The sequence below is a fragment of the Kitasatospora sp. NPDC059747 genome (genome assembly GCF_042732955.1).
GTDB lineage: Bacteria > Actinomycetota > Actinomycetes > Streptomycetales > Streptomycetaceae > Kitasatospora.
In genome coordinates, this window is record NZ_JBHWGV010000043.1 from 1 (window position 1) to 55,964 (window position 55,964).

At 73.0% G+C, this 55,964-nt stretch carries 50 protein-coding genes and 1 riboswitch (1 of these 51 running past the window's edge); of the genes, 19 read left to right on the forward strand and 31 right to left on the reverse strand.

The features are described 5' to 3' along the window. Window positions 1-139: 139 nt before the first annotated feature. Window positions 140-748, forward strand: coding sequence for a DUF5134 domain-containing protein (locus ACFV4G_RS20060; protein WP_380442125.1), 609 nt, complete (start codon window positions 140-142; stop codon window positions 746-748). A gap of 225 nt (window positions 749-973) precedes the next feature. Then, on the forward strand, window positions 974-1,921 hold the full coding sequence (locus ACFV4G_RS20065; RefSeq protein ID WP_380442127.1) for a M56 family metallopeptidase: 948 nt from the start codon (window positions 974-976) through the stop codon (window positions 1,919-1,921). A 90-nt stretch (window positions 1,922-2,011) separates the two neighbouring features. On the opposite strand, the gene ACFV4G_RS20070 is transcribed toward ACFV4G_RS20065, so the two are convergent. Continuing rightward, the gene (locus ACFV4G_RS20070) at window positions 2,012-2,437 is read right to left on the reverse strand and encodes a MarR family winged helix-turn-helix transcriptional regulator (protein ID WP_380442129.1); all 426 of its coding nucleotides are present in this window, start codon (window positions 2,435-2,437) and stop codon (window positions 2,012-2,014) included. An 86-nt stretch (window positions 2,438-2,523) separates the two neighbouring features. Here ACFV4G_RS20070 and ACFV4G_RS20075 point away from each other — a divergent pair, with 86 nt between their 5' ends. Next, entirely contained in the window at window positions 2,524-4,041 is a 1,518-nt protein-coding gene (locus tag ACFV4G_RS20075; RefSeq protein WP_380442131.1) for an MFS transporter, read from the forward strand. 327 nt (window positions 4,042-4,368) lie between these two features. After that, a complete protein-coding gene (locus ACFV4G_RS20080; RefSeq protein ID WP_380442133.1) occupies window positions 4,369-4,995 on the forward strand; it encodes a TetR/AcrR family transcriptional regulator in 627 nt (208 codons plus the stop codon). Between the two features lie 127 nt (window positions 4,996-5,122). Here the strand turns inward: ACFV4G_RS20080 and ACFV4G_RS20085 are convergent, their stop codons facing one another. Further along, complete coding sequence (locus ACFV4G_RS20085; protein ID WP_329930454.1) at window positions 5,123-5,989, reverse strand: helix-turn-helix transcriptional regulator; 867 nt, start codon at window positions 5,987-5,989, stop codon at window positions 5,123-5,125. Window positions 5,990-6,407: 418 nt separating this feature from the next. Here ACFV4G_RS20085 and ACFV4G_RS20090 point away from each other — a divergent pair, with 418 nt between their 5' ends. Beyond that, entirely contained in the window at window positions 6,408-6,932 is a 525-nt protein-coding gene (locus tag ACFV4G_RS20090; RefSeq protein ID WP_380442135.1) for an ATP-binding protein, read from the forward strand. A 478-nt stretch (window positions 6,933-7,410) separates the two neighbouring features. Here ACFV4G_RS20090 and ACFV4G_RS20095 read toward each other — a convergent pair whose 3' ends face one another. Beyond that, complete coding sequence (locus tag ACFV4G_RS20095) at window positions 7,411-7,683, reverse strand: DUF397 domain-containing protein (RefSeq protein ID WP_380442137.1); 273 nt, start codon at window positions 7,681-7,683, stop codon at window positions 7,411-7,413. Window positions 7,684-8,254: 571 nt separating this feature from the next. On the opposite strand from ACFV4G_RS20095, the gene ACFV4G_RS20100 reads away from it, so the two are divergent. The 3 genes from ACFV4G_RS20100 (at window position 8,255) to ACFV4G_RS20110 (ending at window position 11,556) form a co-directional block, all read left to right on the forward strand. Continuing rightward, window positions 8,255-9,232, forward strand: coding sequence for a hypothetical protein (locus ACFV4G_RS20100; RefSeq protein WP_380442139.1), 978 nt, complete (start codon window positions 8,255-8,257; stop codon window positions 9,230-9,232). A gap of 362 nt (window positions 9,233-9,594) precedes the next feature. Then, a riboswitch (cyclic di-AMP (ydaO/yuaA leader) is annotated at window positions 9,595-9,754 on the forward strand. After that, window positions 9,741-11,078, forward strand: a complete 1,338-nt coding sequence (locus ACFV4G_RS20105) for a transglycosylase family protein (protein WP_380442141.1) — start codon at window positions 9,741-9,743, stop codon at window positions 11,076-11,078. It overlaps the preceding riboswitch by 14 nt. 277 nt (window positions 11,079-11,355) lie before the next feature. Then, window positions 11,356-11,556, forward strand: coding sequence for a hypothetical protein (locus ACFV4G_RS20110; protein WP_380442142.1), 201 nt, complete (start codon window positions 11,356-11,358; stop codon window positions 11,554-11,556). A 174-nt stretch (window positions 11,557-11,730) separates the two neighbouring features. Here the strand turns inward: ACFV4G_RS20110 and ACFV4G_RS20115 are convergent, their stop codons facing one another. From ACFV4G_RS20115 to ACFV4G_RS20135, 5 genes are all read right to left on the reverse strand, one after another. Then, window positions 11,731-12,750: a LacI family DNA-binding transcriptional regulator gene (locus ACFV4G_RS20115; protein WP_380442144.1), complete on the reverse strand. Its 1,020-nt coding sequence runs from the start codon at window positions 12,748-12,750 to the stop codon at window positions 11,731-11,733. A 25-nt stretch (window positions 12,751-12,775) separates the two neighbouring features. Further along, the gene (locus tag ACFV4G_RS20120) at window positions 12,776-14,491 is read right to left on the reverse strand and encodes a glycoside hydrolase family 13 protein (RefSeq protein WP_380442147.1); all 1,716 of its coding nucleotides are present in this window, start codon (window positions 14,489-14,491) and stop codon (window positions 12,776-12,778) included. A gap of 95 nt (window positions 14,492-14,586) precedes the next feature. After that, the gene (locus ACFV4G_RS20125) at window positions 14,587-15,492 is read right to left on the reverse strand and encodes a sugar ABC transporter permease (RefSeq protein ID WP_380442149.1); all 906 of its coding nucleotides are present in this window, start codon (window positions 15,490-15,492) and stop codon (window positions 14,587-14,589) included. Between the two features lie 99 nt (window positions 15,493-15,591). Further along, a complete protein-coding gene (locus tag ACFV4G_RS20130) occupies window positions 15,592-16,596 on the reverse strand; it encodes a sugar ABC transporter permease (protein ID WP_359972458.1) in 1,005 nt (334 codons plus the stop codon). 136 nt (window positions 16,597-16,732) lie between these two features. Continuing rightward, entirely contained in the window at window positions 16,733-18,010 is a 1,278-nt protein-coding gene (locus ACFV4G_RS20135) for an extracellular solute-binding protein (protein WP_380442152.1), read from the reverse strand. A 309-nt stretch (window positions 18,011-18,319) separates the two neighbouring features. Between ACFV4G_RS20135 and ACFV4G_RS20140 the strand changes: the two genes are divergently transcribed. Further along, complete coding sequence (locus ACFV4G_RS20140; RefSeq protein WP_380442154.1) at window positions 18,320-18,841, forward strand: GNAT family N-acetyltransferase; 522 nt, start codon at window positions 18,320-18,322, stop codon at window positions 18,839-18,841. On the opposite strand, the gene ACFV4G_RS20145 is transcribed toward ACFV4G_RS20140, so the two are convergent. After that, the gene (locus ACFV4G_RS20145) at window positions 18,838-19,902 is read right to left on the reverse strand and encodes an aldose epimerase family protein (RefSeq protein ID WP_380442156.1); all 1,065 of its coding nucleotides are present in this window, start codon (window positions 19,900-19,902) and stop codon (window positions 18,838-18,840) included. The two genes, ACFV4G_RS20140 and ACFV4G_RS20145, sit on opposite strands and share 4 nt — an antisense overlap. Before the next feature lie 296 nt (window positions 19,903-20,198). Further along, window positions 20,199-23,261: an ATP-binding protein gene (locus tag ACFV4G_RS20150; RefSeq protein WP_380442158.1), complete on the reverse strand. Its 3,063-nt coding sequence runs from the start codon at window positions 23,259-23,261 to the stop codon at window positions 20,199-20,201. A gap of 297 nt (window positions 23,262-23,558) precedes the next feature. On the opposite strand from ACFV4G_RS20150, the gene ACFV4G_RS20155 reads away from it, so the two are divergent. From ACFV4G_RS20155 to ACFV4G_RS20165, 3 genes are all read left to right on the forward strand, one after another. After that, on the forward strand, window positions 23,559-24,506 hold the full coding sequence (locus tag ACFV4G_RS20155) for a hypothetical protein (protein WP_380442160.1): 948 nt from the start codon (window positions 23,559-23,561) through the stop codon (window positions 24,504-24,506). Window positions 24,507-25,006: 500 nt separating this feature from the next. Further along, on the forward strand, window positions 25,007-26,530 hold the full coding sequence (locus tag ACFV4G_RS20160) for an aldehyde dehydrogenase family protein (protein WP_380442162.1): 1,524 nt from the start codon (window positions 25,007-25,009) through the stop codon (window positions 26,528-26,530). A 297-nt stretch (window positions 26,531-26,827) separates the two neighbouring features. After that, a complete protein-coding gene (locus tag ACFV4G_RS20165) occupies window positions 26,828-27,151 on the forward strand; it encodes a nuclear transport factor 2 family protein (RefSeq protein WP_380442165.1) in 324 nt (107 codons plus the stop codon). Between the two features lie 55 nt (window positions 27,152-27,206). On the opposite strand, the gene ACFV4G_RS20170 is transcribed toward ACFV4G_RS20165, so the two are convergent. Further along, complete coding sequence (locus ACFV4G_RS20170) at window positions 27,207-28,430, reverse strand: serine hydrolase domain-containing protein (protein WP_380442167.1); 1,224 nt, start codon at window positions 28,428-28,430, stop codon at window positions 27,207-27,209. Between the two features lie 128 nt (window positions 28,431-28,558). Between ACFV4G_RS20170 and ACFV4G_RS20175 the strand changes: the two genes are divergently transcribed. Beyond that, complete coding sequence (locus ACFV4G_RS20175) at window positions 28,559-29,083, forward strand: NUDIX hydrolase (protein WP_380442169.1); 525 nt, start codon at window positions 28,559-28,561, stop codon at window positions 29,081-29,083. A 33-nt stretch (window positions 29,084-29,116) separates the two neighbouring features. Beyond that, on the forward strand, window positions 29,117-29,983 hold the full coding sequence (locus tag ACFV4G_RS20180) for a TetR/AcrR family transcriptional regulator (RefSeq protein WP_380442171.1): 867 nt from the start codon (window positions 29,117-29,119) through the stop codon (window positions 29,981-29,983). Between the two features lie 170 nt (window positions 29,984-30,153). Here the strand turns inward: ACFV4G_RS20180 and ACFV4G_RS20185 are convergent, their stop codons facing one another. Then, window positions 30,154-30,279 carry a hypothetical protein gene (locus ACFV4G_RS20185; RefSeq protein WP_380442173.1) on the reverse strand — a complete coding sequence of 42 codons (126 nt, stop codon included), beginning with the start codon at window positions 30,277-30,279 and terminating at the stop codon, window positions 30,154-30,156. 291 nt (window positions 30,280-30,570) lie between these two features. On the opposite strand from ACFV4G_RS20185, the gene ACFV4G_RS20190 reads away from it, so the two are divergent. After that, window positions 30,571-31,998: a hypothetical protein gene (locus ACFV4G_RS20190; RefSeq protein WP_380442175.1), complete on the forward strand. Its 1,428-nt coding sequence runs from the start codon at window positions 30,571-30,573 to the stop codon at window positions 31,996-31,998. A gap of 126 nt (window positions 31,999-32,124) precedes the next feature. Here the strand turns inward: ACFV4G_RS20190 and ACFV4G_RS20195 are convergent, their stop codons facing one another. The 12 genes from ACFV4G_RS20195 to ACFV4G_RS20250 all read right to left on the reverse strand — a co-directional run bounded on the left by ACFV4G_RS20195 (window position 32,125) and on the right by ACFV4G_RS20250 (window position 44,468). Continuing rightward, window positions 32,125-33,144, reverse strand: a complete 1,020-nt coding sequence (locus ACFV4G_RS20195) for a TetR/AcrR family transcriptional regulator C-terminal domain-containing protein (protein ID WP_380442177.1) — start codon at window positions 33,142-33,144, stop codon at window positions 32,125-32,127. A 63-nt stretch (window positions 33,145-33,207) separates the two neighbouring features. Next, window positions 33,208-33,918, reverse strand: coding sequence for a spermidine synthase (locus ACFV4G_RS20200; RefSeq protein WP_380442179.1), 711 nt, complete (start codon window positions 33,916-33,918; stop codon window positions 33,208-33,210). 97 nt (window positions 33,919-34,015) lie between these two features. Continuing rightward, window positions 34,016-35,113 carry a YeiH family protein gene (locus ACFV4G_RS20205; protein ID WP_380442180.1) on the reverse strand — a complete coding sequence of 366 codons (1,098 nt, stop codon included), beginning with the start codon at window positions 35,111-35,113 and terminating at the stop codon, window positions 34,016-34,018. A gap of 7 nt (window positions 35,114-35,120) precedes the next feature. After that, window positions 35,121-35,702 (reverse strand): cysteine dioxygenase, encoded by a 582-nt coding sequence (locus ACFV4G_RS20210; protein WP_380442182.1) that lies wholly within the window; start codon window positions 35,700-35,702, stop codon window positions 35,121-35,123. Between the two features lie 158 nt (window positions 35,703-35,860). After that, window positions 35,861-36,766 carry a LysR family transcriptional regulator gene (locus ACFV4G_RS20215; RefSeq protein WP_380442229.1) on the reverse strand — a complete coding sequence of 302 codons (906 nt, stop codon included), beginning with the start codon at window positions 36,764-36,766 and terminating at the stop codon, window positions 35,861-35,863. Window positions 36,767-36,973: 207 nt separating this feature from the next. After that, complete coding sequence (locus ACFV4G_RS20220) at window positions 36,974-37,843, reverse strand: amino acid ABC transporter permease (protein ID WP_380442184.1); 870 nt, start codon at window positions 37,841-37,843, stop codon at window positions 36,974-36,976. Then, window positions 37,840-38,484, reverse strand: coding sequence for an amino acid ABC transporter permease (locus tag ACFV4G_RS20225; protein WP_380442186.1), 645 nt, complete (start codon window positions 38,482-38,484; stop codon window positions 37,840-37,842). Before ACFV4G_RS20225 ends, ACFV4G_RS20220 begins: the two co-directional genes overlap by 4 nt. 13 nt (window positions 38,485-38,497) lie before the next feature. Continuing rightward, complete coding sequence (locus ACFV4G_RS20230; protein WP_380442231.1) at window positions 38,498-39,364, reverse strand: glutamate ABC transporter substrate-binding protein; 867 nt, start codon at window positions 39,362-39,364, stop codon at window positions 38,498-38,500. A gap of 142 nt (window positions 39,365-39,506) precedes the next feature. Continuing rightward, window positions 39,507-40,226 carry an amino acid ABC transporter ATP-binding protein gene (locus ACFV4G_RS20235; protein WP_380442233.1) on the reverse strand — a complete coding sequence of 240 codons (720 nt, stop codon included), beginning with the start codon at window positions 40,224-40,226 and terminating at the stop codon, window positions 39,507-39,509. Window positions 40,227-40,282: 56 nt separating this feature from the next. Beyond that, entirely contained in the window at window positions 40,283-40,528 is a 246-nt protein-coding gene (locus ACFV4G_RS20240; protein ID WP_380442188.1) for a LapA family protein, read from the reverse strand. 219 nt (window positions 40,529-40,747) lie between these two features. Beyond that, window positions 40,748-42,520, reverse strand: coding sequence for an ABC transporter ATP-binding protein (locus tag ACFV4G_RS20245; protein ID WP_380442190.1), 1,773 nt, complete (start codon window positions 42,518-42,520; stop codon window positions 40,748-40,750). Between the two features lie 73 nt (window positions 42,521-42,593). Next, window positions 42,594-44,468 carry an ABC transporter transmembrane domain-containing protein gene (locus ACFV4G_RS20250; protein ID WP_380442192.1) on the reverse strand — a complete coding sequence of 625 codons (1,875 nt, stop codon included), beginning with the start codon at window positions 44,466-44,468 and terminating at the stop codon, window positions 42,594-42,596. A gap of 446 nt (window positions 44,469-44,914) precedes the next feature. Between ACFV4G_RS20250 and ACFV4G_RS20255 the strand changes: the two genes are divergently transcribed. Next, window positions 44,915-45,778, forward strand: a complete 864-nt coding sequence (locus tag ACFV4G_RS20255) for an aldo/keto reductase (RefSeq protein ID WP_380442194.1) — start codon at window positions 44,915-44,917, stop codon at window positions 45,776-45,778. A 298-nt stretch (window positions 45,779-46,076) separates the two neighbouring features. Here the strand turns inward: ACFV4G_RS20255 and ACFV4G_RS20260 are convergent, their stop codons facing one another. Beyond that, entirely contained in the window at window positions 46,077-46,940 is an 864-nt protein-coding gene (locus ACFV4G_RS20260; RefSeq protein ID WP_380442196.1) for a MarR family winged helix-turn-helix transcriptional regulator, read from the reverse strand. Between the two features lie 405 nt (window positions 46,941-47,345). Here ACFV4G_RS20260 and fabG point away from each other — a divergent pair, with 405 nt between their 5' ends. Next, on the forward strand, window positions 47,346-48,110 hold the full coding sequence (fabG, locus tag ACFV4G_RS20265) for a 3-oxoacyl-ACP reductase FabG (protein WP_380442198.1): 765 nt from the start codon (window positions 47,346-47,348) through the stop codon (window positions 48,108-48,110). 244 nt (window positions 48,111-48,354) lie between these two features. Next, entirely contained in the window at window positions 48,355-49,206 is an 852-nt protein-coding gene (locus ACFV4G_RS20270; RefSeq protein ID WP_380442200.1) for a phosphatase PAP2 family protein, read from the forward strand. Between the two features lie 33 nt (window positions 49,207-49,239). Here the strand turns inward: ACFV4G_RS20270 and ACFV4G_RS20275 are convergent, their stop codons facing one another. Continuing rightward, window positions 49,240-49,500, reverse strand: a complete 261-nt coding sequence (locus tag ACFV4G_RS20275) for an I78 family peptidase inhibitor (RefSeq protein ID WP_380442202.1) — start codon at window positions 49,498-49,500, stop codon at window positions 49,240-49,242. A 76-nt stretch (window positions 49,501-49,576) separates the two neighbouring features. Here ACFV4G_RS20275 and ACFV4G_RS20280 point away from each other — a divergent pair, with 76 nt between their 5' ends. Next, entirely contained in the window at window positions 49,577-49,849 is a 273-nt protein-coding gene (locus ACFV4G_RS20280) for a DUF6343 family protein (protein WP_380442204.1), read from the forward strand. 65 nt (window positions 49,850-49,914) lie between these two features. Here the strand turns inward: ACFV4G_RS20280 and ACFV4G_RS20285 are convergent, their stop codons facing one another. From ACFV4G_RS20285 to shc, 5 genes are all read right to left on the reverse strand, one after another. Further along, window positions 49,915-51,315 (reverse strand): aspartate aminotransferase family protein, encoded by a 1,401-nt coding sequence (locus tag ACFV4G_RS20285; protein ID WP_380442206.1) that lies wholly within the window; start codon window positions 51,313-51,315, stop codon window positions 49,915-49,917. After that, window positions 51,305-53,215 (reverse strand): 1-deoxy-D-xylulose-5-phosphate synthase, encoded by a 1,911-nt coding sequence (gene dxs, locus ACFV4G_RS20290; RefSeq protein ID WP_380442208.1) that lies wholly within the window; start codon window positions 53,213-53,215, stop codon window positions 51,305-51,307. Before dxs ends, ACFV4G_RS20285 begins: the two co-directional genes overlap by 11 nt. Before the next feature lie 117 nt (window positions 53,216-53,332). Then, on the reverse strand, window positions 53,333-54,361 hold the full coding sequence (gene hpnH / locus ACFV4G_RS20295; RefSeq protein WP_359958036.1) for an adenosyl-hopene transferase HpnH: 1,029 nt from the start codon (window positions 54,359-54,361) through the stop codon (window positions 53,333-53,335). A gap of 2 nt (window positions 54,362-54,363) precedes the next feature. After that, window positions 54,364-55,041, reverse strand: coding sequence for a 1-hydroxy-2-methyl-2-butenyl 4-diphosphate reductase (locus tag ACFV4G_RS20300; RefSeq protein WP_380442211.1), 678 nt, complete (start codon window positions 55,039-55,041; stop codon window positions 54,364-54,366). Then, a protein-coding gene (gene shc / locus ACFV4G_RS20305; RefSeq protein WP_380442213.1) for a squalene--hopene cyclase crosses the window boundary here: on the reverse strand, window positions 55,038-55,964 show its end. It continues 1,155 nt past the right edge of the window; 927 of the gene's 2,082 nt are visible here — the last part of the coding sequence; the start codon falls outside the window, past its right edge — the gene reads right to left on this strand; it ends in the stop codon at window positions 55,038-55,040. The genes ACFV4G_RS20300 and shc overlap by 4 nt, the downstream gene beginning before the upstream one ends.

The following is a 55,964-nucleotide window of genomic DNA, read 5'->3' on the forward strand; positions in this document are numbered from 1 at the left end:
CTGGTCCGGGCGACGGCCCCAGTGTAGGTGTCCGGGCAAACAGGTGACTCTTTACATTAAACTATTAAAGATTATTTTTATCTTAAGCGTCACAGCTGTTCGCTGTTCGCCGTCCTCCCGTCACCCCAGGAGGCCGCCGTTGCACGGACCCACGCTGGTCAACTGGCTCCTCGCCCTCCTCACCGCCACCGCCGGGGCCTACTGCCTGACCCGCCTGCGATATGCCCCGGGAGCCCCCGGAGCCCCGCACGCGCCACACACCACCTGCGCACCGGCGCCCGCCACCACCCACCCGACGGGCGCCCGACGGCTTCTCGCCCGGGAAACCGACGCCGCCGAAGCGCTGATGGGGCTCGGCATGGCCGGAATGGCCGTCACCGGCGCCGCCGTCCCGGCGCCCGTCTGGGCCTGGCTGTTCGGCGTCCCCGCAGCCCTCTTCCTGCTCGCCGCCGCCGGCACCCCGGACCGCCGCGGACACCGGCTGCACCACGCGATCGGCGGCCTCGCCATGACCTACGCAGCCCTCGCCATGACCGCCTCCCCCGGCCATCACCACCACGCCCCGAGCACCGGCGCCCCGCTGCTCACCGGCGCGCTGCTGGTGTACTTCGGCGCCTACTCCCTCTGGGCCGGCACCCGGCTCCTGCACGCCCCCGGCGGAAGCGTCACCGTCGGAACGGCGGGCCTCCCGCAGGCCTGTCGGCTCACCATGGGCATCGGGATGTTCGCGATGCTCCTGACCATGTGACCTTGCCCGCCCCCGACGCCCGTCCCCCACCCCACTCGCCGCCCCAACCGCCGCCCCAACCCCCACCCCGCACGCCCTGGCCGAGCCACACCCGGGACCAAGGTCCTCAGGCCCGCGTGGCGTTGGTCACTGGCCGCCCGAAAGCCGTTCCACCGGACGTCGCCAGCGCATAGGTTGGCGAGGAGCGCGTTGTCGCGCTCCGTGCGCACTCGGGGAGCCCATGCGATGACTGCCCTGATCGGCCTGCTGCTGCTCGGCCTACTGCTCTCCACCGCCGTGCCCCGGCTGCTCGCCCGGGCCCGCTGGGTGGAGCGCGAACCCGTGCTGGCGCTGCTGGCATGGCAGTGCCTGGTCGTAGCCGTCCTGCTGTGCTGCGCGTTGAGCCTGGTCCTGGCCGCCTCGGCCGCGCTGCCCGAACTGCGCGCACTCGTGTTCGCCGGCGCGCCGCACGGGGTGGAGGCGGCGTACGGGCTCCAGGACGCCGAAGGCTGGGGCCGGCTCTGCGCGGCGGTGCTGGCCGCGGGCGGGCTGCAGACGGTGCTGGCGGTCACCCGTGAGGTCCGTTCGGCGAAGGCTCTGCGCAACCACCGTCACGCTCAACTCTCCGACCGCGCTCCCGAGTTGCCGGAGGCCATCGCGGCCGCCCGCAGCCGCCGGGAGCGCCTGGTGGTGCTGGAGAACGTCCGGCCGGAGGCCTGGTCGCTGCCCGGCCCGAACTCCCGGCTGGTGGTCACCACGGGCGCCCTCCAGCAGCTGACCGCGCGGGAGTTGGCGGCCGTACTGAGCCACGAGCGCGGGCACGTCCGCGCCCGGCACGACTGGCTCGCGCAGGCCGCCCAGGCACTCGCGTCCGGGTTCCCGGGGGTCCGGGTGTTCAGCACCTTCCGGGACCAGGTCGGCGAGCTGGTCGAGCTGGCGGCCGACGACCGTGCGGCCCGTCGGCACGGACGGCACACCACCGCCCTCGCGCTGGCCGAACTCAACCTGGGCCGCGGGGTGTTCGGCTCCTGTCCGCCGGGCCTCGCGCAGTCCCCGAAGCGGGTGGACCGCCTGCTCGCGGGCCGCCCCCGGCTGTCGGTTCCGCGTCGGCTCCAACTCACCGTCGCCGCGCTCGCCGCGCCCGTGGCCGTCGTGCTGCTGGCCGCCGCTCCGGGACTCGTCTCGCAGTTCTAGCCAGACGCCCCATCGCCCCACCGGACCCTCAGGACCGCCGAAGAACCCGCTGACGACCCTGCCGGCAAATCTGCTGACGAACCGTCAGCATCACGCCCCACACGGGCCGGTGACCTCATCGCCGAGCGTGCGCGCAAGCACGTCGCGGTGGAGCGGACGGGCCTGCCGGTAGCGCTCACGCCCCTCGTCCGTGAGGACGATCAGGATGCCGCGGCGGTCGTCCACGCACATCTCGCGCGTCACCAGGCCCGCCTTCTCCAGCCGGCCGATCAGACGCGACAGCGCGCTCTGGCTGAGGTGGACGACGTCGGCGAGCTCCTGGACCCGGAGCCGGTGGCTGCGGTCCACCGAGCAGCCCTCGACCAGGCGCTCCAGCACCTCGAACTCACTCATCCCGAGCCCGTGCTTCTCGCCCAGCTCGCGGTCGAGCGCACAGGAGGTCTCGGCGTGCCGGGCCAGCAGTTCGCGCCACTGCGCGACGAGACCGGCCTCCGCCGGGGAGTCGAGTTCAGCCACGGCGCCACCCTACCACCGCCATCGCAACTTATGCGTTTACATCTTATTCACTTGCATTGATTGCACGTGCATGTAGTCTCCTCCCCATGACCACCGCGACCGTCACGTCACCCGACGCACCGTCAACCGGCGGACAGGCCTGGACCCCCCGCCTCTGGGGCACCCTGTTCGTCCTCTGCGCCGCGATCTTCCTGGACGCCCTGGACGTCTCCATGGTGGGAGTGGCCCTCCCGTCCATCGGCTCCGAACTGCACCTCTCCACCTCGACCCTGCAATGGGTGGTCTCCGGCTACGTGCTCGGTTACGGCGGCCTGCTCCTGCTCGGCGGACGGGCGGCCGACCTGCTCGGCCGCCGCCGGGTGTTCCTCGTCGCGCTGGGTGTCTTCGGCGCCGCCTCCCTGCTCGGCGGACTGGTCGACGACGGCGGACTGCTGATCGCCGCCCGCTTCCTCAAGGGGACCGCCGCCGCGTTCACCGCCCCGGCCGGCCTGTCGATCATCACCACGACCTTTCCGGAGGGCCCCGCCCGCAACCGGGCGCTGTCCATCTACACCACCTGCGCCGCCAGCGGCTTCTCGCTCGGTCTCGTGCTCAGCGGCCTGCTCACCTCGGTCGGCTGGCGCTGGACGTTCCTGATGCCCGTCCCGGTCGCGCTGATCGCCCTGCTCCTCGCCGTCCGCCTGCTCCCCCGCCCGGTCGAGGAGCGCGCCAAGGGCGGGTACGACGTCCTCGGCGCGATCACCGGCACGCTCACCGTCCTGCTGCTCGTCTTCACCGTCACCGAGGCGCAGGGTGCCGGCTGGCTCAGCCTGCGCACACTCGGCTCGTTCGCCGTGGTCGCCGCCCTGGCGGCCGCGTTCCTGGTGACCGAGAGCCGCGCCGCCCACCCGCTGGTCCGGCTCGGCATCTTCCGCAACGGCGCGGTGGCCCGGGCCAACGTGATCGCCTTCACGATGACCGGCGCCTACGGCGGCTTCCAGTTCATCGTGACGCTCTACCTCCAGCACCTGCTCGGCTGGTCGGCGCTGGAGATGGCGCTCGGGCTGTTGCCGGCCGGCGCGTTCATCGCGCTGTCCGCGCCGTTCATGGGCCCGATCGTGGACCGCTTCGGCACCGGCCGGCTGCTGCCCATCGGCGTCCTGTCGCTGACCGCGGCGTTCGCACTGTTCCTGCGGCTGGACGAGCACAGCTCCTACCCCGCGCTGGTGCTGCCGTCGATGCTGCTGCTCGGCGTCGGCTTCGCGCTCGCCTTCCCCTCCGTGAACATCGCCGCCACCGACGGCGTCGCGGACGAGGAGCAGGGCCTGGCCTCGGGCCTGGTCAACACGGCGATCCAGGTCGGCACCGCCGTCGTGCTCGCCGGTGCGACCGCGATGATCACCGCCGGGAGCGCCGGCGGCGACAGCCCGCAGGCGCAGCTGGACGGCTACCGGCCGGCCCTGCTGTTCGTCACGGCGGTCGCGCTGCTCGGGTTCCTGATCGCCCTCGTGGGCGCACTGCTGGAGCGCCGGAAGAAGTCAACTCCCGCGTCCGTCCCGGACTATGACTACACGTCACGGACGTCCGGGCCGACCGAGCGGGCCGAGGTACTGGCCGAGCGCTGACCACTTCCGCCCGCGCCGCTTCCGCCCACGCCGAGCCGCCCCACGCGAGACCGCACCGGACCCGCACCGGACAACGGCGGACCGCACCACACCGCGCCGCGCCGACGCGGATGTCCACCCCCGGGCACTGCCGCCGGCTCCACCAAACCCCCGTGTTGGTGGAGCCGGCCGTCTTCGTAACGGCCGCCCCCGCACCAGCCGTCCGTGCGCCGCTCGTCAACGCGGTTCCACGGATCGGCCGTCGACTCCCCCAGTATATTGGCCGGGAGCCAACGAACGTTCGGAGCTGTCACGATGGCACCCCGCGGGGATTCGGTCAATGAGGAAATGCGTCAGCGCTCGCGCCGGCGCATCATGCGGGCCACCGTCGAACTGGTCGACCAGCACGGATACGCCGGGACCACGCTGAGCGACATCGCCGAGCGCGCCGGACTCGCGCGCGGGCTGCTGTCGTACTACTTCGACGGCAAACGGCTGCTCATGCAGTCCGCCACGCACCGGATGATGCACCAGTCGCTCAGCAGCGCCCTGGCCGAACTCGCGCCGGACGCGACACCCGAGGCCCGGCTGGCCCGCGCCATCGACGCCGTCCTCGGCCTCGCCCTCGACCACCCGCGGGTGATGCGCTCCCACCTGGCGCTGATCCTCGACCCGGACACCGGCTCCTTCGTCCAGGACCCGGAGCAGCAGCAGCTCGGCGCGATCCTCCAGGGCCTGCTGCGGGAGTGGGGTGCGCCGGATCCGGCCGCCGAGCACGCGGTGCTGCGCAGCGCGCTCATGGGCGGGTGCATCGGCCTCCTGCTGCCGGGCGCGGAGGTGCCGCTGGCGCCGATCCGGGCCGACCTGTTCCGGCGCTACGACCTGCCGTGGGAGCTGGGCCGCCCGCCGCAGCCGCTGCCACAGCTGCCGCTGCCGCTGCCGCTGGAACGCGAACGGCCGCCGGCCCGCGGCTGACGGCCGGTGGGCGGCGGCGGATGCTCCGGCGGCCGGTGCTCGCCGACGGCCGGTCCGGGCGGCGGGCAAGCACGGCTCGTGGTCCGGCCGTTCGGGCCCGGACGTCCAGGCCCCTCCGGGCGGAGGCTCAGCGTTCCTTCAGGATCGAGGCGAGCAGGTCTATGGTGCGCTCGGGCGTGAGGCTGTCCACGCAGAGGCGCTCCATGACCTGGATGTAGGCGTCCACGTCGTCCCGCTTGTCGAGGTAGAGCGCGCTGGTGAGCTGCTCCAGGTAGACGACGTCGGCGAGGTCCTGCTCCGGGAAGCGCAGGATCGTGAACGCGCCGGACTCGCCCGCGTGCGCGCCGAAGCGGAACGGCATGACCTGGATGACGACGTTGGCCTGCTCGGCGACGTCGATCAGGTACTGGACCTGGCCGCGCATCACCTTGGGCCCGCCGACCGGGCGGCGCAGCGCGGCCTCGTCGATGACGGCCCACAGGCGCGGGTTGTTGCCCTCGGTCAGCAGCTTCTGGCGGCGCAGGCGGAGGCTGACCCGCCGTTCGACCTCCTCCTCGCTGATGACCGGCCGACTCTGACCGAAAACCGCCCGCGCGTACTCCTCGGACTGCAGGAGTCCCGGGATGAACTGCACTTCGTACGTGCGGATCAGCTGCGCGGCCTCCTCCAGGCCGACGTAGGTCTGGAACCAGCCCGGCAGCACGTCGTTGAAGCTGTGCCACCAGCCGGACTTGTTGGCCTCGCGGACCAGGCCGAGCAGGGCCTCCCGCTCCAGGCCGTCGTCCACGCCGTAGAGGCTGAGCAGGTCGGCGACGTCGCGCTCCTTGAAGCTGACCCGGCCGAGCTCCATGCGGCTGATCTTGGACTCGGAGGCGCGGATCGCGTAGCCGGCGTCCTCGCGGGTGATGCCGCGCGCCTCACGCAGGCGTCGCAGCTGTGAGCCGAGGAGGATCCGGCGGACCATCGAGCCGCCGCCCGGCTGAACTGTGGTCATGCGGTCGAAACCTCCACCTAGGGCAAACAGCGCACAGTCTGCCATCAGTTGAGCGCTCACGGTGCCGATACTGACGGATGTTCCTATCAGTTCTGCACTCCACACACCAGGATGCACGTGCATCCGGCGCTTGCATATGCCAATAGTGCGACTGCACGTGAATCGACTCTTGCATCTGCAGTGAGCGCAGAGGACCATGGTGCACGTGCACCTGCACATCCCTGGCAATCCCGCGGGCTCCGCGTCGACCCCACGCGCGACTCCGTGCACCAGCCCGGCAGCGTCCCCCACGCCACCGGGCCTTCGTGTGCGCGCGCGCCTCGTCGAGGAGGGGGCCGTGCGGCCGAGCGAGTCGGAGGTGACCGGCATGACCCCGGCGGGTCCAGCCGTGTCCGCCCCCTTATGGGAGGAGCTCTTCATGGGCACCGGTACGGCTTTGGCGGTTGACCCCCACGTGGTCACCTGTACGCTCGCTCCTCGCTTCGAAGCCGTCAGAACCGCACGTGACTTCGCCCGGACCGCTCTGCAGCGCTGGGGGCTGATGGAGCTGTTCGACGACGTCGCGCTGGTCGCGTCGGAACTCGTGACCAACGCGCTGCGGCATGCGATCGGCGCACGGCCCGACCCGGTGGGCGGCGCCCTGGGCGAGTACGACTTTCCCACACAGCACGGTGGTGACGGCAGGCTGCCGATCCGAATAAGCCTCGTGCACCGCGCGCCGCAGATCGTCTGCGCGGTCAGCGATCCGAGCAGCACCGGCCCGGTCGCCCGGGAGGCGGACTTCGTGGCCGAATCCGGCCGCGGGCTGCACCTGGTGGACTCGTTCAGCCACTCCTGGGGCTGGCACCCGCTGGGCGGGGGCAAGGTCGTCTGGGCGCTGTTCGAGGCCGACGCGCAGGCCGCGACCCCCGAACTCGGTGGCCGGCACCGGCGCTCCGCCTAGCGGCGGACGGGCACGCACCCCCGCAGCGCGGGCACGCGTCCCCGGATCGATGGACGCCCCGGGAGGACCGAAACCCCGGGAAGAAGCGGTAGTTCGCCCTCGCCGGGCTCGCGCCGGAGACCCACCGGCCCCCCGCAGCGCACCCGCCACGACCAGTGCGCCCCCGACGGCCGACGGGCCGCCAGTGCGCGGGACAGCAACGCACCGGACAGCAGTGCACGGGGCAGCGTTACGCGGGACAGCAGCGCACCGGACGGTGGAGAAGCCCGCGAAGAGGCACACCACCGAGCATGTGACCGAGCGCGTGACGAACCGCGCGGACGACCGCGGGGCCGAGCCCGCGGAGAAGACAAAGGCCGCCGTGGTGTCAGCACCCACGACGGCCCCCCGATGGCTCCTGGTGCGGAGCGGTGGCCGGACCGACGGACGTCCGGTGAAGCGGCCGGACGGCCCGGTGAACGGCCGGACGGACGTCCGGTCAGGCGGACAGGTGGTCGAACTCCCCGTCCTTGGCCCCCAACAGCATCGCGGCGATCTCGGCCCGCGTGTAGATGAGCGCCGGACCGTCCGGGAAGCGCGAGTTGCGCATCGCCACGTCGCCCCCCGGCAGCGCGGCGAACTCGACGCAGTTGCCCTGGGAGTTGCTGTGCAGGCTCTTCTGCCAGACCACTCCCTCCAGCTCGGTGGCGGCCATCCCGTTGTAGGGACCGTACGAGCCGCCCAGTTCCTGCGATTCGTGCGAGTCGTGCATAGAAGTCTCCCGAAGAGCCCCGGAGTTGCGGTCCAGCGCGGCGCCCCCGGCACCCGCCGAACGAACGGGCCGGCCCCGTACCAGCCCGGCACAACGCCTCACTTGACGCGATGATAGCCCTTGTGCACGTGCATCAGCACGAGACGGTGCAGGTGCACGAGGCCTTTCACCGGCCGACCTGAACTCTTCACGGACCCTTCTCCTGACGGTACGTAAACGGACATAGCCGACCGAACCGGCCCGCTTCCGATAACCGGCCGTGAGCGGCTCCCCGCTAAATGTTGATCTTCGAAAGCCGGGAGTCGCGCACTCGTGACCCTCCGTCAGACCGCCCGTCGACTGTGAGACATCTCACGCGCCACAGGTGCAACGTGACGCCCCACCGGACACGTCTCCAGGAGATACCGGCGGACGCGCGGGGGTTGGGCCAGGTATGTCCGGAATATGACCTAATGACCGCTCATCGACCCGCGCACGCGAGAGCTCCGCGCGCCGCGCACACCACGCTCGCGCGAAACCGGCACGGCAGCCGACTGCAGCCCTGACGGGCCGATGTCCTACGATCTCCGCCATGAGCACCGCAGCCATCCCGGGCGCGCCACTGCCCGTTCGCACTCCAGGCTCCCGTGCGCGGGGGCGCCACCGTCGCCCCGAGCGCCCCGAGATCCCGTCCGGCTCCCCGGCCCTGGTGCTCGCCGTGCCCGCGACCGCCGGGCCCGAGTCCCGCTCGGTCGTCGAGGAGCTGCTCTCGATCGTCCGCAGCGAGCAGAACGGCGTCCAGACCGCGGTGGGCTACCTCCCCGGCGACGGCGCCGAGGGCGCGGACGGCACCGAGCGCAGCATCGGCGAGCTGCTGGCGGCCGCCGCCGAGGCCGGCGTCCCGGCACCGATCCTGGTACCCCTGGTGCCCGGCCCGCACGACTTCCTGCCCGAACTCCACGCACTCGCCGCCGAGTACGGCGCGCACGTCACCGACGTGCTGGGCCCGCACCCGCTGCTGGCCGAGGCCGTCCACGTCCGCCTGTCCGAGGCCGGGCTGGCCCGCGCCGACCGCGCCCGCCTGTTCGCCATCGCGACCGCCGCGGACGGCGTCGTGCTGACCACCGTCGGCGGCGAGGACGCCGCGGCCGCCGCCGGCATCACCGGCGTGCTGCTGGCCGCCCGCCTGGCCGTCCCGGTCGTCCCCGCCGCGCTCGACGTGCCCGGCTCGGTCGCCGCCGCCGTCGCGCACCTCAAGGAGACCGGCTCGCAGCGCCCCGCGCTGGCCCCGCTGGTGATCGGCCCGGAGGCGGACTCCGAGCTGCTCGCCACGGCCGCCGAGGAGACCGGCTGCCCGTCCGCCGCGCCGCTCGGCGCCTACCAGACGGTCGGCCAGCTCATCGCCTCGCTGTACCTGGCCGCGCTGCCGGCGCCGTCCGCGGAGGCCCTGGCCGCCGCGCAGGCCCAGGCCGAGGCCGAGGCGGCGGAGGCCGCCTCCGAGGGCTCCCGCGCGGCCCACGCCGCCGGTGGGACGGCCTCCGGGGCGACCGGGGAGGCCGCCGGCGAGTAACCGCCGACAACGCGTACGGAAGGGCCCGGAGCGATCGCGCTCCGGGTCCTTTCGGCTTGCGGCGTAAGGGAATTAAGAGCCGAATGCGCGAGATGTCCGTTCTGTGATTGTTTGCGATCGGGTGACCGCCCGTCATGCGATTCCTGAGAACCTGCCAGTTGTGCACATCCGCAGGTTTATTGCGAGAAAACGATCATTTTCGATCTTGGAGAAGGAAAGTTTTGGTGGCTTTCCATAATCCGTGATGCGCATCACAGGTATTTGCAGTTCGTACTTAAGTCTGCTTAACGTGCTCCCCGTTCGTGACCACACGGACCCAGCACATCCGCAACGCCGAGTCCTGCCGTCGGGTGCGCTGGAAGCGCGAAAACGCACCACGGCAGGAGCGGGGGACCCACAGGTAAGTCGCCCCGGACCGATCCACGGAACGGTCCTGGGCTAGGGGTGAAGCCGCGCCACAGCGCGGCCGGGCAACTCCGGCCCGAATCCGACAGCTCACCTCGCAGGCGTGGGAGAGGACCGCGTCTTCATGCTGCCCACCAACGGCACTCGCCTGTCCAGCCGCACCCGCCGCGTGATCGCCGCCCTCGGCGTCGCCGGCGTCGGCCTCACCATCCCCTGCCTCACCTCCGGCACCGCCTCCGCCGCCTCCGTCGCCACCTGGGACAAGGTCGCCCAGTGCGAGAGCAGCGGCGACTGGAGCATCAACACCGGCAACGGCTTCTACGGCGGCCTGCAGTTCACCTCCAGCACCTGGGCCGCCTTCGGCGGCACCTCGTACGCCCCGCAGGCCAACCAGGCCACCAAGGACCAGCAGATCGCCGTCGCCGAGAAGGTCCTCGCCTCGCAGGGCCCCGGCGCCTGGCCCGTGTGCTCCGTCCAGGCCGGCCTGACCGCGGGCGGCGCCCCGGCCGCCGTCGACACCTCCGCCGCCGCGAGCACCGCGAAGGCCGCCCCGGCCGCCCCGGCCGCCCCGGCCGCCCCGGCCGTCAAGCCGGCCCCGAAGCCCGCCGCCAAGCCCGCCGCCCCGGCGCAGGACCAGGCGCAGGCCCCGGCCGCCGCCGACTCCGCCAAGGGCACCTGGGCGCAGAAGCGCCAGGACTGGACCCAGGGAGGCACCACCCAGGCCGGTGCCTCGGACTACACCGTCGTGGCCGGCGACTGGCTGTCCACGATCGCCGACAAGCACAACGTCAAGGGCGGCTGGCAGCGCCTGTACGATCTGAACCGCGGCACCCTGACCGACGGTCCGGACACCATCTACCCGGGCCAGCACCTGTCCTTCGGCGACTCCGCCCAGGCTCCGGCCGGCCAGTCCGGTGACTTCAACTGGTTCGACCGCTCGCAGAAGCCGGGCCAGTCCTCCGCCGGGAACGCCGTGAACGCCCAGCCGGCCGCCGAGGCCCAGACCCCGGCCGCCAAGCCGTCCTCGAAGCCCGCCGCCAAGCCCTCCGCCCAGGCGCAGACCCCGGCCCCGGCCGTCACCGGCTCGATGGCCGCCGCGGTCAGCTTCGCCAAGGCGCAGGTCGGCCAGGCGTACGTCTACGGTGGCACCGGCAACGGCGGCTGGGACTGCTCGGGCCTGACCCAGGCCGCGCTGCGCGCCGCGGGCATCTCCATCCCGCGCGTCGCCAACGACCAGGCCGCCGCGAGCACCCACGTCTCGCTGGACAGCCTGCAGCCGGGCGACCTGCTGTTCTGGTCCAACAACGGCCAGGACTCCGGCGTCTACCACGTCGCCATCTACATCGGCGGCGGCCAGTACGTCGAGGCCGCCAACCCGAGCTCGGGCGTCCGCCTGCAGACCATCGCCAACTGGGCGCCGGACTTCGCCGGCCGCGTCTGAGGATCCTTCCGGAACCGTCCCGCCGGGGACGGGTGACGGATCGCGGATGACAGCGAACAGATGACAGATAACAGATTTCATCATCTGTTATCTGTCACCCGCCCACCGCCCCGGGGAGAGACTGGTCGCTCTCCCCGGGGCTTCGGCGTACCCGCCTCCGAAGTCCGTGCCGCCTCCCCCCGGCGCGCACCCGCGGCTCCGCGCATCGGAGCATTCGCGTGGTCAAACCCCGGCCCAGCGGGCATGCTGCTGCTCTGCACCCGAGGAGGAGTCACCCATGGCCCAGGTCACCGTCACGCTCGACGCGAACCTCGCGATCGACGCGATGATGCTCTCCGGCACCAAGAGTCCCCAGGACGCCGTCGAACTGATCCTGCGCGACTACCTGGCCCGCGGTCGCCGCACCGAGACCCGCACCGGCGACGCCGCCGACGGCCACCGCGTCACCGCCGACCGCCCGACCGTCCAGGAGGGCTGACCCCGACCCGTCACGGCACTCGCGGCACAGCCCAGCACGGCGCAGCACAAGCCCAGCACAGCACAGCACAGCCCGGCACAGCACAGCACAAGCCCAGCACAGCCCGGCACGGCACGCCGAAGGGCCCCGGAGAGCAACCGCCCTCCGGGGCCCTTCACACAGCCGTCACCGGCCTCAGCGCGCGCAGGCCCCCGTGGAGCCGCGCATGACCAACTCCGGCTGGAACATGAACTCCCCGCGCTGGGCGGCGTTCCCGCCCACCTCCTCCAGCAGCGCGTCCACCGCCGCCGTCGCCATCGCCTCGACCGGCTGGCGGATCGTCGTCAGCGGCGGCTCGGTGAAGGCGATCAGCGGCGAGTCGTCGAAGCCGACCACCGACACGTCCTGCGGCACCGACAGCCCCCGCTGCCGCACCGCCCGGATCGCCCCGAGCGCCATCATGTCGCTGCCGCACACGATCGCCGTGCACCCCTTGTCCAGCAGCGCGCCCGCCGCCGCGTGCCCGCCCTCGACGCTGAACAGCGTGTGGTGGACCAGCTCTTCGGCCTCCTCCTGCGTCCGCCCGAGGACGGTGCGCATCGCGGCCGTGAAGCCCTCGATCTTGCGCAGCACCGGCACGTACCGCCTCTGGCCGACCGCCAGCCCGATCCGCTCGTGCCCCAGCTCGGCGAGGTGCTGGACGGCCATCCACATGGCGGCCCGGTCGTCCGGCGAGATGAACGGCGCGTCGATCCGCTCGCTGAAACCGTTGATCAGGACGAACGGCACCCCGCGCCCGGCCAGCCGGGCGTAGCGGTCGTGGTCGGCGGTGGAGTCGGCGTGCAGACCGGAGACGAAGACGATGCCCGCCACCCCCCGGTCCACCAGCATCTCGACCAGTTCGTCCTCGGTGGACCCGCCGGGCGTCTGGGTGCACAGCACCGGCGTGAAGCCGTGCCGGCTGAGCACCTGCTCGATGACCTGCGCGAGCGCGGGGAAGATCGGGTTGCTGAGCTCCGGCGTGATCAGCCCGATCAGCCCGGCGCTGCGCTGGCGCAGGCGGGTCGGCCGCTCGTACCCGAGCACGTCGAGCGCCGCCAGCACGGTCTGCCGGGTGGCGGCGGAGACGTTCGCCTTGCCGTTGAGTACGCGGGAGACGGTGGCTTCGCTGACCCCCGCCTGCGCCGCGATGTCTGAAAGTCGCGCCGTAGTCACGGTCCCAGAGCCTATTGCAACCACGTCAGACCGCCCACCAGCCGGTGCTGTCCGGTGCGAGCACCGTCTCGCCGCCGTCCACGACCAGTTCCGCCGAGGCGAGCAGCAGCGTGCCCGGGGCGGGTATGCGCACCGGCTCGCCGCTCGCGTTGACCGTGCAGACGAAGGAGCCGCGGCGGAAGGCGAGCGTGCCCTGCGGGGCGTCCAGCCACTCGACCCCGGTGCCCGCGCCCAGGTCGGGCTGCGCCCGGCGGACGGCAAGCGCGCTGCGGTAGAGCTCCAGGGTGGAGGTCGGGTCGCCGGTCTGCGCCTCGACGCTGAGTTCGGCCCACTGGGCCGGCTGCGGCAGCCAGGACGGCCCGCCGGCGACCGGTCCGAAGCCGTACGGCGCCTCGGTGCCGGACCACGGGATCGGCACGCGGCAGCCGTCGCGGTAGCCGTCCTGTCCGGCCTGGCGGAAGAAGGACGGGTCCTGGCGGACCTCGTCGGGCAGGTCGGTGACGTCCGGCAGGCCGAGCTCCTCGCCCTGGTAGACGTAGGCGGAGCCGGGCAGCGCGAGCATCAGCAGGGTGGCGGCGCGGGCCCGGCGCAGGCCGAGCGCGCGGTCGCCGGGGGTGCGGATCTGGGTGCCGAGGCCGGGCTCGTTGGCGAAGCGGGTGGCGTGCCGGGTGACGTCGTGGTTGGACAGCACCCACGTGGTGGGGGCGTCGACCGGGCGCATCGAGTCGAGCGAGACGTCGATCACCTCGCGCAGCGCGGCGGCGTCCCAGTCGGTGCCCAGGTACTGGAAGTTGAAGGCCTGGTGGAGCTCGTCGGGGCGGACGTAGTTGGCGGTGCGCTGGACGGTCGGGGTCCAGGCCTCGGCGACGCCGATCCGCTGGCCGGGGTACTCGTCGAGGATCCCCCGCCAGCTGCGGTAGATCTCGTGCACGCCGTCCTGGTCGAAGAACGGCATGACGTCGTTGCCGAGCAGCTTGAGCTGGTCGGAGCCGCCGAGGTCGGGCAGGCCGGGGGCCTTGACCAGGCCGTGGGCGACGTCGATGCGGAAGCCGTCCACGCCCATGTCGAGCCAGAACCGCAGGATCGAGCGGAACTCGTCGGCGACGGCCGGGTTCTCCCAGTTGAAGTCGGGCTGCTCCGGGGCGAACAGGTGCAGGTACCAGTCGCCGGGGGTGCCGTCGGGGTTCTCGGTGCGGGTCCAGGCCGGGCCGCCGAAGATGGACTCCCAGTCGTTGGGCGGCAGTTCGCCCGTCTCGCCCTTGCCGGGACGGAAGTGGTAGCGCTCGCGCAGCGGGGACGCGGGGCCGTCCCGCAGGGCGCGCTGGAACCACTCGTGCTGGTCCGAGGAGTGGTTGGGGACGAGGTCGACGATGATCCGCAGGCCCAGGTCGTGGGCGTCGCGGATCAGCGCGTCGGCGTCCAGCAGGGTGCCGAACATCGGGTCCACCGCGCGGTAGTCGGCCACGTCGTAGCCGGCGTCGGCCTGCGGGGAGGCGTAGAACGGCGAGAGCCAGACGGCGTCCACGCCGAGGTCGCGCAGGTAGGGCAGGCGGCTGCGGATGCCCGGCAGGTCGCCCATGCCGTCGCCGTTGGAGTCGGCGAAGCTGCGCGGGTACACCTGGTAGATGACCGCGTCCCGCCACCAGCCTCTGGACGCGCTGCCAGTCACCGGAGCCAGGGCGGCCGCCTCGTGAGCGGTGTCGGCGGCGGGCCGGGAGGTGTCGGCCAGGTTCTGGGTCATGGACGGAATCCCTCGGGGAATAGAGGAGCGAGGAGCGCTGAGACGGGTGCTGGCGGGTGCTGTCGACTGCCGGCGTGTGCCGGCGTGTGCCGGCGTTACGACTTGGAGGCGCCGGCGGTCAGGCCGGTGACCAGGTGTCGCTGCACCAGGTAGAAGAAGACGGAGGACGGGATCGCGATCAGCACCGCGGTCGCGGCCATGAAGTTCCACTGGGCGTCGTGCTCGCTGACGAAGGTCTGCAGGCCGACGGCCAGCGTGTACTTGTCGGAGCTGAGCATGAAGGTGGAGGCGAACGCGACCTCGGCCCAGGCGGTCAGGAAGGAGTAGAACGCGGCCACCGCCAGGCCCGGGCGGGCGAGCGGCAGGACCAGCCGCCAGAAGGTGCCGATCGGGCTGAGCCCGTCGACCCGGCCGGCCTCGTCGATCTCCACCGGGATGGTGTCGAAGTAGCCCTTCAGCAGCCAGGCGCAGTACGGCACGGTGGTGGTCGAGTAGACCAGGATCAGGCCGGTGTAGCCGTCGAGCAGGCCGAGCTCGGACAGGATCGTGTACATCGGCACGATCAGCACCGCGATCGGGAACATCTGGGTGACCAGCAGCGACCACATGAGCGGCTTGTGGCCGGGGAACTTCATCCGGGAGACGGCGTAGCCGGTGGTGGCGGCGACCATGACGCCGAACACCGTGGTGATGCCGGAGACCAGGAAGGAGTTGCCGAACCAGGTGAAGAAGTCGGTGCCGAACAGCACGTGGTCGTAGTTCGACAGGGTCAGCTTGCCGAGGATCTTCCCGGGGTGGAGGTAGTCCGTCTTGTCCGGGCCGAGCGAGATGTAGAGGATCCACAGCACCGGGAACAGGGCGATCAGGCTGGCGAGGATCAGGGCGCCGTGGGACAGCGCGGTGACCAGCGGGCTGCTCTCGCCGCGGCGGCGGACCTTGGCGGGCCGGGCGGCCGGTGCGGGGCGCGCGGGCGGCGCGGCGGCTTCGGTGGTGGTGCTCATCGGGGGTACCTGCCTTCGTGGGTCAACTGGGTCCGGGGCCGCAGCCGTTGGCCTGTTGCTGTTGGCCTGTTGGCCGTTGGCCTGCTGGCTGTCGGCCTGCTAGCCGTTGGCCTGCTCGTTGCGGGCGAGCCAGCGCCGGTAGAAGGCGGTGAAGACGATGAGGATGGACAGCAGGATCACGCCGTACGCGGCGGACTGCGCGTAGTCCCGGGGCTGCTGGCCGAAGCCGAGGCGGTAGGCCCAGGTGACGAGCAGCTGGGCGTCGGAGCCGCCGCTGGTGCCGAACAGCAGGAAGATGACGGCGAACTGGTTGAAGGTCCAGATCACGCCGAGCAGGACGACGGTCGAGGAGACGGTGCGCAGTCCGGGCAGGGTGACGTGGCGGAAGCGCTGCCACGGGGTGGCGCCGTCCATCTCGGCGGCCTCGTACAGCTCGGCCGGGATGGACTGCAGGCCGCCGAGCAGCGAGATCATCATGAACGGCACGCCGACCCAGGTGTTGACCAGGACGGCGGCGGCCTTCTGCGCCAGCGGGTCGTCCAGCCAGCCGGGCTGGGGCAGGTGGAGGGCGGAGAGCAGGCCGTTGACGGCGCCGCCGTCGGCGAGCATCAGGCGCCAGGAGAAGACGGTGACGAAGGTCGGCACGGCCCACGGGAGGATGAGCAGCATCCGGTAGACGGCGCGTCCGCGCAGCTTCTTGTTCAGCAGCAGGGCGAGGCCCAGGCCGATGGTGTAGTGGAGGACGACGCACAGCACCGTCCAGGTGATGGTCCACACGAAGTGGGACCAGAAGCGGTCGTACGAGCCGGGGCCCCACAGGATGTCGGCGTAGTTGTGGAGGCCGACGAACTTGTAGCTGGCCGGGATGTGGTTGACGCCGATGGTGCGGGCCGAGTTGAGGCTGTTGGCGTCGGTGAGGGTGAGCCAGACGCCCTCGACGAGCGGGTAGAGCACGAGCACGCCGAGCACGAGCACGACCGGGGCGGTCATCGCGTAGGCGTACCAGTGCTTGGCGTAGGAGCGCTTGAGGCGCTCCAGCGGGCCCGGACGCTGCTCGCGCGGCCGGCTGCCCTTGCCGGTGGCGCCCTGCACGGCGACTGACATCGATTACACCTTCTCGGGGGAGGTCTCGGGGAGAGCGGGTCCGGCCGCCTCGGGAGGAGCGGGTCCGGCCGCCGGGCCCGCCGGGGTGAGGGACGTGGGGGTGTCCCTCACCCGCGGCGGGCCGGGCGGCTGACGGCTACTTGGCGAAGCCCGGGAGGAGCTTGGCGTAGTCGGTGGCGACGGTGTTCAGCGCGTCCTGGGTGCTGGTGCCCTGGACGGCCTTGCCGAGGTTGGTGCCGAGCGAGGCGAACAGCGAGCTGTACTCGGGCAGTTCGGGGCGCGGCTTGGCGCTGGCGAGGACGGCCTGGAAGCCGGCGATGCCCGGGTCGGCCTTGACGTCGGCGGTGAAGGCGTCGGAGCGGGTCGGCAGGGTGGAGTTCTTCTGCGCGATGAACGCCTGGCTCTCGGCCGAGGTCATGAAGGCCGCGAACTTCTCGGCGGCGGCCTTGTGGGCGGCGTCGGAGCCGGCGTAGACGGAGATGTTGTGGCCGCCGGTCGGGGCGCCGGCCTTGCCGCTGGAGCCGGCCGGGACGGCGGCGATGCCGAGGTTCTTCTTGTCGGCGAAGGCGGAGCCCTTGTAGATGTTGGTGATCTCCCAGGGGCCCTGGATGATCGCCGCGACCTTGCCGCTGTTGAAGGCGTCCATCATGTGGGCGTAGGCGTCGGTGGTGACGTCGGCCTTGGCGGTGCCGGGCGAGGTGAACATCGACTTGTAGGTCTCGATGCCCTTGACGGCCTCGGGCGAGGTGATGGTGATCTTCTTGCCGGCGGCGTCGACGGTGTCGGTGCCCTCGCCGAACAGGAACGGCATCGCGTAGTAGCCGTCGGCGGCCTTCAGCCAGAAGCCGTCGACGCCGTCCTTGTCCTTGATCGTGGCGGCGTCGGCCTTGAGCTCGTCCCAGGTCTTCGGGGCGTCGGTGATCCCGGCCTTGGCGAAGAGGTCCTTGTTGTAGAGCAGGCCCAGGGTGTCGGTGACCAGCGGGACGCCGTACAGCTTGCCGTCGTACTTGGCCTGCTGGACGAGGCTGGGCTGGAAGGCGGAGGTGTCGGCGGCGGCCGGGGTGCCGTCGAGCGGCTCCAGGTAGCCGGCCTTGGCGAAGGCGGCGGTCCAGCCGACCTCGGAGCGGAACACGTCGGGCGCGCCCTTGGCCCCCATGGCGGTCTGCAGCTTGTTCTGCGCCTGGTCGAACGGCACGTTGACGAAGTCGACCTTGACGGTCGGGTTGGCCGCCTCGAACTTCTTGACCAGTTCCTGGTAGTTCGGCGCCTCGTTGGTGGCGTTCGAGGTGTCCCAGTACGTGAGGGTGACCGGCCCGTCGGCCTTGCCGTCCGAGCTGGAGCCGCTGCTGCCACAGGCAGCCATCGAGACCGCGAGGGCCACAACGAGGGCAGAGGCCGCGATGCCACGCCGCATGAGAACTCCTTGGGAGGGTGGGGGTGCCCGAGATGTTCGGAGACAGGCGCATAATGGCTGCCTCGTGCCGACTGCACCTTCGCTGCCGTCGGGCTGGAAGGAAGTTAACAGCGGGCGAAACGTCACGGAAACCCCTTGCAGAAACTTTCTGCAAGAAACGCCGATCGTTACAGCCGCGTGTCCTGGATGTTGCCGCACGGTAGTGGACAGCGCCCGACTATGTCCGACTTTGACCGTTCCGCTCCATCGGCCTGTGGCCTGGAACACCACCCTGCGTGGCGGAAAGCCGCTTGCAGGACACTGGGTGGCATGCGCATCAGACCAGCCGTGAAGGACGAACTGCCCCTGCTGTGCGAGCTGGAACGGGCCGCCGGAGCCCCGTTCGCCGCCATCGGCATGCCGGAGATCGCCGAGGACGAGCCCCCGGCCCCCGGGGAACTCGCCCGCTACCTGACGGACGGCACCGCCCTCGTCGCGGTCGACGACGGCGACCGCCCCATCGCCTACCTGCTCGCCGAACCGGTCGACGGCGCGTGCCACGTCGAGCAGGTCTCGGTGCACCCCGGCCACGCCCGCCGGGGCATCGGCCGCGCGCTGATCGAGCACCTCGCCGCCACCACCGACGCCCCCGCGCTCACCCTCACCACGTTCGCCGACGTCCCGTGGAACGCCCCCTACTACGCCCGCTGCGGCTTCCGCCCGCTCGCCGACGGCGAACTCACGCCGGGCCTGCGGGAGATCCGCCGCCAGGAGGCCGAGCACGGCCTCGACCGCTGGCCCCGGCTCTGCATGCGCCGGGACCTGCCGGCGCGCCAGGGGGTCATCGACTAGTTCGTCCCGAAGCGCAGGACGGTCGTCGAGCGGAACTCCTCCCCGGGGCGCAGGACCGTGCCGGGGAAGTCCGGGTGGTGCGGCGAGTCCGGGAAGTGCTGCGTCTCCAGCGCGACCCCGGCGAACGGCCCGTACGCCACCCCGCTGGCGCCCGTCACCGCGCCCTGGAACTTGTTGGCCGTGTAGACCTGGACGCCCGGCTCGGTGGTCAGCACCTCCAGGGTGCGCCCGCTGACCGGGTCCTCCAGCAGCGCCGCCCGGGCCGGGGTGCCGTCGGCCGGGCGCGGGCGCAGCACCCAGTTGTGGTCGTACCCGCCGGGCCCGGTCAGCTGCGGGTGCTCGTCGTGCACGGACTTGCCGATCGGCCGGGCCGTCGTGAAGTCGAACGGGGTGCCGGCCACGGGTTCGATCCGCCCGGTGGGGACCTGCCGTTCGTCGGCCGGGGTGTAGGCGTCGGCGTCGAGGGTGAGCAGGTGGCCGAGGACGTCGCCGCTGCCTTCACCCGCGAGGTTGACGTAGGCGTGGTTGGTGAGGTTGACGACGGTCGGTTTCGTGGTGACGGCGCGGTAGGCGATGGTGAGCTCGCCGCCGGCGTCGAGGGTGTAGGCGACGGTGACGTCGAGGGCGCCGGGGAAGCCCTGGTCGCCGTCCGGGCTGTGCAGCCGCAGTTCGACGCCGCCCGGGATCCCGGTGGCGTCCCACATCCGGTTGGCGAAGCCGTCGGGGCCGCCGTGCAGGGTCATGCCGCCGCCGGTGGGGGCGAGCGGGTGGTCCTCGCCGTCGATGGTGATCCGCGAGCCGTCGATCCGGTTGGCGTAGCGGCCGACGACGGTGCCGTAGTGCCGGGCCGGGCCGAGGATCTGGGCCAGCTCGTCGGTGGCGAGCAGAAGTTGGGCGGGGCGGCCGGCGCGGTCGGGCGCGGTGAGGGTGTGCAGGGTGGCGCCGAGGGTGAGCACGCTCGCCTCGTACGGGCCGGCGGTGAGCGTCCAGCGCTGGATCGCGGCGCCCGCGCCCGAGGCGTCGAGGGGTTCGTGGCGCACGCCGGTGGCCTGAGTCGCCATGCCCTGCTGCTCCTCACTGGCGGCCGGGGCGGGTGCCGCGGTCGCGCCGAACGGGGGTCGATCCGGGGGGTCGATCCGGGGGGCCGGCCGGGAACCGACCGGGGATGGGACGGGGTGGAACGGGGGTGGGCCGGGAATACCGTCAGGAAGCCGGCCGTGGCCGCCCCGGTCTGCGTCAGCCTAACGACGGGAACGGCCGCGGGGGCGCTCCCGAACCCCCGCGCGCCGCCCGAGCGCTTCCGTCCGCCGGGCGCGGACGCCCGGCCGCGACGGCGGCCCGAGCCGAAGGACACGCTCTACGCGTCGCCCGCCTCTTCCTGCTCCGCGTCCCCGGCCGGCCGGGTCGGCTGGGCCGGCGTGGTCGGCCACGTCGGCCGGGTGGCACGCGGCTGGCCCGGCAGCCCGAGCGCGGTGGCCAGGCCGTCCGGCCCGCTGCCCGCCTTGCGGTAGACCGCGGCCAGCCGCCGGTTGACCAGGCTCAGCTGCAGCCCGAGCTCGTCGGCGATCCGCTGCGGCGGCACGCCCCGCAGCGCCAGCTGGGCGACGTCCCACTCCGGCTGGCTGAGCGCCTCGCGGGAGGCGCGGAAGTCGCCCAGGCGGTTGGGCCGCAGGCCGTAGTTGGCGAGCTCCCGGCGCGCCTGCTCGACCAGGCCCTCGGCCGAGCAGTGCTGGGCCAGCTCGATGCCCTGGTACAGGTACTCCTGGGCGTCCTCCAGCCGCCCGACCCGGCGCAGCGCCGCCCCGAGCTCGACCAGCGCGACGGCGTGCTCGTAGCCGGCCGGGGACTGGCCGAGGTAGGCCACGGCCTGCTCCAGGAGCTCGACCGCCTGCTGGCCGTCCTCGATCTGGGCGTGCAGCCGCAGCGCGGTGCCGATCGCCGAGGCGGTGCCGAAGGTCCGGGCGTCCCGGACGGCCTTGTGGGCGTACTCGCGGGCGCGGTCGGGCTCGTCCTGGGCGATGGCGATGGCGAGGTGGCCGGCCCACGGCGCCCAGACGGTGTTGTGCCAGCCGCGGGCCTCCAGCTGGGCGCCGGCCTCGGTGAGCGCGGCGGCGGCGCCGGCGTAGCGCCGCTTGGCGACGAGCAGCTTGCCGTACAGGGAGGGCGCGTCGGGCAGGACCATCGCGGTGTCGTGGTACGGCGGCTGGAAGCCGAAGCCGGTGGCGAGGTCCCAGGCCTCCTCGACGCGTCCGCGGGCGAGCAGGGTGTCGACGAGCACGCCGACGGCGTCCCACGCGAGCGGCAGCTTGGGGGCGATCCGCTCGGAGAGGCGCAGGGCGCGGCGCAGGAAGTCCTCGGCCTCGGCGAGCAGGCCGCGGCGGAAGCGGGCGAGGCCCATCAGGAAGTAGGCGAAGCCCCGGTGGGCACCGCTCCACCCGGCGACCTCGAACTGGACGATGGCGTCGGCGAACAGCCGCTCGGCCTGGGCGATGCGGTCGTTGTACGTGTAGGTGAGGCCGAGCATCGCGGGCAGCTCGAAGCCCCAGGTGCTGTCGGTCCAGCCGAGTCCCTTGGGCAGCCGGCCGGCCTCCAGGACGTCGTCGGCGTGGGCGAGCGCGTCGACGGAGGGCTTGCCGCGCAGGGTGAGGTCCCAGGCGCGCATCGCGAGGACCGCGCGGTCGGCGGGCTCGCGGCCGGTGAGGCCCTCGCACATCTCGCCGAGCCGCCGGGAGCGGCCGGGGCCGTCCTCCTCGGACTTGCGGAAGGCGTGCCACATGAACGAGGCGGCCTGGAGCCGCAGCCGGCCCGCGGCGTCGTCGGTGGCGGCGACCTCCTCCTGGCACACCAGCGCGGCCTCGCGCAGTTCGCCGCTGTGCGCGAGCACTTCGGAGAGCCGGAACGTGGCGTCCACCCGCAGTTCGGGGCGCAGCGGCCCCTCCTCCGGGTCGAGGGCGAGCTTGAGCTGGTTGACGGTGGCGACGGGGTCGGTGAGCAGCGCGGAGCAGCCGAGTTCGTAGAGCACCTCGGCGCGGATGCCGTCGGCGGGCGGCTCGTTGAGGGCGCGGTGCAGGCAGCGTTGGGCGGCTTCGGGGGCGCCGATGAGCAGGTGTTCGGCGGCGGCCTTGCGCAGCTTGCGCACGGTGCGGTCGTCGCCCTCGCCCGCGAAGGTCTCGACGAGGTGGCGGGAGGCGGAGAGCAGGCCGAGCCCGGCGTTCTCGATCTCGGCCGCGGCGACGCCGTGCATGCCGGTGCGGGTGGCCTCCGGCATGGTGTTGTAGATCGAGCTGCCGATCAGCGGGTGGACGAACTCCAGGTTCCCGTTGGGGGTCTGGGTGAGGACGCGCTGCTTGCGGAGCTGCTTGATGGACTCGCGGGCGCCCTCGGCGCTCTGGGTGGAGATGCGGGTCGCGAGGTCGATCCGGATGTCGGTGCCGAGCATGGCGCAGGCCCAGGCGAAGCGCAGGGTGCTGGCGCCGAGCCGGTCGAGCCAGGTCTTGAGGGTCATCCCGTTGGCGTCGACGGCGAGTTCGCGCAGTTGGACGGAGTTCTCCTCGACCGGTTCGAGCTCCTGGTCGCGGACCTGGTCGAGCAGGGCGATGGCCTCGTAGGGGTTGCCGTTGACGACGTTCCAGAACTCGTAGCAGAAGGCGTCCTCGGCCTTCTCGCCGAGTTCCGCCCGGATGATGTCCGTGACCGAAGTGAGGGAGAGGCGGTTGAGCTCGTGCCGACGGGTGGCGAGCTTGAGGACGGTGGAGTGGTGGGGGTGGGCTTCGGGTTGCCAGTCGTGTTCGTCCTCGCGGAACGCGAAGACGAGCAGGACGGGCAGTTCGCGTGCGCGGACGGCGAACTGGGTGAGCCAGGACAGGGATTCCAGGTCGGCCCAGTGCAGGTCGTCGACGATCATCACCAGGGGCGCGCTGCGGGGCGCGAGCTGGGTGAGGACGTAGTCCAGTCCGTCGCGCACGCCCTGCGGGTCGAGCCGGCGGGCGCCGGCCTTGGGCTGCTTGAGGCCCATGGCCGGTCCGACGACCTCCTCCCAGGTGCCCATGACCTGCCGGAACTCGGCCGGCGGGAGACCGGTGAGCGCGGGCTGCAGGAGCTGGCGCAGCACGTGGTAGGGCTCCTTGACCTGCTGTTCGCCGCCGCGCGCGAACAGCACGGTGGCGCCGTCGCGGAGCTTGGCGGTGCGCCGCACCTCGTGGAGCAGGCTGGTCTTGCCGATGCCGGGGCGGCCGGAGATGGTGAGGAGTTCGCCGATCTCGGTGCCGCCGGCGGCGAATTCGCGGCACAGCTTTTCGACGGCGGTCTCGGCGGAGCGCAGTTCCGCGTCACGGTCGCGCAGCCTGACCCGGGGAGCGGCGCCGTCCCCGTCCCGGCCGGGGCCGGTTCCCGCCCGAAGTCCGTTGCCCTGCTCGGTCACGTCATGCCTCCGCCGCTCCTGCTGACTCCCTGGTCGTGTGCCGAGGTTAGCGCCGCGGGGGGCGTGCCGTGCGGCATTCGCGCAGGCTGAGACGGACGGTGAGGGTTCGGACGGCTTGCCAAGGGCAATTGCCCTATATCCCTAACGTCCGATCATTACATCAGATACCCTACGGCCCGCGAGGCGAAGATGATCTTGTCCTGCCACCCTCACGCACGGAGCCTCGCTGCGTCAACTCCCCCCACACGCCGTGTCCGAACCGTTAGCGCCCCCACCCTCCGCTGCACCGGGAGTCCGATGTCTGACGACACCTCACTTCAGATCCCGTTCCCGCACCGCCGCAGTTCCCACATCCCGCACGCCGCCGCGCTGCACCGCGACTGGCTCCACCGGCACCCGCTGCTGGCCGACGCCGACCGCCCCGGGTACGCCCACTGGGAGATCGTCGAGCTCGCCGCCCTGGGCTACCCGGACGCCGGACCGGACGAACTCGCCCTCGCGGCCGACCTGATGGGGTTCTACTTCCTCTTCGACGACCAGTTCGACGGCCCGCTCGGCCGCCGGCCCACCGAGGTCGCCCCGATCTGCGAGCGGCTCATCGCGGTCCTGCACGGCGCGCACGCCGACCAGCGCTCCCCCGTCGAGACCGCGTTCGCGGACCTCTGGGACCGCAGCGCGCGCGGCATGCCCGCCCGCTGGCAGGCCCGCGCCGCCTACAACTGGGAGTGGTACCTGGCCAGTCACCCGGCCGAGGCCGCCGGCCGGATCTCCACCCGCCCGCCGGACCGGGCCGGCTACCTCGTGCTCCGGCGGGGCACCGCGGCCATGGAGACCATCTTCGACATGGTCGAACGGCTCGGCCAGTTCGAGGTGCCGCCCGCCGTCCTGCACCACCCGGTGCTCCGTCAGCTGCGCCAACTGGCCGCCGACATACCCTCGTTGAGCAACGACGTGCGGTCCTTCCCGCTGGAGGCCCCGCGCGGCGACGTCAACAACCTCGTGCTGATCGTCCAGCGCGAACGCCGCTGCTCGGCCGAGGAGGCCTGCGCGGTGGTCCTCGACGAGGCGCAGATCATGGTGGAGCGCTGCGGCGAGCTGCACGCCCAGCTCCCCGAGGTCTACCGGGAGCTGGGCCTGTCCCGGGTCGAGGCGAGCATCGCCCAGCGCTACGCCGACGGGCTGCTCACCTGGCTGGCCGGCTACCAGTACTGGGAGTCCCGCACGGGCCGCTACCACTCCGTCTGACGCCACTCCGTCAGACTGCGTCAGACACCGCGCTGTCCGACCGCTCCGCCTGGCGCCGGACACCCACCGGCACCGCACCAGGGCCGCCCGCCTCTCCCCCAGCGCCGCACCCGCCGACGGCGGGGCGCCGCAGGGCGGCCCCGGTCCGACGCGGCCCCGCCCCCGGGACGCCGCGCCCCGGGGCTCCGGACACCCCGGAGCCCGTGCACCCGACGCCCGACGCGACGCGCGCCCTGGTACCACGAGGCGCGCGGCCGGGCCCCGGCGATCTCCACAACGGCCGGAACGCGCACCCTCCGTACACGAGTTCCGTACGGACCGTAGCCGCGCCGCGCCGTCGCGACTATCGTGCTCGGCGGCGGGCGCCCCGGCGGGCCCCGCCGCGAGCGCGCGTTCACATCCCTCCCGCCGGACCGCTCCCGAACCGTGCGGTCCGGCCCGCTGCCCGGCCGCAGGACAGGACACGGGCAGCGCCCGACGTCGCGAGGAGACACCAGAGCATGACGGTCTACCAGCCGCCCGGCACCCCCGACAGCATCGTCGCCTACCGTCCGCGCTACGAGCACTGGATCGGCGGCGACTGGGTGCCGCCGGTGCGGGGCGAGTACTTCGGGAACCCGACCCCGGTCACCGGGGAGGTCTTCACCGAGGTCGCCCGCGGCACCGCCGAGGACATCGAGGCCGCCCTGGACGCCGCCCACGCCGCCGCGCCCGCCTGGGGGCGCACGTCCGCCGCCGAGCGCGCCCAGGTGCTCCTGCGCCTGGCCGACCGGATGGAGGCGAACCTGGAGCGGCTGGCCGTCGCGGAGAGCTGGGAGAACGGCAAGCCGGTGCGCGAGACCCTCGCCGCCGACCTCCCGCTCGCCGTCGACCACCTGCGCTACTTCGCCGGCGCGCTGCGCGCCCAGGAGGGCGGCATCTCCCAGCTGGACGAGGACACCGTCGCGTACCACTTCCACGAGCCGCTGGGCGTGGTCGGCCAGATCATCCCGTGGAACTTCCCGATCCTGATGGCGATATGGAAGCTCGCCCCGGCGATCGCGGCCGGCAACGCCGTCGTCCTCAAGCCCGCCGAGCAGACCCCGGCCTCCGTCCTGCTGCTCGCCGAGCTCACCGCGGACCTGCTGCCGCCCGGCGTCGTCAACATCGTGACGGGCTTCGGCGAGGAGGCCGGCGCCCCGCTCGCGGCCAGCCCCCGCATCCGCAAGATCGCCTTCACCGGCGAGACCAGCACCGGCCGGCTCATCTCCCGCGCCGCCAGCGACAACCTGATCCCGGTCTCGCTGGAGCTCGGCGGCAAGAGCCCCAACGTGTTCTTCGAGGACGTCGCCGACGCCACCGACGCCTTCTACGGCAAGGCCGTCGAGGGCTTCGCGATGTTCGCCCTCAACCAGGGCGAGGTGTGCACCTGCCCGAGCCGGGCGCTGATCCAGTCCTCGGTCTACGAGCGCCTGCTCGCCGACGGCCTGGAGCGGGTGCGCGCGATGCGCCAGGGCAACCCGCTCGACACCGAGACCCAGGTCGGCGCGCAGGCCAGCGCCGAGCAGCTCAAGAAGATCCTCTCCTACTTCGACATCGGCCGCGCCGAGGGCGCCAAGGTGCTCGCCGGCGGCGAGCAGGCCGACCTCGGCGACGCCCTGGCCGGCGGGTACTACGTGACGCCGACGGTCTTCGAGGGCGACAACCGGATGCGGGTCTTCCAGGAGGAGATCTTCGGCCCGGTGGTCTCCGTCACCCGCTTCGACGACTTCGCCGAGGGCGTCGCGCTCGCCAACGACACCCAGTACGGCCTCGGCGCGGGCGTCTGGACGCGCGACCTCAACACCGCCCACCGCGCCGGCCGCGCCATCCAGGCCGGCCGCGTCTGGACCAACTGCTACCACGCCTACCCGGCCCACGCGGCCTTCGGCGGCTACAAGAACTCCGGCATCGGCCGGGAGACCCACAAGGCGCTGCTGGAGCACTACCAGCAGACCAAGAACCTGCTGGTCAGCTACTCGCCCGACGAGGTCGGCTTCTTCTAGGCCTCCCGACAGGCCTCCCGACCAGGGATCTCGGTCAGGAACCACGGCCAGGAACCACGGCCAAGGATCACGGCCAGGTCCTTCGGCGGCCGAAGTCGTCGCGGGTCGGGAGACCGCTGCCGGTCTCCCGATCCGCTGCCACTCCCCGTGACATCAGGGCAAATACCACCAAATCGCCCATTTGTTGATCCAAGCACATGAATGCGTGAATTTCGCCGACGCGCCGCCGACATGCCCGGACCCGCCCGGCGAACGTCGTACACAGGGGCTCCCGTCACTTCCAACCCGGGAGCCCCGATGACCATCTCCCCCGCCAAGCTCTCCGACCCCACCGTGCGCGCCTTCGTCGCCGCGATCAACGCGAACGACCGCGCCGCCTTCCTCGCCACCCTCACCCCGGACGCCACCATGTCCGACGACGGCTCCGACCGCGACCTGATGCAGTGGATCGACCGGGAGATCTTCGAGCCGAACGGACACATGGACGTGCGGACCGAGTCGAACGACGGCCACGCCCTCGTCGCCGACTTCACCAACGCGACCTGGGGCGAGATGCGCACGGCCTGGCGGTTCACCGTCCAGGGCGGGAAGATCAGCCGCTTCGAGACCGGCCAGGCCTGAGCGGCACCGGCCGGGCCCGGGCGCCGCCGGCCGGACCCGAGCGCCGGCCGGCCCGCTACCCGTCGAGCCCCAGGCACCCGCGCACGGCGCGGATGAGGTTGCGCGAGCGGATATCCCCGGTCACGCCCGGCTGCATCCCGTTGGTGACGTAACCGAAACCGAGCCCGAGATCCGGGTCGGCGAAGCCCAGCGAGCCGCCCCGGCCCGGGTGCCCGAAGCTCGCCCGGGACGCCATCGGCGCCGTCGGGCCGTGCCGCCAGAAGCCCAGGCCGAACGTGGAGTTGACGATCAGCACCCGGTCCGGGCCGCTCACCGCCGGGCCGACCGCCCGGGCCAGCACCTGCGGCCCGAGCAGCGGAGCGAGCGTGCCGCCCGAGCCGTCGTGCCGGTCCGCCGCCCCGACCAGGGCCGCGTAGAACCGGGCCAGCGAACGGGCCGTCCCGATACCGCCGGCCCCGGGGATCTCGGCGGCCTGCACCGCCGGGTCGTTGAGGTCCACTCCCGGACGCACCGAGGCGAACGAGCGGGCGGTCAGCGAGGACGGGTCCTGGTAGGCGTCCCGGACGGACTGCTTGGGCCGCAGCCGCAGCCCGCTCGGCCCGGTCCTGGCCGCCTCGGGGGCGGGCAGGTCCACCAGCCGGCCGACACGCGGCGCCGCGCCGGCCGGCAGCCCGATCCACAGGTCCAGGCCGAGCGGCCGGGCGATCTCCTCGGCGAAGTACCGGCCCACGGTGCGCCCGCTCGCCCGCCGCACCACCTCGCCGACCAGCCAGCCGAAGGTGTACGGGTGGTAGCCGTGCGCGGTGCCGGGCTCCCAGGCGGGCTCCTGCGCGGCCACCGCCGCGGCCGCCCGCTCCCAGGTCAGCACGTCCTCCAGGCGCAGCGGCACGTCCAGCGCGGGCACCCCGGCCTGGTGCGAGAGCAGCCAGCTCACCGGCACCCCGCCCTTGCCGGCCGCCGCGAACTCGGGCCAGTAGGAGGCCACCGGCGCGTCCAGGTCGAGCTCGCCCCGCTCGGCGAGCAGGAGGGCGGTGGTCGCGGTCAGGCCCTTGGTGACCGAGCGCAGCACCTGCGCGGTGTCCGCCGTCCAGGCGACGGCGGGCGCGGGCCGGCCGCCGACCTCGGGCCGGGCGTCGCCGCCCCACAGGTCGACCACCTTGCGGCCGCGCACGTACAGCGCGAAGGCGGCGCCGAGCTCGCCGTAGTCGCGGAAGTTCCGCGCGAAGGCCTCCCGCACCGGCTCGAAGCCCTCGGCCGTCTCGCCCCAGATCTCCGTCATCGCGCGCCGTCCTCAGCTCGTCCGGCCCGATCGGGCCCGACCGCACCTGTCCGTGCATGCCTCTGCACGTGTCCGAATGTGTTCGCGCCCGCGTTCGAACCGGGCCCGGAAACCCTAACCTGTCCGTCATGACCAACCCTGCCGCAGTGAACCCCGCCGAAGAGCTGCTGGACGTCGTCGACGAGCACGACCGGGTGATCGGAACCGCGGTGCGCGGGGAGGTGTACCGGCGGGGCCTGACCCACCGGTGCGTCTTCATCCTGGTCCGCGACCCGGCCGGGCGGATCTTCGTCCACCGGCGCACCGACACCAAGCTCTTCGCCCCGGGCGCGTACGACATGTTCGTCGGCGGCGTCGTCGGCTCCGGCGAGACGTACGGCGAGGCGGCCGTCCGCGAGGCCGAGGAGGAACTGGGCGTGAGCGGCATCGCCCCGCGCCCGCTGTTCAAGTTCCTCTTCCGGCAGGACCACCTGTCCTGGTGGTGCGACATGTACGAGGCCGAGTGGGACGGCCCGGTCTCCCCGCAGGAGTCCGAGGTCGCCTGGCACGACTGGCTGACCCCCGCCGAACTCGACGCGCGCCTCGCCCGCGACGACTTCGTCCCCGACGGCCGCGAGGCCTACCGCCGCTACCTGGACTTCCGCGCCGCATAGGGCCCGTTGCGCCCGCCGGATAAGGTGGCGCGCATGGCCTCCCGTACGCCGTCGCCGACGGCCGCCCGCACCGGACGGACCGCCGGCCCGGACCGGACCCCGGCGCCCGCCGCGCCCGCCGCGGCGGGCGAGCGCCCGCGCCGCCGGCTGAGCGTCGACGAGCGGCGCGAGCAGCTGATCGCCGTCGCACTGGAGCTCTTCAGCGTGCGCCCGCCGGAGGAGGTGTCGATCGACGACATCGCCGCCGCCGCGGGCGCCTCCCGGCCGCTGGTCTACCACTACTTCCCCGGCAAGCAGGCGCTGTACGAGGAGTCGCTGCGCCGGGCCGGGCGCGAGCTCGCCGGACGCTTCGAGGAACCCCCCGAGGGGCCGCTGTCCGAACGCCTCTTTCGTGTGATGGGGCGCTACCTGGACTTCGTCCAGAGCCACGGACCCGGCTTCGCGGCGCTGCTGCGCGGCGGCTCGGTGGCCGCCAGCGCGGGCACCTCGGCGGTGATCGACGAGGTCCGGCGGGCCGCCCACGACCAGATCCTCGGCCACCTCGCCATCCCCGACCCGAGCCCCGGGCTGCGGCTGACCGTCCGCGCCTGGATCGCCAACGCGGAGATCACCTCGCTCGAATGGCTGGCCGAGCGCTCGGTGCCGCTGGAGGAGCTGCAGCTGCACCTGGTGCAGGAGTTCGTCGCCGCGCTGGTCCTCACCGCCGCCCGGGAACCGGCCCTCGGCGCCGAGCTCGCGTCGTTCCTCGCCGACGAACGGCCGGACGGGCCGACCGGGCGCCTCGTGCACGACCTCGCCGGACTGCTCGCCGTGCCCGGGATCACCGAGGCGCTCGGGGCGCTCGCCGCTCCGCCCGCTCAGCCCGTCGCCGACGGGCCGTCGGCGCAGGCCACGGAGTAGCCGGCCCCGGCTTGGCCGGTGGTCCGCAGGACGGCCGCCGGTTCTGCCCCGACGGTGGGCTCTGATAGGAATGACCACGGCCGGGAACAGCCGCGGACCCCGGCGGCATGCCACCGGGCGCGCGCCCGGACCACCCGGACACCGACCGCGGACGCACCAGAGCGGGGGGCTCAACAGTTGACCCAGGACGGCCAGTTCGACAGCCAGTTCGGCGGCCGGTTCGACGACCGGTCCACCGCGGAGGCCAACCCCTTCGCCGCCGCGGAGCAGGTCAGCGCGACCCTCTCCACCCTCACCGACGCCCTCCTCGACGGACGCACCTCCCGTCACCCGGTGGCCTGGGGGGGGGCGGGGGGGGGCGGCGGTGGGGCCCGGCGGGGGCCCCAGCCCCCCCGAGCGCATATAGGGGGAGGCGCGGGGGCGGCGGTCCCGGCCCCCCCCCCACCCACACCCCCCCGCCCCGCCGGCCCCCCCCCCCCCCCCCGCGGGGGGGGCCCCCCCCCCGGGGGCGGGCGCCCCGCGGGTCGTCGGAGCGGCACCCGGCCGCCGAGGAACTGTTCGGCCTGCCGCTGGCGCCCAACGGACCGGTGCACGCCGCCGTCGACCGGCTCGGCACCGTCGTCACCGCCGGAACGGCCCGCCCCGGCACCGGCGCGCCGGTCGCGGAACGGGCCGTCACCGCGCTCCTCGCCCGCTACGGCGGCGGCGCGGTGCGCGGCACGACCGCCGACCGCGGCACCGCCTCCGCCGCGCTCTTCCAGCTGCCCGTCACCGGCGAGATCGCCGACCCCAAGCTGCGCCCGCCGTTCGCGCCCGCGCTGGCGGCGCTGGCGGGCGGTCAGCAGACCCGACTGCCCGTCGAGCTGGCCACCGGCGCCGGCACCGAGGTCCGCCTGGTCGTCCCGCCCGGCTTCCACCCCGTGACCTCCCCCGACGGCCCCGCGGGCGTCTCGTCCCGCGCGGTGCCGCCGCTGGGCGCGACGCCGGACGGAACGCCGGACGGAGCGGCCGGCCACGGCGCCGACCGGGCCGTCGCCGCGGCCGTCGACGGGCTGACCGGACACCTGGCCGAGGTCGCCGAGGAACTGTTCAGCGCCACCGGCCCCGGCCCGCGCCGCGACTTCGCCGTCATCACGGCCGCCCTCGCCGACGTGGTCCACGCCGCGGGCGCCGTCTACGCGGGCGTCTGCGCCCTGGAGGCGGACGGCCGCACCACCGAGGCCACCCTGGTCGTCTCGCTCGCCCGGCACCCGCTGCCGATCACGGCGCTCGCCACCGAACTCGCCACCGTCCGCCGGCACGCCGAGGTGTGGACGGTCCTGCTGCCGGCCGGGCCGGCCGCCGTCCTGGTCGAGGGCCGGACGGTGCCCGTGCCCGGGGCGCTGGCCGCCGACGGGCAGCGACGCTGGGTGGTCACCTCGGTCGTCGAGGCGTTCGTCCCGCTGCCGGACGGTGCGTCGGTGCTCTGCGTCCAGCTCTCCACGGCGCAGCCGGAGGACTGGGACCTGTACACGGAGGCGTTCGCGGAGCTGCTGAATAGCGTCCAGTTCGGGTGGGACGGCACGCCGGGCGTGCCCGCGCCCGTACCCCTGCCTCTGCCTCTGCCTCTGCCCGCCGAACGGGAGGCGGCCGTGCCTCTGGACCACAACCCGTTCGCCGCGCTCGCCGACGCGACGGCCGTGCCCGCGGCCGAGGACGACCCCGCGCTGCGGGGCACCCCGGTGGCCGTGCCCCCGCCGGACTTCAACCCCTTCGCGGCGATCGCCGACGCGACGGACCGGAACGAGCAGGGCGAGAACGAGCCTGCCGAGGAACGCGAGGCGGAACGCGAGGAGAACGAGCCGGACGGCGACCCGGCCCTCCGCGGCACGCCCGTCCGGGTGCCCCCGCCGGACTTCAACCCCTTCGCCCCGGAAACCCTCCCGCCCCTCCCGGGCGAGGCCCCGGACGGCACCCGCTCCGGCGCCGACACCCCGGCCACGCCCCCGATGCCGGAGGCCCGGCCGTTCGGCTGAGCCGACGGCGGCGGGCAGACGGCGGCGAGCAGACGGATGACAACTGACAACTAACAGATTTCAGATTTCGTTCGCTGAAATCTGTTAGTTGTCATCTGTTCGCTGTCACCTGTCCGCCGTCGCCCGTCAGCCCCCGCCCGACCGCCGGGCGATCACCGCGCCGATCCCGTCGAGCATGCGCGCCACCCCGAACGCGAACAGCGCGTCCAGGCTCATGTCGATCTCCGGCCCCCGGTTCAGCGCGTCGAACATCGGGAACCGCTCCGGGTCCGCCATCAGCTGGTCCCGCTCCTCGCCGTCCTGGCGGTCCATCCACTCGTCCGCGGACATCCCGCTGTCCTGGACGGCCTGCGCCTCCCGCTCGAAGTGCACCGCCAGCCCGCACACGAAGGCCGCCAGCGTGACCGACGCCTGGGCCATCTCCTCGACGCCCAGCCCCAGTCCGGCGAGCGCGGCCAACGTGCGCTCGGTGTGCACGGCCGCGTCCGGCGCCAGCACCGGCCGGGTGAACGACATCGTGCCCGCCAGCCACGGGTGCCGCCGGTAGATCCGCCACTGCAACCGGGCGACCGTCTCCAGCGCCTCCCGCCACCCCGCCGGCAGCGGATCGGGCAGCGGCTCCTCGCCGAAGACCCGGTCCGTCATGAGCCTCAACAGCTCGTCCTTGCCCGGCACATGGCGGTAGAGCGACATCGTCGCCACACCGAGGTCGGTCGCGATGCGCCGCATCGACAGCGCCGCGATCCCCTCCTCGTCCGCCACCCGCACGGCCGTCGTGACGATCCGCTCCCGGGACAGCTCCCGGTCTCCACCCCGCTCCGCGACCCGGTCCCCACCCCGCGCCGCCCGCCGCGCAACAGCCGTCCCCGAAGGTCCGGTCGAGCCGCCCGGAGCCGCGGGGGCGGCCGACGGACCAGCAGCAACAGGAGCCCCCGCCACCACCGTCCCGACCCCGGGCACCGCCCGGACCAGCCCTTCCTCCCGCAGCCGGCTCAGCACCTTGGTGGCCGTGGCCATCGCGACCCCCCACTCCCGGGTGATCGCCCTGGTGGACGGCACGCGCTCCCCGGGCGCCAACTCCCCCGAGGCGATCCGCCGTCGGAGCTCCGCCAGGATCCGCCCCGACGGCGTCCCGTCCTCCGCCATGCCCAACTCCTCAGCCCCACAGCACCGAAACGAACGATCGGACCCCGACCGACCCGAGCCGGATCAGCCCGCGCGCCGCGCCAGGTGCACCACGTCCGGCACTCCCCGGGAGACGGGGACCTCGTGCGAAGCGACGTCCGAGAACCCCGCCGCCCGCAGCGCCTCGTCGAACGCCGCCGAGGGCTGGGCGCTCCAGACCGCCAGCACCCCGCCCGGCCGGAGCCGGTGCCACAGCACCGCGAGCCCGTCGGCCCCGTACAGGGGCGCGTTGCCGTCGGTGACGGTCCAGTCCGGCCCGTTGTCGATGTCGAGGCACAGCGCGTCGTACCGCTCGCCGTCGGCGGCGGCGAGGTACTCCAGCAGGTCGGTGTGGAGCACCTCGACCCGCTCGTCCTCCAGCGCGCCGCCGGAGAAGGCGCCGAGCGGCCCGGTCCGGTGCCAGTCGATGATCGCGGTCTCGCGCTCGACGATCGCGATCCGCCCCCAGCGCGGCTCGGCGACCGCGTAGGCGAGCGAGAAGCCGACGCCGAGCCCGCCGATCAGCACGGACGGCCGCCCGGCGGCTCCGCCCGCGCGGTCGAGCTCGTCGAGCGCGGCCTGGATCAGCAGCCGCTCCGAGCGGCCGTCGGCGGTGTCCATCAGGAAGCAGCCGTTGGCGATGATCTCGAAGTCCGGCCCGCGCCGGCGCAGCACCACCTCGCCGAACGGACCCTCGCGCCGGTCGAGCGTGACCACGGCGTCGCGGTCGTTCCGTTCGGGCAGTGCGGTCGGCATGCGCGTTCCTCGGCGGACTCGGGTGCGGGACGGTCCCGCAGGACCACTACCCGCCCGACAATACCCAAGGTCGTCACCGTGCCAGCAGCCGTTTTCCTCAGGTCGTGAGCAGCACTCCGGCGTACGAGACCCCCGCGACCATCACCCAGGAGCCGAGGCCGAGCAGGGCGATCCGCCCGCCGGTGCGGACCATGGTCGGCAGGTGGACGGCGCTGCCGAGACCGAACAACGCGGCGGCGAGCAGCAGCTCCTGGGCGTCCCCGGCCACGGTCAGCGCCCGCTCGGGCAGCACTCCGGTGGTCCGCAGGACGATCATCGCGAGGAAGCCCGCGACGAACAGCGGGACGATCGGCGGCCGGGTGTCGCTTTTGACCGACTCTTTAGCAGTTGGTCCAGCAATGTTCTCTTTGTTCCACCGCTGCCTGCGCCGCACCGCGACCGCGACCCCGGCGACCAGCGGCGCCAGCAGCACCACCCGCATCAGCTTGACCAGGACGGCCTCGCGCAGCGCTCCGGGCCCGCCGGTCTGCGCGGTGGCGACGACCTGCCCGACGTCGTGCACGCTCGCGCCGACCCAGCGCCCGAACTCCACCTCGCCGAGCCCGAGCGGGTGCTGGAGCAGCGGCAGCACGGCGATCGCGAGCGTGCCGCACAGCGTCACGAGCGCGACCGAGGCGGCGACGTCCTCCTCGTCACTGCCGGAGGCCTGGCTGACCGCGCCGATCGCCGAGGCGCCGCAGATCGAGTAGCCGGTGGCGATCAGCAGTGGCTGGTCCCCCGGCAGCCCGAGCCTGCGCCCGAGCCACAGCGTGCCGCCGAAGGTGGCCGCGACGACGGTGATCACCATGGCGACGGTGGCCCAGCCGAGGCCGAGCACGTCGCCGAGGCTGAGCTTGAGGCCGAGCAGCACGATCCCGAGCCGCATCAGCCGCTTGCCGGCCGTGGACAGGCCGGGCCGCGCCACGCCGCGCACGACCGGGCGCAGCCCGGGCAGGTGGGCCGCCGCCATGCCGAGCACGACGGCGGCGGTGAGCTTGGGCACGGCCGGCACGGCCGCGTGGACGGCGAGCGCGGCGCCGACGCCCACGGCCGCGAGGAGCAGGCCGGGGGCGTCGCCGCCGAGCGGGGGGAGGGAGCGGGTGCGGGTGCGGGTGGTCCGCTCCCGGGTGGTCCGCTCCCGGAGGGTCAGCGCCACGCCACGCTCACCGCTGCCCGTCGGCGGGCAGCCGGTAGACGCGCCGGATGCTGGTGCCGAGGCGCGAGACGTCGGCGCCGTACACGTGGATGGAGATGGCGGTGGTGCTGCACGCGTTGCGCACGAGGTGGATGTCACCGGGCGGGGCGAAGGCGGCGACGGTGCCGGCCGGTCCGGCCACGTGCTCGGTCTCGACGAGCCGGGCGGTGCGGCCGTCGGAGATGAGCCGGTAGCGGATCTCGCTCTCCTGCCCCTGGTGGACGCCGGCGACGCACCAGGAGACGTGGTCGTGGATCGGGGTCTGCTGGCCGGGCAGCCAGACGAGCGCGACGACGGAGAAACTGCCGTCCTCCTCGGCGTGCACGACGTGCTGCCGGTAGCGGGCGGGGTCGGCCTCGCACTGGGCGGGGGTGAGCAGGGCGCCGGGGCCGTCGGGGTCGGCCGACAGGTGGGGGGCGAGGCGTTCGCCGACCAGGTACGCCGTGAGCTCCGGCGGCAGGCCGCGGTCGACGACGGCGCGGATCTCGCCGATGAGGGCGTTCATCCGCTCGGTGAGACGGTCGCTGTCGACCGTGGCTGGGGCTGTCATGCCAGCAGGTTCGGCCAAGCGGACCTATCACGTCCAACGAGGGATCGTAAGCGGTATTCCAACATGCGCTTATAAGTCCGCAGGCGATCTTCCCCCCGATGGCGAACCCGGGAACCCGTCCCCACCAGCCGACGGCCGGCAGTGCACCGGGACCGGGCTCAGCACCCCACCCGGCTCGCGGCCGCCTGCCGCAGGTGGTCCAACACCAGCGCGGTGGCCGGGATCCGCCGGTGCTCGCGCAGCACGTACGCGCTCACGTGCCGCCGCAGGTGCGGCTCGACGGCCCGCCCGGTGACCTTGCGGTGGCACATGAAGGAGAGCACGAGGGCCGGCATCAGCGCGATCCCGACGCCGGCCGCGACGAGGCTCTGCACCGCGAGGTTGTCGTCCGTCGAGAAGACGATGTCCGGAGCGAAGCCCTCCTCCGCGCACACGTGCAGCAGGTTCGCCCGGCAGCGCGGACACCCGGCGATCCACCGCTCGCGGTCGAGGTCGACGAGCCGCACGGCATGCCGGCGCCCGAGCGGGTGCCCGACCGGCAGCAGCACCGTGAGCAGGTCCTCCATCAGCGGAATCTCGTCCAGCCCCTCCGGCACGTCGGCCGGGGCGCCGGGGTAGCGGAAGGCCAACGCGATGTCGCACTCCCCCCGCAGCAGCCGCTGGACGGAGTCCGGCGGCTCGGCCTCCAGGAGCTCGACCCGCACGCCCGGGTGCTCGTCGAGCAGTCGCGCCATCGCCTGCGGTATCAGGGTCGCGTTGGCGCTCGGGAACGCGCAGACCCGCACGCGCCCGGTGCGCAGCCGGGCGAGCGCGGCGAGCTGCTGCTGGGCGGCGGAGAGGCTACCGAGGATCACCTCGGCGTGCCGGGAGAGCGCCTCGCCGGCCTCGGTGAGGCGCAGTCCGCGTCCGGCGCGGGTGAACAGGGGGACGCCGACGGTGCGTTCGAGCGCCTTCATCTGCTGGGTGATGGCGGGCTGGGTGTAGCCGAGTTCGCGGGCCGCCGCCGAGTAGGACCCGGCCCTGACCACCTCGTGGAACGTCCTGATGTGCCGCGAGTCGAACACCGGCTCCATGGCCCCTCCGCCCGGTCGTCTGCCTCCAGCCTCCGCAATCATAAGAGGAAATTGGAGGTTCCGGGCCTGACCCCGAGCACACCTATGGTTCAGTCGCGAACCAACCGCCACACCGGCACGGCGGACCCACCCCGGCGCGACCGCTCCACCACCCCTGGCCGCCGCCCCGCGCCACCCGCGTCACCCGCGTCACCCGCCTCACTGCTGCGCCGACGGCGGCAGCCCCAGCGCCACCCCCGCCTTCGCCACCGGCGCCCCGCCCCGCACGCTCGGGCTGCGCCGGCTGCGCCGCTCGACCCACCGGGCGAGCCAGGAGAGCAGCAGGCACATCCCGATGTAGATCGGCGCGATCACGATCACCACGGGGATGAACGGGAGGTCGTAGTCGAGGTTGGTGGCGATCAGCTTGCCCGCGTGCAGGAACTCCTCGTAGGTGATGAGGAAGCCGAGCGAGGTGTCCTTGAGCGCGACCACCAGCTGGCTGATGATCGCCGGCAGCATCGCCCGGTTGGCCTGCGGCACCAGCACGTAGGTCATCACCTGGGTCTTGCGCAGCCCGAGCGCGTACGCCGCCTCCCGCTGCCCCTTCGGCACGGCGAGCACGCCGGCGCGGAACACCTCGGCCAGCACCGAGCCGTTGTACAGCACCAGCCCGGCCACCAGCGCCCAGAGCGGCTGCACCTTCAGCGCGACGAAGACGAAGAAGATCATCACCAGCAGCGGCATGGCCCGGAAGAACTCGACCACCAGCGTGGAGAACCAGCGCACCACCCGGTGGTCCGACAGCCGCCCGGCCGCGAACAGCGCCCCGAACGGCAGCGCGAACAGCACCGTCCAGCCGAACGCCTGCAGCGTGTTGCCGAGCCCGCGCAGCAGGAGGTCCTGGACGCCGCGGTACTCGAACGGCTCCCACTTCGCGTACGTGAACTGGTGGGTGTGGAACAGCATGTAGACGACCCACGCGATCAGCCCCGCGATCAGCACCAGCGCGACCACGCCGTACGTCCGGTGCCGGGCGAGCGCCTTCGGGCCGGGGATGTCGTACAGCGCCGAGGATTCAACGGTCATCGCGACACCGCCAGTCGTCGTTCGAGCAGGTTGAAGACGGCACTGATGGCCAGGGTGATGATCAGGTAGCCGACGGCGATCCAGACGAACGTCCAGACGATGCTGTAGCCCAGCTCGTTGATGGTCCGGTAGGTGCCCAGCAGCTCGGTGACGCTGAAGGAACCGGCGATCGCCGTGTTCTTCGCCAGCGCGATCAGCACGCTGCCGATCGGCGCGACCACCGAGCGATAGGCCTGCGGCAGCACCACGAGCCCCATCGTCTGCCCGAAGGTCATGCCCAGGCTGCGCGCCGCCTCGCCCTGACCGAGCGGCACGGTGTTGACGCCCGAGCGCATCGCCTCGCAGACGAACGCCGAGGTGTAGCAGCCGAGCGCGAGCACCGCGAACGTGTAGAAGGGCAGCGTGATGTCGAACCGCGGCAGGCCCAGCACCACGATGAAGAACAGCAGGGTCAGCGGGGTGTTGCGCAGGATCGTCACCCACGCCGTGCCGAAGATCCGCAGCGGCTTCACCGGCGAGACCCGGAAGCTCGCGATCAGCACGCCCAGCACCAGCGACAGCACGGCGCTCACCGCGAACAGCGAGAGCGTGCCGAGGAACCCGTCCCAGTAGGTCGACCAGTTGTCGGTCAGCGTTTTCACGGCGCGGCCCCTCTCAGTACCGGTCGATCTGCGGCGGGGTCGGCGCGGGCTCCCCGGAGAGGCCGAGGGTCGCGTCGAACGCCTTCTTCCAGTCGCCGTTCTGCTCGTGCTGGGCCAGGGCGTCGTCCAGCGCGTACCGCAGCACGGTGTCGTTCTTCGGTGTCCCGATCCCGTACGGCTCCGTCGAGAACAGCGGTCCGACGACCTTGAGCTCGTCCGGCACCTTCGCCGCGTAGCCCAGCAGGATCGCGTTGTCCGTGGTCACGGTGTCGACCTGGCCGGTGATCAGGTTGTCCACGCAGGCCGAGTAGGTGTCGTAGCCGATCAGCTTCGCCTTCGGGTACTTCGACTGGATCCGCTGGTACGGGGTCGAGCCCGCCGCCGAGCACACCTTCTTGCCGTCCAGGTCCTGCGGGCCGTGGATGCTGTTGTCGTTCTTGCGCACCAGCAGCGACTGCCCGGCGACGAAGTACGGGCCGGCGAAGCCGACCAGCTTCTTGCGGTTGTCGTTGATGGTGTAGGTGCCGACGTAGTAGTCCACCTGGCCGTTCTGCAGCGCGGTCTCGCGGTTGGCCGAGGCGATGGTCTTGAACTGGATCCGGTCCGGCGCGAACCCGAGCGAGGCCCCGACCATCTTGGCGATCTCGATGTCGAAGCCCGAGTACACACCGGTGGCCGGGTTCTTCTGCCCCAGGTACGGCTGGTCCTCCTTGGCACCGACCACCAGGTGGCCGCGGCCGCGGGCCGCGTTCAGGGTGGGCGAGCCGGTGATCGCGGCGGCGTCCTGCACCTGGTAGCTGGGCAGGGCGCTGGGCTGCGGGCCCTTGGGCGGCGGGGTGCCGGCCTTGCCGCAGCCCGCCACCAGCACGGCGAGCACCAACGCGGCGGCGGCCCCGCCCTTCGTCGCCCCGGCCCTCTCCGTCCCGGCCCTCTCCGTCCCAGCCTTCCTCGTCCCGGCCTTCTCCGCCGCCCTCGTCGTCACGGCCTTCCTCGTAACGGCCTTCCTCATCACCGGCGCCGCCTCAGTGCTTCAGGATCTTGGAGAGGAAGTCCCGGGCGCGCTCGCTCTCGGGAGCGCTGAAGAACGCCTCCGGGGCGCGGTCCTCGACGATCCGGCCGTCGGCCATGAAGACCACCCGGTTCGCCGAGGCCCGGGCGAAGCCCATCTCGTGCGTGACGACGACCATCGTCATGCCCTCGTGGGCGAGCTGGCGCATGACGTCCAGCACCTCGTTGATCATCTCGGGGTCGAGGGCCGAGGTGGGCTCGTCGAACAGCAGCGCCTTCGGGTCCATCGCCAGCGCGCGGGCGATCGCCACGCGCTGCTGCTGGCCACCGGACAGCTGCGCCGGGTACTTGCCGGCCTGATCGGCCAGCCCGACCCGCTCCAGCAGCGTCCGGGACTTGGCGTCCGCCTCCGCCCTCGGCCGGCCGCGCACCTTGATCTGGGCGAGCGAGACGTTCTGCAGCACCGTCTTGTGCGCGAACAGGTTGAAGGACTGGAACACCATCCCAACCTCGGCCCGCAGCCGGGCCAGCCCCTTGCCCTCCTCGGGCAGCGGCTCGCCGTCGATCAGGATGGTGCCGGCCTCGATCGGCTCCAGCCGGTTGATGGCCCGGCAGAGCGTGGACTTGCCGGAACCGGAGGGTCCGATCACCACGACGACCTCGCCGCGGCCGACCGTCAGCTCGATGTCCTGCAGGACGTGCAGGTCGCCGAAGTGCTTGTTGACGCCGCGCATCTCGATCAGCGGCGCGAAGCCGGACGCGCCGCCCTGCGCGGGCCCGGGGTCGGTGGTCACCGGGCGCGCCGCCCCTTCAGCAGCCAGCCCAGCGCGCCGCCCGCGAGCAGGGTGGCCAGCAGGGCGATCCACAGCGGCGCGGTGACGGTGAAGACCCAGAACTGGATCTTCACCTTGTCGAGGTTGGCGAACAGGAACCACACCGCGAGGATGACGATGACGCCGATCCCGATGTACCGGGTGGGGATCCCGCCGATCTCGCTGCGCTGGGGGCCGGACGAGCCGCCTGAAACTTTGGTCACCGGAGCAGTCTGCGGGCCCGGAACCCGGTTTGCCCGGTTACGCGCCCTTCCGTGCGGGTGGAGTAACCCGCACGGGGCAATCCGGCCCCGTGCGGGTTTGGGGCGTTCCGGGCCCTGCGCTCGCCGCGCGGGACCGAAACGCTCCGGACCGGACGGCGCCGGACCTGACGACCCCGGACCGGACGGCGCCGGACCGGACGGCCCCGGACCTGACCGGCACTACCGCTCGTCCCGCCAGGAGCGCCACAGCGCCGCGTACGGACCGCCGGCCGCGACCAGCTCCGGGTGGCTGCCGTACTCGCTGATCCGCCCGCCCTCGACCACCGCGATCACGTCGGCGTCGTGCGCGGTGTGCAGCCGGTGCGCGATGGCGATGACCGTCCGTCCCTCCAGCACCCGGGAGAGCGAGCGCTCCAGGTGCCGGGCGGCGCGCGGGTCGAGCAGCGAGGTGGCCTCGTCCAGCACGAGGGTGTGCGGATCGGCCAGCACCAGCCGGGCCAGGGCCAGTTGCTGGGCCTGCGGCGGGGTCAGCACGGCGCCGCCGGAGCCGACCTCGGTGTCCAGGCCCTCCGGGAGGGCGTCCACCCAGGCGCCGGCGTCCACCGCGTCGAGCGCGGCCCTCAGCTCGGTGTCGTCGGCCCCGGGCGCGGCCAGCCGCAGGTTGTCCCGCAGCGTACCCACGAAGACGTGGTGCTCCTGGTTGACGAGCGCCACCTCGGCCCGGACCCGCTCGGCCGGCATCCGCGCGAGCGCCGCGCCGCCGAGCGTGACGCTGCCCCGGCCGGGCGCGTAGATCCCGGCCAGCAGCCGCCCGAGGGTGGACTTGCCCGCCCCGGACGGCCCGACCAGCGCCACCCGGCTGCCCGGGGCGACGTCCAGGCTGATCCCGTGCAGGACGTCCGCGCCCTCGCGGTAGCCGAACCGCACGTCCGTGGCCTCGACCCGGCGGCCGTCCGGGCGCGCGCCCTCGTCGCCCTCGTGCTCCGGCACCTCGCGGACGCCGACCAGCCGGGCCAGCGAGGCCTGCCCGATCTGCAGCTCGTCGTACCAGCGCAGGATCAGGTCGACCGGGCCGGTGAGCATCTGGGCGTACAGCACCCCGGTGGTCAGCTGGCCGACGGTGATCCAGCCGCGGAGGGTGAACAGTCCGCCGAGCACCAGCGTGGCCAGCACCGCCGAGGCGTAGACCGCGTCGACGGTCGGGAACCACACCGAGCGCAGCCACAGCGTGTACCGCTCCCAGGCCAGCCACTCGCGCAGCTTGCGGTCGGTCAGGCGGACCCGCTGGTCGCCCAGGCGCAGCGCCTCGACCGTCCGCCCGGCGTCCACCGTCTCGGCGAGCACGGTGTTCACCGCGGCGTACCCGGCCGACTCGTTGCGGTAGGACTGCGGCGCGCGCCGGAAGTACCAGCGGGAGCTGGCCAGCAGCAACGGCAGCCCGACCAGGGAGGTGAGCGCGAGCAGCGGCGAGGTGACCAGCAGCGCGCCGAGGACCAGCAGCAACGACACGACGGCGACCGCGAGTTCGGGCACCGCCTCGCGCACGGACTTGTCCAGCCGGTCGATGTCCGTGGTGCCCCGGGAGACGAGGTCGCCGGTGCCGGCCCGCTCCAGGACGCCGGTGGGCAGCGCGACCGAGCGGACCAGGAAGTCCTCGCGCAGGTCGGCGAGGACCCGCTCGCCGAGGATCGCGCCGCGCATCCGGGACCAGCCGGTGAAGGCGGACTGCACCGCCAGCGCCAGCAGGTACCAGGCGACGGCCACCCCGAGGGAGGCCCGCGCACCGTCCGGGGCCAGCGACTCGACCAGCCCGCCGAGCACCCACGGCCCGACCAGCCCGGCGAGCGTGGCCACCGAGTGCAGCGCCACCACCCCGGAGAAGGCCGTGCGGTGGCGCCGCGCGAGCAGCCGCAGGTACGCGCGCACGGCGGCCGGCGAGCCGACCGGCAGGGTGGCGGCCGGCCCCTGCTCCTGATGCAGAGGGGGCTTCATGACGTACTCCTCGCTGTCTTCGCAGGACAGTTGTTCGCAGCACAGTTGTTCGCAGGACGGTTGACGGACGTGCTCACGCGGCCCCCTCCCCGGCCCCCACGGAAGCCGCCTCCGCCCCGGGCACGGTCTCCCCGCCCCGGGCGGCCGCCCCCGCAACGGTCTTCCCCGCAACGGCCTCGCCCCGGGCAGGAGCCCCGGGCGCGGCCTCCTCGTCACGGGTGACCACCGACCGGTACGCGGGCTCGGTCCGCATCAGCTCGCGGTGCCGCCCGGCCACGACCGCCCGGCCGTCGCGGACCAGCACCACCCGGTCCGCCTGGTCGAGCAGCAGCGGGCTGGTCGCGAACACCACGGTGGTGCGCCCGGCCCGGACGTCCCGCAGCCCGGTGGCGATCCGCGACTCGGTGTGGGCGTCGACCGCGCTGGTGGGCTCGTCCAGGACGAGCACCGGCGGGTCGGCCAGCAGCGCGCGGGCCAGCGCGAGCCGCTGGCGCTGGCCGCCGGACAGCGACCGGCCGCGCTCGGTGATCCGAGCGCGCATCGGGTCTCCCCCGCACTCCGGCGAGCCCTCCACCAGGGCCTCCAGCACGTCGTCGGAGCGGGCGGCCGCGAGCGCCTCGGCGACCGGGACCCGGCCCGAGGACGGGATGTCGAACAGCCCGGCCAGCGTGCCGGAGAGCAGTACCGGCTCCTTGTCGTGGACCAGCACCGCGGCTCTCGCCTCGGCCAGCGGCACCGCGTCCAGCTCCGTCCCGCCGAGCCGGGCGGAGGGCTGCCGTTCCTCCTCGGCCGCCGGGACGTGCCCGCCGAGCCGCTCGGCGAGCGCCCCGGCGAAGTCCGGATCGCCGCAGACCACGGCGGTCAGCTCGCCGGCCCGCGCGGTCAGCCCCGTCACCGGATCGTGCAGGTCGCAGGTGCCCGGCCGGGTGAGCGCGGCCTCGGCCGCGCCGCTGGTCCGGCGCAGCGAGAGCACCCGGACGGCCCGGCCCGCGGAGACCCGGGCGACGCTCCAGGCGTGCGCGGCCTCGCCGAGGATCCGCAGCGGCGCCGCCAGGAAGGCGGTCGCGCCGTACACGGCGATCAGGGTGCCGACGGCGAGTTCCCCGGAGGCCGCCAGCCGGGCCCCGTACCAGGTGACCCCGACGACGAACAGGCCCGGCAGCAGCACCTGTTGGGCCTGCATCAGGGACCACAGCCGGGCCGAGCGGACTGCCGCGGCGCGGACCTTCTGGGAGGCCGCGCGGTAGCGCTCCAGGAACAGCTCCTCGCCGCCGATGCCGCGCAGCACCCGCAGCCCGGCGACGGTGTCGGCGGCCAGTTCGGTGGCCTTGCCGCCGAGCGCGCGCTGCTTCTCGTAGCGCCGCTCGAACGGCCCGATCAGCGGCCAGACGGAGGCCGCGAGCACCGGCACGCCGAGCAGCACGCCGAGGCCGAGCACCGGCTCGGTCACCAGCACGACCGCGCTGACCGCCAGCCAGACGATCACCGCGGCCCGGACGCGGGCGACGAGCTCGACGTACCAGCCGATCCGCTCGACGTCCCCGCTGCCGACCGCGACGACCTCGCCGGTGGCGATCCGCCGGGACAGCCCGGCGCCGAGGTGCGAGGCCTGCCGGGCGACCAACTGCCGTACGTGGGTGGCGGCGTGGATCCAGTTCCAGACCGCCTGGCGGTGCAGCAGGACGGTGCCGAGCGAGGCGACGGCGGCGAGCAGCACCACGAGGGCGCCGGCCCGCCAGATCCCGCCCGCGTCGCCGTCCACGGCGGCCTGGACGCCGTGTCCGAGCGGTACGGGCAGGGCGGCCTGACCGCCCATCTCCAGCAGCGCCCAGCAGGTGGAGAGCACCTGCCCGCGCCGCTGGGCGCGCTGGAGCCAGCGCAGGAAGGCGAGGGGTGAGGAGAGGTCGGGGCGGCCGGGATCGGCCAGGGGGAGGGGGGCGAGCGGCATGACACTCCGATGCCGGTGGTTCGGGGGACGGTCCTGGGGTGGCCCGGTCGGCGCGCGGAGCGGCGGCACGCGAAACGGCGGCACGCCGGTTCGGCGGCACGCGGCCTGCGGCGAGCAGTCCGCGGTGCGCACGGTCCGGGAGGCTTCGGGATGGTTCGAGGCGCCGCGCGCCACGGGCGGCGCGGGCCACGGCGACGGAAACGCGCCCGGCAGCGGCCGGGGCTGACTGGGGAGGGCACGAAGGGCCCGTGTCTCAGGAGGTCATGGCCGCGAGCCTGCCAACCCCGGTGTGATCCGCGCAACAGGTTTTCCGGGCCCGCCCCCGCGGTTCCCCGCCCGGACGGCCCCCGGCCCCGGAAGGTTCACCCGAACGGCGGGAACAAACACTCCATGAGTTCCGGTTGCCCCACTGGAACCCATGGTCGACCAGGAGGGCACCCCTTCCCGTGAGCAACATCCCCACCGTGACCCTGAACGACGGCACGCGGATCCCGCAGCTCGGCTTCGGCGTGTGGCAGGTCCCGGACGCGGAGGCCACCCCGGCCGTCCGCGCCGCCATCGAGGCGGGCTACCGCTCGATCGACACCGCGGCGATCTACGAGAACGAGACGGGCACCGGCCAGGCCGTCACCGAGGCGCTGGCCGGCGGCGTGGCCCGCGAGGACCTCTACATCACCACGAAGCTGTGGAACTCCGGCACCCGCGACTGGTCCGGCGCGCAGGGCCGGGACGCGGTCCTGCGCGAGTTCGACGCCTCGCTGGCCAAGCTCGGCCTGGAGTACGTCGACCTCTACCTGATCCACTGGCCGCGCCCGATGCACGGCACCTACCCGAACGTCTGGAAGGCGCTGGAGCAGCTCAAGGCCGACGGCCGGGCCCGCTCCATCGGCGTCTCGAACTTCGGCCCCGAGCAGCTGACCCGCCTGGTCGACGAGGCCTCGGTCGTCCCGGCGCTCAACCAGGTCGAGCTGCACCCGTACTTCCCGCAGACGGAGCTGCGCGCCTTCCACGCCGAGCACGGCATCGCCACGGAGGCGTGGAGCCCGCTGGGCCAGGGCAAGGACCTGCTCGCCGAGCCGGCGCTGGTGAAGATCGCCGAGAAGCACGGCCGCACGGTCGCCCAGGTCGTGCTCCGCTGGCACCTGCAGAGCGGCATCATCGCGATCCCGAAGTCGGTCACCCCCTCCCGCATCCGGGAGAACCTGGACGTGGCCGGCTTCGAGCTGGACGCGGAGGACCTCGCCGCGATCGCCGGCGTCGCCACCGGCGAGCGCATCGGCCCGGACCCGCAGGGCTTCGACTGGAACTGAGCCCCGCCCGGCCGCGAGGCCGGGACGCCGGGCACCCGTAGCCAGGCGTCCCTGACCGGGAACCCGTAGCCACCGGACCAGCGGTCATATCGAAAGACCGCCCACCCCGTTGAGGAGTGGGCGGTCTTCGACATGCCCGGAAGGGACTCGTGCCGCAAATATGTGAGCACACAAGCACACGATCACTACGACACGAGCCCGAAACCCTCCCCGACCCACCCCCGTCCGACCCGACCCCTGACCCGGGATCGTCCGTACGTTGGCGAATCGTTTTGGCTGGAGCTCAAAAGGGCGGAGGCTAGAGCCTGGCGGCCTTGCCGATCAGCGCGAGCGCCGGAGCGTGCTCGTGCTCGTCCAGCGGCGCCAGCAGCAGCTGCTGGACCTTGGCGACGCCGGCCGCCGAGCGGTGCAGCAGGTCCTGTCCCGCCGGCGAGAGCGAGAGCAGGTTGCGCCGCCCGTCCGAGGGGTCGCGGCGGCGCTGCACCAGACCGCGGCGGACGAGACGGCTCACCATCTCGGCCATCGTGGCCTTGTCCAGCGAGGCCAGCTCGCCGACCGTGCGCTGGTCCGCGCCCGGTTCCAGCTCCAGCGCGTCGAGCACCGCGTACTGCGGAGCGGTGAGCTCCGCACCGACGTGCTCCGACCAGAGCTTGGTGTGCACCTGCTGGCTCACCCTGATCAGGTAACCGATCGCCCGCTGGGCGTCCAGTATCGGCCGCGCGTCGCTGTACACGACCGCCGCGGGCTCCAGCCTGGCTATCTTGGCCATCACCCGGACGATCTCGACCTGCTCGTCCGCGCCGAGCGGCTCGAACAGGGTGCGCTGCACGCGGACCACGCCTCCGGTGGCCTCGCGCACCGCCTGGGCCCCGCTCTGCGACAGAGCGAGGAGTTTGCGCCGGCCGTCGGCCGGGTCGCGCCTTCTCAGCACCAAGCCGCGGCGGACCAGCCGCGCGACCATCTCCGCCATCGTGGCCTTGTCGAGCGAGGCACGCTCGCCGACCGTCCTCTGGTCCGCGCCCGGTTCCAGCGCGAGGACCAGCAGGACGGCGAACTGCGGAGCCGTGAGATCGGCTCCGACGTGTTCGGACCACAGTCGCGTGTGGACCTGCTGTGCAACGCGGATGAGGTGTCCGGGCGACTGCTGCAGTCGCGCAGACACGCGGGTCGTCGGGATCTCCCCCAGCACCATGTATCCGTCCCGATGTCACACCCGGTGTGTGTGGGACACCCGGGTGGGGCAGTAACGGCGAGTGGGCGTCCCGCTATGAGGGAGGGCGCTCCAGCCGTGCAGCCGGTGGCTGCTGGCGGACACTATACAAACGGCTGGCCCTCGCTGGCAGGCAGGGGCGGATAGTAGACGCAGGTTCGGCAACATTGGCATATTTACGCGCCGCCACGCCTTCTCGGTAACCCGTTCTCAGCAGAAAGCCGACCGGTCGGTCCTTACCCACCGTCACCTGCGCGTCTCCGCTCTGGCCGCCCTTCCTACTCGCCGGTAGGGTGTGGCCAGCGTCACCCGGGGACGCCCTTCCCTGGGAAAATCCTGAGAGAGACGAGAGCGAGCATGACCGAGCAGAGCACCCCCCGGGTCGCCGTCGTCACCGGCGCCGGACGCGGCCTGGGCGCCGCCACCGCCCTCCGACTGGCCGCCGACGGCTACGCGGTCGCCGTCCTCGACCTGGACGAGGCGGCCGGCAAGGACACCGTCGACCGGATCACCGCCGCGGGCGGCCGGGCCCTCGCGGTCGGCGCCGACGTCTCGGACGCCGGGCAGGTCCAGGCCGCCGTGGACCGCGTGGTGGCCGAGCTCGGCGCCCCCGTCGTCCTGGTCAACAACGCCGGAGTGCTCCGCGACAACCTGCTCTTCAAGATGTCCGAGTCCGACTGGGACACGGTCATGAACGTCCACCTGCGCGGCGCCTTCCTGATGACCCGCGCGGTGCAGAAGCACATGGTGGACGCGGGTTTCGGCCGCATCGTCAACCTGTCCTCCTCGTCCGCCCAGGGCAACCGCGGCCAGGCCAACTACTCGGCCGCCAAAGCGGGCCTGCAGGGCTTCACCAAGACTTTGGCCATCGAGCTCGGCAAGTTCGGCGTCACCGCCAACGCCGTGGCCCCGGGCTTCATCGCCACGGACATGACCGCGGCCACCGCGGCCCGGGTCGGCATGGACTTCGAAGACTTCAAGCGGGCCGCAGCCTCTCAGATCCCGGTCCAGCGGGTCGGTCTGCCTGAGGATGTGGCCCACACCATCTCCTTCCTCGCGAGCGAGGGCGCCAGCTTCGTCTCCGGTCAGGTGATCTACGTCGCGGGCGGCCCCCTCGACTGACCCCTCTGCTGGGCACGGAACCTACACAGGGTGACCATGGGGCGGGCGGCCGGGCGGACCGGCCGGCCGCCCCGTTCTTTTTACCGAGCCTTTTGAAGGATGATTCGAACACCACACGGACTTTCGATCGGGGATTAGCCGAAATCACTCCCCGGACCATCCCCTGCCGACCGGATTGTCGATTTCCCGGGGAAATGACAATTACCCCCGAAATGGCACCGGACGGATGGGTAGGGTCACCCCCGTGCAAGCCCCGAGTGCCTCCCGGCAATTCCCGAAGCAGGGCCCGGAGAACACCTCCCGCCGCCCCGGCCGGCCGTCCCCGGGGCGGCCCGTGCGCCCGGCCCCGGACGGCCGCGCGCCGCTCGGCCCGGCCACCGCCGAGCCCGGCTGGCCCCCGATGAGCCGCCGCCGCGCGCTCCTGCTCCTCGCCACCTGCGCCTGCTACCTGCTGGTACTCGCCGGTGTACTCCTCAACACCGCCCTCGTCGACCTCGACTGGTCGGTCCGCCTGCTGCGCCCCTACGAGCGCTGGCCCGGCCTGGAGCCGCTGCTCGGCACCTGGGTGGTGGCCGGCCAGCGCGGCCCCTCCGCGATCGCCGCCTTCGCCTGGCTCGCCTGGCGCGCCCACCGGCTCGGCCGGCTGCGCCCGCTCCTGGTGATGGGCGTCGCCCTGCTGCTGCTCAACGTCACCGTCGGCGCCGTCAAGATCGTCACCGGCCGGCTCGGCCCGCACTACGCCCAGTACGTCGGCTCCCCCGAGCTCTTCTCCGGCGGCACGATCTTCCCGTCCGGCCACACCGCCAACGCCGTCGTCACCTGGGGTGTGCTGGCCTACCTCGCCGTCCGCTGGCGCCGCACCGGCGCGCTGATCGCCGCCGCCACCGCCTGCTCGATCGGCCTGACCACCGTCTACCTGGGCACCCACTGGGTCACCGACGTCCTGGCCGGCTGGGCCGCCGGACTGCTGGTGCTGCTCTCGCTGCCGCTGCTGGAGCCGCTCGTCACCACGGCCGAGGAGTGGATCACCAGCCGCAGGCGCCGGAGCCGAAACCGAAGCGGGAGCCGGAGCCGCCGGGACGTCCGGAACCGATGAACGACGGCCGGGTCAACGGCCCGGTACGGCGCCTCACCCCTCCCAGCTACGCTCCACCACGCCGTCGCGCACCGCGAGGTTGAGCCGCCCCTCCCGGTACTCCATGGTGATCATCGCGTCCGGCTCCAGCACCCGGACCGAGGCCCACCCGTGCCGCCGGGCCAGTTCCCGCGCCCGCTCGATCCGCAGTCCCGCGTAGCCCTCGGCGTCCCCCTCCGGCCCGTCCCAGGCGTGGCCCGCGCCCCCCTGATCGCCGCCGCCGGCCCCCGGTCGTTCCCCGCCCGATCCCGTCATCGCCCCTCCCCGGCCCGTCCCTCGGACGTACGCTGGAATCGTAGCCCGCACCCGTGCGGCCGGGAGGTGAACGGGCATGCGCACCACGACCCCGCGGCGCTGGCGCAGCGGCACCGAGCCCTCGACCGCCCGCAGCGACCTCAAGCTCCGCTACCTGCTGTCGCTCACCTTCACCCCGCTGTTCGCGATCGCGACGGTGGCCTTCGCGGTCTGGGCGGCCAACTCCCCGTCGTACGGGGCCCCGAGCAGCGGCACCCTCACCGGCTTCGCGGTCGTGATGGGCCTGCTCACCCTGTTCGCCGCCGTCGATCTCGTCGTGGTCATCCGGCGCCGCCGGACCGAGCTCTGACGCGGTGTCTCCCCCGGAGCGGAAAGTCGGCCGGGCCGGCTTCCCGCTCCTTCCGGCAACGGCCGTCAGCGGTTGCCGACCGCCTGCTTCACCAGCGTCCGCCCGAAGTCCCACATCAGCCCGCTCCCCCGGTGTGCGTCGTCCATGACGTCGGTGAACGCCGTGACGAACCGGTCGACGTCCCGCTCGGTGATGATCAGCGGCGGGATCAGCTTGATCACCTCCAGGTGGTCCCCGGACACCTGGGTCAGGATCCGGTGGCGCTGGAGCAGCGGCACGACCACCATCTGGGCGAACAGCCCCTTGCGGGCCGCCTGGAGCGCGGTCCACCCGGTGCGCAGCTTGAGCGACCTGGGCCGGCCGAACTCGATGCCGATCATCAGCCCCTTGCCGCGCACCTCGGCCAGCAGCTCGTACCTGTCGACGAGCGCGGCGAGCCGCTCCCGGAAGTGGTCGCCGACCTGCCGGGCGTTCTCGACCACCTTCTCGTCGCGCATGACCTCCAGGGTCGCGAGCCCGGCCGCCATCGCCTGGGCGTTGGAGCCGAAGCTGGCCGAGTGGACGAGCACGCGGTCCATCGAGGAGTACACCTTCTCGAAGATCCAGCCCTTGCCGAGCGTCGCCCCGACCGGCACGTACCCGCCGGAGAGCGCCTTGGCCGCGCAGACCAGGTCGGGCAGCACGCCCTCCTCGTACTGGTAGGCGAAGAACTCCCCGGTGCGGCCGATCCCGGTCTGCACCTCGTCGCAGATCAGCAGCGCCTTGTGCTCGTGCAGCAGGTCCTGGGCCGCCCGCAGCCAGCCGGGCGGCGGCGCGAGCACGCCCTTGCCCTGGATCGGCTCGACGATCAGCGCCGCGACGTCGCCGCGCTTCAGCTCCTTGGCCAGCGCGCCGAGGTCGCCGAGCGGGATGGCGGTGTCGGGCAGCAGCGGGTCGAAGCCCTTGCGGAAGCCGTTCTCCCCGTTGACGGAGAGCGAGCCGACGGTCAGCCCGTGGAAGGCGTGGTCGGCGTAGAGGATCCGCTTGCGGCCGGTGGCGTAGCGGGCGAACTTGAGCGCGGTCTCGACCGCCTCGGTGCCGCTGTTGCCGAAGAACACCCGGTCCAGCCCCGGCGCGTACGAGAGCAGCCGCTCGGCCAGCAGCCCGGGCAGCGGCGAGCAGTCGAAGCGCACGAGGTCGGGCAGGTCGAGGTCCATGACCTGCTGGACCGCCGAGCGCACCACGGGGTGGTGGCGCCCGAGGGCGAAGATGCCGAAGCCGGCCAGCATGTCGAGGTACTCATTGCCCTCTGTGTCGTAGAAGTACGGGCCCTGCGCGCGCTCGTAGTACTTGTCGAAGCCGATGGTGTGGAGCATCCGCGGCAGCTGCGGGTTGAGGTAGCGGCCGTGCAGCTCGTACCGCTCGCCGCCGCGCTCGGCGATCAGGGCGGCGAGGTCGAAGGCGGTGCGGTCAGGGTCAGCCGGCATGGCGCGGGTTCGCTCCTCTGGTCGGTAGCAGGTTCTTGGCGAAGACGGCGGTCTGGGCCGCGACCCCGGTGCCGGTCAGCCCGGCCTCCTCCAGGACCTCGCCGCGGGCGGCGTGGCCGAGGAACTCCTGGGGCAGGCCGAGCACCCGCACCGGGACGTCGACGTCGGCGTCGCGCAGCGCCTGGGCGACGGCGGCGCCCACGCCCCCGGTGCGCCCGTTGTCCTCGACGGTGACCACGAGCCGGTGGGCGGCGGCGAGTGCGGGCAGCGCCGGGTCGACGGGCTTGACCCACCGCGGGTCGACGACGGTCGCGGCGAAGCCCTCGGCGATCAGCAGCCGGGCGGCGTCCAGGCAGGCCGGCGCGGTGGTGCCGACGGCGACCAGGAGGATCTCGGGCAGGTCTCCGGTGCGCAGCAGCACGTCCACGCCGCCGACGCGTTCGACGGCCGGGACGGCGGGCCCGATGGTCGCCTTGGGGAAGCGCACGACGGTGGGGGCGTCGGCGACGTCGACGGCCTCGCGCAGCTGGGCGCGCAGCTGGTCGGCGTCGCGCGGGGCGGCGAGCCGCAGGCCCGGCACGACCTGGAGGATCGACATGTCCCACATGCCGTTGTGCGAGGCACCGTCGGGCCCGGTCACCCCGGAGCGGTCGAGGACGAAGGTGACGCCGAGCCGGTGCAGGGCGACGTCCATCAGGACCTGGTCGAAGGCGCGGTTCAGGAAGGTCGCGTAGACGGCGACGACGGGGTGCAGCCCGCCGGTGGCGAGCCCGGCGGCGCTGGTGACGGCGTGCTGCTCGGCGATGCCGACGTCGAAGGTGCGTTCGGGGTGGGCCTTGGCGAACCGTTCCAGCCCGACCGGCTGGAGCATCGCCGCGGTGATCGCCACGACGTCGGGCCGCTCGGCGCCGCGCGCGACCATCTCCTCGCCGAACACCGAGGTCCACGAGACGCCGCCGCTGGGCGAGATCGGCAGGCAGGTGTAGGGGTCGATCGGGTTGACGGCGTGGAAGCGGTCGGCCTCGTCCTGTTCGGCGGGCCGGTAGCCGCGCCCCTTGACGGTCAGGCAGTGCACGATGACCGGGCCGCCGAAGCCCCGGGCCTGGCGCAGCGCCTGTTCGACGGCGCCGAGGTCGTGGCCGTCGATCGGGCCGAGGTACTTGAGCCCGAGGTCCTCGAACATGCCCTGCGGGGCGAAGGCGTCCTTGAAGCCCTTCTTGGCGCCGTGCAGCGCGTCGAAGATCGGCTGGCCGACCAGCGGGGTGCGTTGCAGCGCGCCCTTGCCGAGGGCGAGGAAGCGCTCGTAGCCCTGGGTGGTGCGCAGGGTGGCGAGGTGGTGGGCGAGGCCGCCGATCGTCTTCGCGTAGGAGCGCTCGTTGTCGTTGACGACGATGACGAGCGGCCGGTCCTTCGCGTCGGCGATGTTGTTGAGCGCCTCCCAGGCGAGCCCGCCGGTGAGCGCGCCGTCGCCGATGACGGCGACGGTGTGCCGGTCGTGCTGGCCGAGCAGCTGGGCGGCCTTGGCGAGGCCGTCGGCGTAGGAGAGGGCGGTGGAGGCGTGCGAGTTCTCGACGAGGTCGTGCTCGGACTCGGCGCGCGACGGGTAGCCGGATAGGCCGCCCTTCATCCGCAGCCGGCTGAAGTCCTGGCGCCCGGTGAGGAGCTTGTGGACGTAGCTCTGGTGTCCGGTGTCGAAGACGATCCGGTCGTACGGGGAGTCGAAGACCCGGTGCAGGGCGATGGTCAGCTCCACCACGCCGAGGTTCGGGCCGAGGTGCCCGCCGGTCCGGGTGACGGCGTCGATCAGGAAGTCGCGGATCTCGTCGGCGAGCAGCGGCAGTTCGGCGGCGGGGAGCTTTCGCAGGTCGGCCGGGGACGTGACGCTGGAGAGCAGTGACATGGGTACACCTCACGACTCGAGTGGTGCGGTGGTGCCTTCGCCCCCGAGGGGCGGGGCCGGCCCGGGCACGGCGCCCGGGCCGGTCTGGAGCGACCGGGTCCGCCGGAGCGGCTCCGGTCAGCGGCCGCGGTTGGCGCTGACGGTCTCGGTGATCGCGCGCAGCGATTCCTTGAGCGAGCCCATGGTGGCGAGCACCGCCGTCGGCTCGTAGCCGCAGTGGGCCATGCAGTTCTCGCAGCGGGGGTCCTTGCCGCGGCCGTACTTGCTCCAGTCGGTCTTCTCGACCAGCTCGCGGTAGGTGGGCACATACCCGTCGGCCATCAGGTAGCAGGGCCGCTGCCAGCCGAAGAGCGAGTAGTTGGGGATGCCCCACGGCGTGCACTCGAAGTCCTTCTTGCCCTCCAGGAAGTCCAGGAAGAGCGGACTGTGGTTGAGGCGCCAGCGCTGCCGGTTGCCGCCGGCGAAGGCCTTGCGGAACAGCTCGCGGGTCTGGGTGACGCCGAGGAAGTGCTCCTGGTCGGGGGCCTTCTCGTAGGCGTAGGCCGGGGAGATCATCATCTCGTCGACCTTGAGCTCGTCGTTGAGGTAGTCCAGCACCTCGATGACGGTCTGCGGGGTGTCGGTGTTGAAGAAGGTGCTGTTGGTGGTGACCCGGAAGCCGCGCCGCTTGGCCTCCTTGATGGCCGCCACCGCCTCGTCGAAGGTGCCCTCCTTGGCCACCGACTCGTCGTGCCGCTCGCGCATGCCGTCGATGTGCACGGCGAAGGTGAAGTAGGGCGAGGGCCGGAACTTGTCGATCTTCTTGCGCAGCAGCAGCGCGTTGGTGCACAGGAACACGTACTTGCGGCGCTCCACCAGCTGCCGGACGATCTCGTCGATCTGCGGGTGCATCAGCGGTTCGCCGCCGGCGATCGAGACCATCGGCGCGCCGGACTCCAGCACCGCGCCGACCGCCTGGGCGACCGGCATCCGCTGCTTCAGCACGCCCGCCGGGTGCTGGATCTTGCCGCAGCCCTCGCACGCGAGGTTGCACGCGAACAGCGGTTCCAGCTCGACGATCAGGGGGAACTTGTCCCGCCGTTTGAGCAGCTTCTGCTGCATGAGGTAGGTGCCGACCCGCACGGTCTGGCGCAACGGCATGGCCATGGCTAGCTCGCCTCCTGGGGGAGCGTCGAGGATGTGGGGTGGTGCGGTTCCCTGCGGTCCGGGAGGTCCTGCCGGTACCAGTCGACGAGGGCGGGAACGGTCGCGCGGAGGGTCCGCCAGGCGCGCACCCCCGCGGGGAGCGTCCCGGGCCGCAGCAGCTCCCGCTCGGGGGTGTCCACGACCACCCGCAGGACGGCCGCGGGCAGCGCGGGCCGCAGCTCGTGCAGCGCGGCGAGGACAGCGGCGGCCTCCATGTCGACGGCGAGCGCGCCCTGGAGGTACAGGGCCCGCCGTTCGAGGCCGCGGACGACGTGGTCGGCGGTGTGGTGCACCCCGGTGTGCACGGCCAGCCCGCGCTCCTTGAGCGCCCGGGCGAGGTCGGCGGCCGAGCGGACGGCGAACAGGTTGCCCTCCGCGTTGCGCACGCCGTCGGCGACGACGACGTCCCCCGGGGCGATCCCGGGGCCGACGGCCGCGCCGAAGCCGGCCACCACGACCGCGCCGTAGCCGCCCGGGGCGGAGCCGAGCACCCGGCGCACCGCGTGGCCGGCCCGCCGCCGGCCCACCCCGGTGCGCAGCAGCACCGGCGGCCCGCCCGCCGAGCCGCGCCAGTCCCCGCCGCGCAGGGCCCAGACCTCGGGGCCGAGCGCGCAGAGCACCAGCAGGGGCGGGGTGGTCACCGGGACGCCCCGATCACCGGGCCGGCGCCCTCCCGCAGGACCGCCGGACCGCCGCCCAGGTAGCGGCCGAGGGCGGTGACGGGGAAGACCAGCCGGTACAGGTGGTAGTTGATGGAGAAGTCCCACGGGAAGCCGGTCCCGGTGAACTGCGGCTCGTCCCACGTGCCTTCGGGCAGCTGGGTGCGCACCAGCCAGTCGACCCCGCGCTCCACCGCCGGGTTGGCCCGACGCTCGGGGCCCTCGCCGGCCGCGAGCAGCGCCATCAGCGCCCACGCGGTCTGCGAGGCGGTCGAGTCGCCGCGCCCGGCCCAGCGCGCCGGGTCGTCGTAGGAGCGCATGTCCTCGCCCCAGCCGCCGTCGGCGTTCTGGCGGTCCTCCAGCCAGCGGACGGCCTGGCGGATCGCCGGGTGCTCGTCCGGCACGCCGGCCGCGACGAGGGCGGGCAGCACCGAGCCGGTGCCGTAGATGTAGTTGGTGCCCCAGCGGCCGAACCAGGAGCCGTCGGCCTCCTGGTTGCGCAGCAGCCACTCCACGCCGCGCCGGGTGCGCGGGTCCCGCGCCTGGCCGACCTCGGCGAGCATCTCGACGACGTGCGCGGTGACGTCGGCGGACGGCGGGTCGACGACCTCGCCGAAGTCGCAGAACGGCAGCTTGTTCGGCAGCGTGCTGGTGTTGTCGACGTCGAAGGCGCCCCAGGCCCCGTTCTTGGACTGCATGCCGAGGTTCCAGCGCACTCCCCGGTCCACCGCCCCGTCGACCTTCGCCGGATCGGGGTGGGCGACCCGGCGCAGCGCGAGCACCACCTCGGCGGTGTCGTCGATGTCGGGGTAGGTGTCGTTCTCGAACTCGAACGCCCAGCCGCCCGCCTCCAGCGAGGGCCGCCGCACGCTCCAGTCACCGCGCTTGCGGATCTCCTCGCCGAG

What these genes read in the sequence shown, in the direction of transcription:
- ACFV4G_RS20065 (WP_380442127.1), top strand. Translation starts at nt 974, where the DNA reads ATGACTGCCCTGATCGGCCTGCTGCTGCTCGGCCTACTGCTCTCCACC.
- ACFV4G_RS20075 (WP_380442131.1), top strand. Translation starts at nt 2,524, where the DNA reads ATGACCACCGCGACCGTCACGTCACCCGACGCACCGTCAACCGGCGGA.
- ACFV4G_RS20080 (WP_380442133.1), top strand. Translation starts at nt 4,369, where the DNA reads ATGCGTCAGCGCTCGCGCCGGCGCATCATGCGGGCCACCGTCGAACTG.
- ACFV4G_RS20085 (WP_329930454.1), bottom strand. Translation starts at nt 5,989, where the DNA reads ATGACCACAGTTCAGCCGGGCGGCGGCTCGATGGTCCGCCGGATCCTC.
- ACFV4G_RS20090 (WP_380442135.1), top strand. Translation starts at nt 6,408, where the DNA reads ATGGGCACCGGTACGGCTTTGGCGGTTGACCCCCACGTGGTCACCTGT.
- ACFV4G_RS20095 (WP_380442137.1), bottom strand. Translation starts at nt 7,683, where the DNA reads ATGCACGACTCGCACGAATCGCAGGAACTGGGCGGCTCGTACGGTCCC.
- ACFV4G_RS20100 (WP_380442139.1), top strand. Translation starts at nt 8,255, where the DNA reads ATGAGCACCGCAGCCATCCCGGGCGCGCCACTGCCCGTTCGCACTCCA.
- ACFV4G_RS20110 (WP_380442142.1), top strand. Translation starts at nt 11,356, where the DNA reads ATGGCCCAGGTCACCGTCACGCTCGACGCGAACCTCGCGATCGACGCG.
- ACFV4G_RS20120 (WP_380442147.1), bottom strand. Translation starts at nt 14,491, where the DNA reads ATGACCCAGAACCTGGCCGACACCTCCCGGCCCGCCGCCGACACCGCT.
- ACFV4G_RS20125 (WP_380442149.1), bottom strand. Translation starts at nt 15,492, where the DNA reads ATGAGCACCACCACCGAAGCCGCCGCGCCGCCCGCGCGCCCCGCACCG.
- ACFV4G_RS20130 (WP_359972458.1), bottom strand. Translation starts at nt 16,596, where the DNA reads ATGTCAGTCGCCGTGCAGGGCGCCACCGGCAAGGGCAGCCGGCCGCGC.
- ACFV4G_RS20135 (WP_380442152.1), bottom strand. Translation starts at nt 18,010, where the DNA reads ATGCGGCGTGGCATCGCGGCCTCTGCCCTCGTTGTGGCCCTCGCGGTC.
- ACFV4G_RS20140 (WP_380442154.1), top strand. Translation starts at nt 18,320, where the DNA reads ATGCGCATCAGACCAGCCGTGAAGGACGAACTGCCCCTGCTGTGCGAG.
- ACFV4G_RS20145 (WP_380442156.1), bottom strand. Translation starts at nt 19,902, where the DNA reads ATGGCGACTCAGGCCACCGGCGTGCGCCACGAACCCCTCGACGCCTCG.
- ACFV4G_RS20155 (WP_380442160.1), top strand. Translation starts at nt 23,559, where the DNA reads ATGTCTGACGACACCTCACTTCAGATCCCGTTCCCGCACCGCCGCAGT.
- ACFV4G_RS20160 (WP_380442162.1), top strand. Translation starts at nt 25,007, where the DNA reads ATGACGGTCTACCAGCCGCCCGGCACCCCCGACAGCATCGTCGCCTAC.
- ACFV4G_RS20165 (WP_380442165.1), top strand. Translation starts at nt 26,828, where the DNA reads ATGACCATCTCCCCCGCCAAGCTCTCCGACCCCACCGTGCGCGCCTTC.
- ACFV4G_RS20170 (WP_380442167.1), bottom strand. Translation starts at nt 28,430, where the DNA reads ATGACGGAGATCTGGGGCGAGACGGCCGAGGGCTTCGAGCCGGTGCGG.
- ACFV4G_RS20175 (WP_380442169.1), top strand. Translation starts at nt 28,559, where the DNA reads ATGACCAACCCTGCCGCAGTGAACCCCGCCGAAGAGCTGCTGGACGTC.
- ACFV4G_RS20180 (WP_380442171.1), top strand. Translation starts at nt 29,117, where the DNA reads ATGGCCTCCCGTACGCCGTCGCCGACGGCCGCCCGCACCGGACGGACC.
- ACFV4G_RS20195 (WP_380442177.1), bottom strand. Translation starts at nt 33,144, where the DNA reads ATGGCGGAGGACGGGACGCCGTCGGGGCGGATCCTGGCGGAGCTCCGA.
- ACFV4G_RS20200 (WP_380442179.1), bottom strand. Translation starts at nt 33,918, where the DNA reads ATGCCGACCGCACTGCCCGAACGGAACGACCGCGACGCCGTGGTCACG.
- ACFV4G_RS20210 (WP_380442182.1), bottom strand. Translation starts at nt 35,702, where the DNA reads ATGACAGCCCCAGCCACGGTCGACAGCGACCGTCTCACCGAGCGGATG.
- ACFV4G_RS20220 (WP_380442184.1), bottom strand. Translation starts at nt 37,843, where the DNA reads ATGACCGTTGAATCCTCGGCGCTGTACGACATCCCCGGCCCGAAGGCG.
- ACFV4G_RS20235 (WP_380442233.1), bottom strand. Translation starts at nt 40,226, where the DNA reads ATGCGCGGCGTCAACAAGCACTTCGGCGACCTGCACGTCCTGCAGGAC.
- ACFV4G_RS20245 (WP_380442190.1), bottom strand. Translation starts at nt 42,520, where the DNA reads ATGAAGCCCCCTCTGCATCAGGAGCAGGGGCCGGCCGCCACCCTGCCG.
- ACFV4G_RS20250 (WP_380442192.1), bottom strand. Translation starts at nt 44,468, where the DNA reads ATGCCGCTCGCCCCCCTCCCCCTGGCCGATCCCGGCCGCCCCGACCTC.
- fabG (WP_380442198.1), top strand. Translation starts at nt 47,346, where the DNA reads ATGACCGAGCAGAGCACCCCCCGGGTCGCCGTCGTCACCGGCGCCGGA.
- ACFV4G_RS20275 (WP_380442202.1), bottom strand. Translation starts at nt 49,500, where the DNA reads ATGACGGGATCGGGCGGGGAACGACCGGGGGCCGGCGGCGGCGATCAG.
- ACFV4G_RS20280 (WP_380442204.1), top strand. Translation starts at nt 49,577, where the DNA reads ATGCGCACCACGACCCCGCGGCGCTGGCGCAGCGGCACCGAGCCCTCG.
- ACFV4G_RS20285 (WP_380442206.1), bottom strand. Translation starts at nt 51,315, where the DNA reads ATGCCGGCTGACCCTGACCGCACCGCCTTCGACCTCGCCGCCCTGATC.
- dxs (WP_380442208.1), bottom strand. Translation starts at nt 53,215, where the DNA reads ATGTCACTGCTCTCCAGCGTCACGTCCCCGGCCGACCTGCGAAAGCTC.
- hpnH (WP_359958036.1), bottom strand. Translation starts at nt 54,361, where the DNA reads ATGGCCATGCCGTTGCGCCAGACCGTGCGGGTCGGCACCTACCTCATG.